Genomic DNA, 40,950 nt, shown 5'->3' with positions numbered 1-40,950 from the left:
CTGGGGCGCAGCGCTCGACGGCCATCCATGGCCGTCGCCCCACTACGCAAGAACTCCGCTCGGCCTCCTGAAGTCGCAATTTGTGTTGCCTGAACTATTGCGCGCTTAGAAGCAAAATCAAAAGCAGAGCACGAGCACGAAATTTGCGTTGCGACCAATGGTGTTCAGTCAAGAGAAGAGCACTTTCAGAACTGCGATCCAACAACTTCCTGCGCCACGCCAAGAAACGCCGCCGGCAACCGCGCCTGACGCCGCTCTTTCAGGCAATATAAATATTCATGCATCACCGGCGCATTTTCCAACGCCAATACCCGTAACTCCGGATTATGCGGTACTTCATGCCGGGCAATGACACTGATACCGATATTGCGCAAAACCGCCTCGCGAATCGACTCCCGGCTGCCAATCTCCAGCAAAGCCCCAGCCTTGACCCCCGCCTCCTGCATCATCTGCTCAGTCAGCTTGCGCGTGGTCGAGCCCGCTTCGCGCATCAGCAGGCAATGCCCCGCCACCGCATCGATCGACACCGCCTGACGCTGGGCCAACGGGTGGTTTCGATGCACCGCCATCACCAACGGATCAGTCCCCAACACCCGACGCACCAACCGCGCATCCTCGAGCAATTGCGACGACACGGCGATATCCACCCGATAGTCCTCGAGCATTTCCAGCACCTGCTGCGAGTTGCCGATCTCCACCGCCACCTCCACCTGGGGCAGGCGCTCGCGAAAGACCTTCACCAAGTCGAGGATGTAGTACGGCGCCGTGGCGGCGATGCGCAGGCTGCCCTGGGCCTGGCCGCTGTTGCGCAGCTCGAACTCGATGTCGGCTTCCTGCTGCAACAGCGCCTTGACCAACGGCAGCAAGCGCACACCCTCCTCGCTCAGCACCAGGCGTCGACCACCACGGTAGAACAACTCGACGTTGTACTGGCTTTCGAGGTTGCGAATCTGCGTGGTCACCGTCGGCTGGCTAAGCCCGAGCTTCTTCGCCGCCAGGGTGACGCTACCCTGGCGGGCCACCATGTAGAAGGCTTTGAGCTCGGCACTGAGCATTGCATGACCTCTATTTGCGCAATAAACGCAGACCGTTGAACACCACCAGCAGGCTCACCCCCATGTCGGCGAACACCGCCATCCACATGGTGGCCATGCCGGCGAAGGTGATCGCCAGGAAAATCGCCTTGATCCCCAGGGCCAGCACGATGTTCTGGGTGAGAATCGCCCCACATTGGCGCGACAGCCTGACGAACGCCGGGATTTTGCGCAAGTCGTCGTCCATCAACGCCACGTCGGCGGTCTCGATGGCAGTGTCGGTTCCGGCGGCGGCCATGGCGAAGCCGATCTCGGCGCGGGCCAGGGCCGGGGCGTCGTTGATGCCGTCACCGACCATGCCGACCCGGTGCTGCTGGGCGTACAGGCTCTCGATGGTGGCCAGCTTGTCCGCCGGCAACAGGTTGCCCTCGGCGCGGTCTATCCCCACCTGGGCGGCGATAGCCTGCGCGGTGTGCGGATTGTCGCCGGTCAGCATGACGGTTTTGATACCCAGTTCATGCAACTCGGCGATGGCCTGGCGACTGCTGTCCTTGACCGTGTCGGCCACGGCGAACAACGCCAGCGGACCGTTGCGGTCGAGCAGCAGCACCACGGTCTTGCCCTGGCGCTCCAGCACGTCCAGTTGCGCCTCCAGTTGCGGCGAGCACAAGCCGAGTTCCTCCACCAGGCGATGGTTGCCCAGGTGGTAGGTCTGGCCGTCGATATCACCGCGCACACCACGCCCGGCTAGCGCCGCGAACTCGGTGACCTCGTTCAGGACCAGGCCCTGGTCCTTGGCGAACAGCGCGATGGCACCGGACACCGGGTGGTCGGAGCGGGCCGCCAGGCTGGCGGCCAGGGCCTGGGCGCGGTCTTCGAACAGCCTGTCGAGCACCTGGCTGTCGGTCTGCACCGGCTTGCCGTGGGTGATGGTGCCGGTCTTGTCCAGGGCCAGGTAGTCCAGCTTGCGACCGCCCTCCAGGTACACCCCGCCCTTGATCAGGATGCCCTTGCGCGCCGCCGCGGCCAGGCCGCTGACGATGGTCACCGGGGTGGAGATCACCAGCGCGCACGGGCAGGCCACCACCAGCAGCACCAGGGCCCGGTAGATCCAGTCGAACCAGGCGCCGGCCATGAACAGCGGCGGAATCACCGCCACGGCCAGGGCAACGGCGAACACCACCGGGGTATAGATGCGCGAGAACTGATCGACGAAGCGCTGGGTCGGCGCACGGGCGCCCTGGGCCTGCTCGACAGCCTTGATGATGCGCGCCAGGGTCGACTGGCCGGCGGCCGCGCCGACTCGAAACTCCAGCGCGCCGGCCTGGTTGATGGTGCCGGCGAACAGCTTGTCGCCCACGGTTTTTTCAACCGGCAGGCTTTCACCGGTGATCGGCGCCTGGTCGACGCTGGACTGGCCACTGACCACCTCGCCATCCAGGCCGATACGCTCGCCGGGGCGCACCCGCACCAGGGCACCGATGGCTACCTCGCGCACATCGACTTCACGCCACTGGCCATCGGCCTGCTGCACGGTGGCCATGTCCGGCGCCAACTGCATCAGCCCGCCAATGGCATTGCGCGCGCGGTCCAGCGAGCGCGCCTCGATCAGCTCGGCGACGGTGAACAGCACCATCACCATCGCCGCTTCCGGCCACTGGCCGATCAGCACGGCGCCGGTCACGGCGATGCTCATCAGCGCATTGATATTGAGATTGCGGTTTTTCAGGGCAATCCAGCCCTTCTTGTAGGTGCCCAGGCCACAGCCGAGGATGGCGGCCAAGGCCAGCGCGGCCACCAGCCACTCCGGGGCTTTACCGGAGAAATGCGCAAGCTCTGCGGCGATGGCGGCAACCCCCGCCAACGCCAGCGGCCACCAGCGGGTCTTGGCAGCCTGTGGCGCCGCGGCACTGCCATCGTCCTCGGCGGCCAGCGGCTCGGCCTTCATGCCCAGGCTGTCGATGGCCCGCTCGATCTCGGCGGTATCGCCCAGGGTGTGACGCACGCCCAGTACCCGGTTGATCAGGTTGAACTCCAGTTGCTCGACGCCGGCCAGCTTGCCCAGCTTGTCCTGGATCAGGGTCTGCTCGGTGGGGCAGTCCATGGCCTCGATACGAAAGCGACTGAGACGCGCCTGGTCACTGGCCTTCGCGGTCAGTTGCACCTTGGCCGGCGCGGCGTGAGAGCCGCAGCAACTGTGCGCATGGGGTTCGTGGCCATGACCCTTTTCACCATGGTCGTGGTCATGCTTGTGTTCGGGGCTGACAGGCTGGTTCATGGCATCGTCCTTAAAGGGAGCTTGCTTCCTGTAGGAGCCAGCCTAGCTGGCGAAAGCGTCCGCCCAGGCAAAGGTGTCGTCCCTGCTGACGCCTTCGCCGGCAAGCCGGCTTCTACGGGGAGGGTTGTTGCCAAGTGAACACCCTGTAGCCACTATAGGGTCAAGCCCCTTGTTGGAGATTTGCCATCATGAAGATCGGAGAGCTGGCCAAAGCCACCGACTGCGCGGTCGAGACCATTCGCTATTACGAGCGTGAACAGCTGCTGCCAGAGCCTGCGCGCAGCGACGGCAACTACCGGCTGTATACCCAGGCGCATGTCGAGCGGCTGACCTTCATCCGCAACTGCCGCACCTTGGACATGACCCTGGACGAAATTCGCAGCCTGCTGAACCTGCGCGACAGCCCGGATGGCTCATGCGGCAGCGTCAATGCGCTGATCGACGCGCATATCGAGCATGTGCAGGCGAGGATCGATGGGCTGGTGGCACTGCAGGTACAGCTGGTGGAACTGCGGCAGCAGTGCAATGCGCAGGGGGCGGAGTGCGCAATCTTGCAGCAGCTGGAGACGAATGGGGCGGTGACCATGCCAGAGGTGGAGCATTCCCACGTAGGGCGTAGCCACGGGAATTGAAATCACATCGCGGGGCAAGTCGTATCGGTGCGCCGATGCGACTTGCCCCGCGATTGTTCAAGCTCAGGCGTTGAAGGGCTGTCAGACCGCCATCGGCGCCGTCATCGGCGCATGGTGCTCGTAGCCTTCCAGCCAGAAGTCGCTCGGCTCGATCTTCTCCAGCCACTCCGGCTCGTACTTGCCGGTATCGGCAAACGCCGGTACGCGGTCGCTGATCACCAGCTTGGGCGCCGCCAGCGGCTCGCGCTTCATCTGCTCGCCCAGCATCTGCAGGTGGTTCTCGTACACATGGGCATCGCCGATGAAGTAGGTGAACCAGCGCGGGGTGTAGCCGGTCAGGCGGCCGAACAGCGACAGTAGCGCCGCGCCTTCGGTGAGGTTGAACGGCGTGCCCAGGCCCAGGTCGTTGGAGCGAATGTAGAGGGTCAGGGAGATTTCCTTGGTCTCGACATTCGGGTGGAACTGGTACAACAGGTGGCACGGCGGCAGGGCCATCTCGTCGAGCTGGGCGCAGTTCCAGCCGTGGAACAGGATGCGCCGGCTGCCCGGGTCGTTGACGATGGTGTCCAGGCACTGGCGCACCTGGTCGATGGCCTTGTACAGGATGACGAACGCCTGGCCGTCCTCCTCGTCCCTGGCGATCTGGCGGAAGCCCGCCTGTTCGGCCATCGCGATGGCTGCCGGGTTGCTCAGCGCAATACGCTTGTAGCCCGGCCACTGGCGCCACTGCACGCCGTAGATCTCGCCGAGGTCGTCATGGCCCTGGCGGAACGGGTTGGCCAGCCACTGGGCGTTCTCGTTGGCGTTCTGGTCCCAGACCTTGCAGCCCAGGTCGCGGAACTCGCCGGCGTTCTTCACGCTGCGCAAAAAACCCACCATCTCGCCGATCGCCGACTTGAACGCCAGCTTGCGCGTGGTGATGGCCGGGAAGCCTTTTTGCAGGTCGAAGCGCAGCATGGCGCCCGGCAAGCTGATGGTGCGCACGCCGGTGCGGTTCTGCTGCAGCGTGCCGTTGTCGATGACGTCACGCACCAGGTCTAGATACTGTTTCATGGCTTACCTGTAGCAAGGACGGCAGGGGGATCGCCCCTGCCGGAAAAATCAAACGGTGGCCTTGGCCGTCGGTTTGCGGTTGTAGGCCCACCAGATCAGGAACAGGCCGCCGACGATCATCGGCACGCAGAGCAGCTGACCCATGGTCAGCCAGCCGAAGGCGATATAACCCAGTTGCGCGTCGGGCACCCGCACGAACTCCACGATGAAGCGGAAGATGCCATAGAACAGCGCGAACATGCCGGAAACCGCCATGGTCGGGCGCGGCTTGCGCGAGTACAGCCAAAGGATGGCGAATAATGCCACACCTTCGAGGGCGAACTGGTACAGCTGCGACGGGTGACGTGGTAGCTGCGCCGGATCGCTGAACGGCGGGAACACCATGGCCCACGGCACATCGGTGGCCTTGCCCCACAGCTCGGCGTTGATGAAGTTGCCGATGCGCCCGGCCCCCAGGCCGATCGGCACCAGCGGGGCGACGAAGTCCATCAGCTCGAAGAACGACTTGTTGTTGCGCTTGCCGAACCACAGCGCCGCCAGCATCACGCCGATAAAGCCGCCGTGGAACGACATGCCGCCCTTCCACACCTCGAAGATCAGCGTCGGGTTGGCCAGGTACTGGTGCAGGTCGTAGAACAGCACGTAGCCCAGGCGGCCGCCGACGATCACCCCCATCGACAGCCAGAACACCAGGTCGGAGAGTTTCTCGCGGTTCCAGGTCGGGTCGAAGCGGTTCAGCCGGCGCGAGGCCAGCAGCCAGGCGCCGCCGATGCCGATCAGGTACATCAGGCCGTACCAGTGGATTTTCAGTGGACCGAGGGCCACGGCCACCGGGTCGATCTGCGGGTAAGGCAGCATTGTCTTTCCTCTAGATTCAGATAAGGAAGCTGAGTCCGACGCAGAACAGCAGCGCGGCGAACAGACGCTTGAGCACGCGCGGCGACAGTTTGTGCGCCAGACGCGCGCCGTAGCGAGCGAAGAACATGCTGGTGGCGGCGATGCCGACCAGCGCCGGAAGATAGACGTAGCCCAGGCTGTGGGCCGGCAAGTGTTCCTCGTGCCAACCCAGCCACATGAAGCCCAGGGCGCTGGCCAGGGCGATCGGCAGGCCGCAGGCCGACGAAGTCGCCACGGCCTGCTGCATGGGCAGGCTGCGCCAGGTCAGGAACGGCACGGTCAAGGAGCCGCCACCGATGCCGAAGATCGCCGAGGCCCAGCCGATCACCCCGCCAGCGGCGGCCAGGCCCGGCTTGCCGGGGATGCCGCGGCTGGCCTTGGGCTTGAAGTCCAGGGCCATCTGCACGGCGATCACCAGGGCGAACACGCCGATGATCTTCTGCAGCATCGGGCCCTGGATCAACGAGGCGGTCTTGGCCCCGACCAGCGCGCCGAGCAGGATGCCCAGGGTCATCCAGGCGAAGATCGGCCATTGCACCGCGCCCTTGCGCTGGTGCTCGCGCACGGCATTGATCGAGGTGAAGACGATGGTCGCCAGCGAAGTACCGACGGCCAGGTGGGTCAGCACCGAAGGGTCGAAGCCCTGCAAGGTGAAGCTGAACACCAGCACCGGCACGATGATGATGCCGCCACCGACGCCGAACAGCCCGGCCAGCACGCCGGCGCAGGCGCCCAACAGCAGATAGAGAGCGAATTCCATTCGTGGCCCCTGTGGAAAACAATCCGGCATGGTAACGGAAGCCAAGCCCGGCGCTCTAGTGAACTCTGTGTCAGATGATGGATAGCCACCGACTACGCGGGTAGAGTGGCCGAAAACACAGGGGACAACCTATGTGCCTGATCGTATTCGCCTGGCGGCCGGGGCACGCCTTGCCGCTGATCGTCGCGGCCAACCGCGACGAGTTCTATGCCCGGCCGACCCAGGCCCTGGCAGCCTGGGAGGATGCCCCTGGGGTGCACGCCGGGCGCGACCTGGAAGCCGGCGGCACCTGGCTGGGCATCGGCCCGGGCGGACGCTTCGCGGCGCTGACCAACATCCGCGACCCAGGCCGGCCGGTGGGGCCGCGCTCACGCGGCGAATTGGTGGCGGCGTACCTGCAAGGCGAGCTGGGGGTCGAGGCCTACCTGGACCAGGTGGCCAACCGCAGCGGGCAGTACTCGGGTTTCAACCTGCTGGTGGGTGACAGCGAGCGACTGGGTTACCTGCATGCCCGGGAGCCGGCGCCACGCTTGTTGGGCGCCGGGGTCTACGGGCTGTCGAATGCCGGGCTGGATACGCCTTGGCCGAAGCTGGTGAAGGCGCGCAGTGGGTTGGAGGGATTGCTTGAGAGCGCCGATCCACAGCGACTATTGGCGCTGCTGGGCGATACACAGCCTGCGTTGGACGGCGACTTACCTGAGACTGGAGTGGGGCTGGCCACCGAGCGACTGCTGTCGAGCGTGTTCATTGCCAGCCAGAACTACGGGACGCGGGCGAGCACGGTGCTGATCGTGGACGGCCAGGGGCGGCGGCGGATGGTCGAGCGCAGTTTCGGGCCGTTTGGCGGGCACCTCGGGGAGGTCAGCCTGGAGGTTTGAGGTGGTTTACGGGCGGTTCACCGGCAAAGCCGGCTCCTACAGGATAGGCGTAACGCCGCGACCGTCGCAGGAGCCGGCTTTGCCGGCGAAAGGGCCCGTCCAGGCGCAGCGAATCAGAGGGTCTTGTTCGGCCCGATCATCCGCGCCAGCCCGAGGTTCTTCAGTGCCAGCTGCAACGAGCTGTGGATAACTTGCGGGTTGTCGTGGCTCATGGCATCGGCCAGCAACTCACGAGCCTTGCCCAGGTTGACCTGGCGCAGCATCCACTTGACCTTAGGCAGGTTGGTGGCGTTCATCGACAAGCTGTCGAAGCCCATGGCCATCAACAGGATTGCCGCCGCCGGGTCACCGGCCATCTCGCCGCAGATGCTCACCGGCTTGCCTTCCTCGTGGGCGACGCTGACCACCGTCTGCAACGCTTGCAGCACCGCCGGGTGCAGGTAGTCGTACAGGTCGGCGACCCGTGGATTGTTGCGGTCCACCGCCAGCAGGTACTGGGTCAGGTCGTTGGAGCCGACCGACAGGAAGTCCACCTGGCGCGCCAGTTCGCGGGTCTGGTAGACCGCGGCCGGAATCTCCACCATCACCCCCACCGGCGGCATCGGCACGTCGGTGCCTTCGTCACGCACCTCTCCCCAGGCGCGGTGGATCAGGTGCTGGGCTTCTTCCAGCTCGTGGATGCCGGAAATCATCGGCAGCAGGATGCGCAGGTTGTTCAGGCCCTCGCTGGCCTTGAGCATGGCGCGGGTCTGCACCAGGAAGATTTCCGGATGGTCGAGGGTCACGCGAATGCCGCGCCAGCCAAGGAACGGGTTTTCTTCCTTGATCGGAAAATACGACAACGACTTGTCGCCGCCGATGTCGAGGCTGCGCATGGTCACCGGCAGCGGATGGAACGCTTGCAGTTGCTCGCGGTAAATCGCCAGCTGTTCTTTCTCGCTGGGGAAGCGCTGGTTGATCATGAACGGCACTTCGGTGCGATACAGGCCGACGCCCTCGGCGCCACGCTGCTGGGCGCGGGCGACATCGGCGAGCAGGCCGGTGTTGACCCACAGCGGCATGCGGTGGCCGTCGGGGGTGATGCATGGCAGCTCGCGCAGGGCGTCGAGGCCCTGGGCCAGTTGGCGCTCTTCCTCGACCACGTCGCTGTACTGCTTGCGCAGCACCTCGCCAGGGTTGGTGAACACCTCGCCCTTGTAACCGTCGACGATCAGCTCGATGCCATCGACCTTCGAATACGGCAGGTCGACCAGGCCCATTACAGTGGGGATGCCCATGGCTCGGGCGAGGATCGCCACGTGGGAGTTGCCCGAGCCGAGCACCGACACCAGGCCCACCAGCTTGCCTTCGGGCACTTCGCCGAGCATGGCCGGGGTCAGCTCCTCGCTGACCAGGATGGTGTTGTCCTGGTACACCAGCGACTGCGAACGGGCTTCCTGCAGGTAGGCGAGCAGGCGCCGGCCGAGGTCCTTGACGTCAGAGGCGCGCTCACGCAGGTAATCGTCGTCCATCAGCTCGAAACGATTGACGTGCTCGCCGACCACCTGGCGCAGCGCGCCCTGGGCCCACTGGCCGGTCTTGATGACCTCGATCACCTCGCCACCGAGGGCGGCGTCCTCGAGCATCATCAGGTACACATCGAACAGCGCGCGCTCCTCGGGACGCAGCTGGGTGGCCAGCTTGGCCGACAGCTTGCGCATGTCCTCGCGCACGCCTTCGAGGGCGTTGTTGAACAGCTTCAGTTCGTTGTCGATGTCCTCGACGGTCTTGTCCGGCACCACTTCCAGGTCGGCGGGGGGCAGCATCACCACGGCACGGCCGACCGCCGCGCCGGGCGAACCCGGCACGCCGACGAAGCGCGCCTCCTGAATGCCCTTGCCTTGACGCCCCAGGCCACGGATCGAGCCGGTGGCCTCGGCGTGGGCGATCACCCCGGCGAGCTGGGCGCTCATGGTGACCAGGAAAGCTTCCTCGCCTTCATCGAACTGGCGGCGCTCCTTCTGCTGGATGACCAGCACCCCAACCACGCGACGGTGGTGGATGATCGGCGCACCGAGGAAGGAGGCGAATTTCTCTTCGCCGGTCTCGGCGAAGTAGCGGTAGCGGGGGTGGTCGGCGGCGTTCTCGAGGTTGAGCGGCTCCTCGCGGGTGCCGACCAGGCCAACCAGACCCTCGTTGGGGGCCATGCTGACCTTGCCGATGGAGCGCTTGTTCAGGCCCTCGGTGGCCATCAGCACGAAGCGGTTGCTGTCCGGGTCGAGCAAGTACACCGAGCAGACCTGGCTGCCCATGGCTTCCTTGACGCGCAAGACAATGATCCCCAACGCCGTCTTGAGATCTTTGGCGGAGTTCACTTCCTGGACGATCTTGCGCAGCGTATTGAGCATGGCTCGGGGTCGGACTCCGTCGTCAGTCGCGCGTCAGCAGGCGCGGGGCTAGCTCTTTCAGGGCGCGCCGGTACACCTCGCGCTTGAATGTCACCACCTGGCCCAGCGGATACCAGTAGCTGACCCAGCGCCAGCCGTCGAATTCCGGTTTGCCGGTGAGGTCCATGCGCACCCGTTGCTCGTTGCTCACCAGGCGCAGCAGGAACCACTTCTGTTTCTGGCCGATGCACAGCGGTTGGCTGTGGGTGCGCACCAGGCGCTGGGGTAAACGATAACGCAACCAGCCACGGGTGCAGGCAAGAATTTCCACATCCTCGCGCTCCAGGCCCACTTCTTCGTTCAGCTCGCGGTACAGGGCATCTTCCGGCGTTTCATCAGGGTTGATGCCTCCCTGGGGAAACTGCCAGGCATCCTGGTTGATCCGCCGAGCCCATAGCACCTGCCCGGCATCATTCGTAAGAATGATCCCGACATTGGGGCGAAAACCATCCGGGTCGATCACGGCAGCAACCTCGCAAACGCATGTCGCCGCATTGTTCCACAAAGCCCGAGCGCGCAGCAACGCGCCCGCCACGCTTATCTGCGACGCGCTGGCAAGGCTGCACCAGCAAGGCTGGCTCCTACAGGTGGGAGCAGGCCCTCAAACCGGCTTGGCGCCCATCAGGCCGGCAATGGACAGGAAGCACGCACCACTGAACAGCGCCAACGCCAGGGTGAATTTCAGGCCCACCGCCTCGGCCTTGCGCAGGCGGTTCAGGCGCACCAGCAACCACCACACGGCGAACGCGCCAACGCTGTAGATGACGCTGGAGGCCAGCACCCAGGTCTGCCCCAGGGGCCAACCGACCAGGTGCACCAGCCACCAGCCGGTGAACGGCATGCTCACCAGGCATAGGCCCATCAGCAGCCAGACGAACAGCAGCGGCCGGCGCAGCAACTTGGCATAGGCCTCGCTGTCACCCTGGCGGCGGGCCCGCCAGGTCCAGATCGCCAGGCCCAGGGCGCCGAGCAGCAGCAAGGCGGTGGCGAGGATGTGCAGGGTCTTGAGGGTGGTCAGGTGTTCCATTTTGCCTTCGTCCTTCTTGCTGATGGCCGCATCGCGGGGCAAGTCGCATCGGCGTACCGCCGCTCCCACGAGGCCAGTGTGGCGTGTTCAGCCCAAGAATAGCCGGTACGCCGGGTTCTCGGTTTCGTCCCAGTACGGGTAGCCGATCTTGGCCAGTGCCGCCGGCACCAGGTGGCGTTCTTCCTCCGGCACTTGCAGGCCCGCGACCACGCGGCCATCGGCGGCGCCGTGGTTGCGGTAGTGGAACATCGAGATGTTCCAGCGCCCCCCCAGCTTGTTGAGGAAGTTGAACAGCGCCCCTGGGCGCTCGGGAAACTCGAAGCGCAGCACCATCTCGTCGCTGGCTCCGGCCGAGTGGCCGCCGACCATGTGGCGGATATGCAACTTGGCCAGTTCGTTATCGGTCAGGTCGGTCACCGGGAAACCCTGCTCGCCCAGTTGCTGCACCAAGGCGGCACGCGGGTCGGTTTCCGGGTGGGTCTGCACGCCGACGAAGATATGCGCCTCGTCGGAGGTGTGCTTGCGGTAGTTGAATTCGGTGATCTGGCGTTTGCCGATGGCCTCGCAGAAGGCCTTGAAGCTGCCCGGGCGCTCGGGAATGGTCACGGCGATGATCGCCTCGCGCTTCTCGCCCAGCTCGGCGCGCTCGGCCACATGGCGCAGGCGGTCGAAGTTGACGTTGGCGCCTGAGTCGATGGCCACCAGGGTCTGCCCGGCAACGCCCTTGAGCTCTACGTACTTCTTGATCCCAGCCACGCCCAGGGCGCCGGCAGGTTCGGTGATCGAGCGGGTATCGTCGTAGATATCCTTGATTGCCGCGCAGATCTCGTCGGTACTGACGGTGATCACCTCGTCCACATGATGGCGGCAGATGTCGAAGGTGTGCTGGCCGATCTGCGCCACGGCAACGCCATCGGCGAACAGCCCGACCTGGGGCAACACCACGCGCTCGCCAGCGGCCATGGCGGCCTGCAGGCAGTTGGAGTCGTCCGGCTCGACGCCGATCACCTTGATTTCCGGGCGCAGGTACTTCACGTAGGCGGCGATGCCGGCGATCAGGCCGCCGCCGCCGACCGGCACGAAGATCGCGTCCAGCTGGCCCGGATGCTGGCGCAGGATCTCCATGGCCACCGTGCCCTGCCCGGCAATGGTGTGCGGGTCGTCGTAGGGGTGGATGTAGACGAAGCCTTTTTCCTCGACCAGCTTCAGCGAGTAGGCCAGCGCCTCGGGGAAGGAGTCGCCGTGCAGCACCACCTTGCCGCCCCGCGAACGCACGCCTTCGACCTTGATTTCCGGGGTAGTCTTGGGCATCACGATGGTCGCCTTGATCCCCAGTTCGCGAGCCGCCAGGGCCACGCCCTGGGCGTGGTTGCCGGCCGAGGCGGTGACCACGCCGCGGGCCAGCTCCTCGGCACTGAGCTGCGCCAGCTTGTTGTAGGCCCCGCGAATCTTGAACGAGAACACCGGTTGCAGGTCCTCGCGCTTGAGCAGCACCGTGTTGCCCAGACGCTTGCTCAATTGCCCGGCGCTGTGCAGCGGGGTTTCGACGGCAACGTCGTAGACGCGCGAGGTGAGGATCTTCTTGACGTACTGTTCGAGCATCGGAAAGCTTCACTGGGCCGCGGGACAAGGGCTGGGAGTCTACCGCAGCGCTACGTCGGGCGACCACAGCAACGCCGCAGGAGCCGTTATACTAGGCAACTTTCGAAATCCGCCCGCCCCTCCCGGAGCCCGCATGACCCAGGACCAACTCAAACAGGCCGTCGCCCAGGCCGCCGTCGACCTCATCCTGCCGAAACTGGACGACAAAAGCGTCGTCGGTGTCGGCACCGGCTCGACCGCCAATTTCTTCATCGACGCCCTGGCCCAGCACAAGACCGCCTTCGACGGCGCCGTCGCCAGCTCCGAAGCCACCGCCCAGCGCCTGAAGGGCCACGGCATTGCGGTATACGAGCTGAACAGCGTCAGCGAGCTGGAGTTCTACGTCGACGGCGCCGACGAAAGCGACGCCCACCTCAACCTGATCAAGGGCGGCGGCGCGGCCCTGACCCGCGAGAAGATCGTCGCGGCAGTGGCCAAGACCTTCATCTGCATTGCCGACGCCAGCAAGCTGGTACCGGTGCTCGGCGCCTTCCCGCTGCCGGTCGAAGTGATCCCGATGGCCCGCAGCCACGTCGCGCGCCAGCTGGTCAAGCTGGGCGGCGACCCGGTCTATCGCGAAGGCGTGGTCACCGACAACGGCAACGTCATTCTCGACGTGTTCAACCTGCAGATCACCGACCCGGTGGCGCTGGAAAGCCAGATCAACGCCATCGTCGGCGTGGTCACCAACGGCCTGTTCGCCGCGCGTCCAGCCGATGTGCTGCTGCTGGGTACCGCTGAAGGCGTGAAGACCCTCAAGGCCGAATAAACAGGCAAGCCCGCTCCCACATTGCTTGTGGGTGCGGGCTTGCCCCGCGAAGGCATCAAGGCTGCTTGAACACATAGAACAGGTTCGGCTCACTGACCAGGTAGATGGTCCCCGCCTCGTCCATCGCGATCCCCTCCGCCTGCGGCACCGTCGCCTGCAAACCCTGAAAGCCCTTGCGCAACGACAAGGTGCTCAACGGCCGACCTTTGACATCCAGCTCCAACACCAGCCGCGACTCGTCCGACAGCGCCAGCAGGTGCCCACTGCGCTCGTCGAACTGCAAGCTGGACAAGTCACGCACGAACAGCCGGCGGTCACGCTTGCGGTCCTGCACCACGTGCACGGCATAGGGTTTGTCGGGATTGTCGTGGGGGAAGCCGTGCACCTCGTAGATCATCATCGGGTCACGCTCCTTGGCCACGAACAGGCGCTTGCCGGCCGAGTCGTAGGCCAGCCCCTCGAAACCCTTGTTGCCGTTCAGGCCGATGCCCAGGGACAGTTGCTCGGCATCGTTGGCGTCGAGGAACAGCGTGTCGTCGTCCAGGCGCACACGTATCAACCGCTGCTCACGCTCGTCGGTGATCACGTAGCTGTTGGGGCCCACGTACTCCACCGCCTCGGGGTCGCCGAAGCCGGTCAGCGGCACCCGCCGCAGGATGCGCCCGTCCAGTGATAGCTCGATCAGCTCCGACTTGGCGTTGGTGACGGTGAACAAGCTCTTGCGGTCAGGGTCGTAGGTCAGCGCCGAAATATCGTCGTCCAGCCCTTGGACGGGCTGCGCCTCGATCACCACTTGGTAACGGTCCAGGCCCATGCTCTGCTCGGCCGGCTGCCACCAGGTCTTGAGGTTGAACCAGCCGCGCTCGAACAGCCGGAACTCGTGCCCGGCCACGCCCAGCACGAGCAAAGGAACGAACACGACAAAGACCAGAAACAGGCGAAAGGGACGGCGCATGGTGGCAGACTCGGCTGAAGGAGCACGCATCTAACCACTATCAACTGAAGCAAAGCTTAATGCCATCATCGGCAATAGCTGAGGATGCTGTCAGGGTTTTCTGAAGCGATAGAACAGGTTCGGCTCACTGACGATATACAGCGTGCCTTGCTCGTCCATGGCCACGCCCTCGGCCCGCGGGACGGTGTCCTGCAGGCCATTGAAGCCGCCCAGCAGGGTCATGAAACTGACCTGTTCGCCCTGCTCGTCCAGCTCCAGCAGCATGTTGGAGTCGGCCGAAAGCACCAGCAGGTGACCGGTGCGCGGGTCGACACCCAGGGCCGACAGGTTGCGCAGGTCCAGCTCGTCGTTGGGCAGTGCTTGCTTGTCGCCCTGCAAGGGGCTGCGGCCATCGGTGCTCCAGGTGTACAGCTTCGGCGGACGCTCCTCGCCGATGATCAGGCGTTGACGCGACGCGTCCCAGGCAATGGCCTCGTAGCCCTTGTTGCCCTTGCCGGCGTCACCCAGGTCGTGGCTCGGGTAGTCGCCGCGGTCGAGCGAGGTAGTGGTGGCATCCACCTTGACCACTGTCAGGTCATGATGGCGCTCATCGACGATGGCGATCTGGCCGTCCTCGAGCACCGCAACGCCTTCAGGGTTGGCCCAGCCGACCAGGGGGATCTTGCGCAGGACATCGCCTTCGAGGTTCAGCTCGACGAGAAACGGATGCTTGCCCATTACCGAGAACAGCGTGCGGGTTCGCGGGCTGTAGGCCAGATCGGACGCTTCGTCACGCTCCATGCCAGGCAATGGCTTGGCATCGATGTCTGCCACATAGTCTGGCAACCAGATGCTCTCCTGACGCTCGGCCTGGCTCTCGAAGCCTTCCTTCACCCACAACAGCCCACGGTCATCCCAGTGCATGGCCATCACCACCCCATAGCCGATCAACGCTGCCACAGCCAAGGCAAAGGGCCAGCGCCGATAGAAGCGGCGCTTGGCAAGGATCGGGGTACTGGCGGGAGACGGCATGCAAGGGTCCTGGAAGAAATAGGCGAAGTTTTGCGCATTATCCGGATAAGGTGTGAAAAAAACGGTAAAAGCACAGGCAAAGCCTGTAGGAGCCAGCCTTGCTGGCGAACCAGGCGACGCGGAGGATGGCACCGGCTACGCCGGCGCCTACCTGGATCTGGGCGAGGCCGGGTCAGAGCACCCGGCCTTCGAAGCGGCTGGCGCCGGGAAGCTCGAGCACCAGTTCATCGCCAACATTGAACGGCCCCACGCCGGCCGGGGTGCCAGTGAGAATCACATCGCCCGGTTGCAGCGCAAAGTGCCCTGCAATGTGCTGGATCATCGGCACGATAGGGTTGAGCATAAGCGCGCTGTTGCCATCCTGGCGCACTTCACCATTGATGGTCAGACGAATTCCGATATCGGCCAGATCGTCGAAAGTCCCCGCCGACACGAACGGTGGCAACACACAGGCACCATCGAAGCTCTTGGCCAGTTCCCACGGCAGGCCCTTTTCCTTTAGCGTTGCCTGCACCTCGCGCAGGGTGAGGTCGAGCGCCGGGGCATAGCCGGAAATGGCGTCGAGCACCTCTTCCACGGTCGGATGGGTGGACAGCGGCTTGCCCAGCAGCACGGCGATCTCCGCCTCGTAATGCACCGAACCGCGGTCGGTCGGGATCTTGAAACCACCTTCCAGGGGCACCACACAACTGCCCGGCTTGATGAACAGCAGCGGTTCGCTGGGGATAGGGTTGTCCAGTTCCTTGGCGTGCTCGGCGTAGTTACGGCCGATGCACACCACCTTGCCCAGCGGGAAGTGAATACGCGTGCCGTCTACGTACTGGTGCTGGTAACTCATGGCCGACTCCTGTGAACACTGCTTTTTATTCGGGAGCGAAGATCTTACCCGGATTCATGATGCCGTTCGGGTCGAACACCGCCTTGATTGCCTTCATGCAGGCGATTTCCTCCGGCGAGCGGCTGTAGCCAAGGTAGTCGCGCTTGGTCATGCCCACGCCGTGCTCGGCGGAGATCGAGCCGTGGTAGCGCTCGACGATCTCGAACACCCATTTGTTGACCTTGGCGCACGAGGCGAAGAAGTCATCCTTGCTCATGGCGTCGGGCTTGAGGATGTTCAGGTGCAGGTTGCCGTCGCCGATATGGCCATACCAGACCACTTCGTAGTCGGGGTAGTGCTCGCCGACGATGGCATCGATATCGCGCAGGAACGCCGGGACCTTGGAGACGGTGACGGAAATGTCGTTCTTGTACGGGGTCCAGTGGGAGATGGTCTCGGACAGGTACTCGCGCAGCTTCCACAAATTCTTCAGCTGCGTCTCGCTCTGGCTCATCACCCCATCCAGCACCCAACCTTGCTCGACGCAGTGCTCGAAGGTGGCCAGCGCCTCGTTGGCCACCTCCTCGGTGCTGGCCTCGAACTCCAGCAAGGCATAGAACGGGCACTGGGTGGCGAACGGCGCCGGCACGTCGCCGCGGTCCATGATCTTGGCCAGGCCCTTGTCGGAGAAGAACTCGAAGGCAGTCAGGTCGAGCTTGCCCTGGAAGGCGTGCAGCACCGGCATGATCGCGTCGAAGTCGGGCGTGCCCAGTACCATGGCGGTAAGGTTGCGCGGCGCGCGGTCCAGGCGCATGGTCGCCTCGACCACGAAGCCCAGGGTGCCCTCGGCGCCGATGAACAGCTGGCGCAAGTCGTAGCCGGTGGCGTTCTTGATCAGGTCTTTATTCAGCTCAAGCAACTCGCCCCGGCCAGTGACCACCTTCAGCCCGGCCACCCAGTTGCGGGTCATGCCGTAGCGAATCACCTTGATCCCGCCAGCGTTGGTGCCGATATTGCCACCCACCTGGCTGGAGCCGCTGGAGGCGAAGTCCACCGGGTAGTACAGCCCCTGATCCTCGGCGAACTGCTGAAGCTGCCGGGTTACCACGCCCGGCTGGCACACGACGGTTCTATCGAACTCATTGAAGGCCAGGATCTGGTTCATGTAGTCGAAGGCGACCACCACCTCGCCATGGGCGGCCACCGCAGCGCCCGACAAGCCTGTACGCCCGCCCGATGGCACCAAGGCGACCTTGTGCCTGTTGGCCCAGCGCACGATGGCCTGGACTTGATCGATGGATTTGGGGAAGACGATGGCGCTGGGCGCGGGCGGATAGTGCTTGGTCCAGTCCTTGCCGTAGGTGTCGAGCGAGGCGGGGTCGGTGAGGACCTTGCCAGGGTCGACCAGGGTCATCAGTTCATCAATTACCAGGGACTGGGTCATCGCGGGAACTCTCGACTTATTCATAGTCACCCTGAGCACGCTTCACCTGTCGGGATAAGCTCAGATTGAGTCGCGTATGCTAGCATAGCCCTCCCGCTGTTCGTGCTAAGGCCGACGCCGCGCCGCTTCACCCCCCTCGCCATTTTTCTCCGGGATACAGGTTTACGCAGATGAGCAAGACTTCTCTCGACAAGAGCAAGATCAGGTTCCTTCTTCTTGAAGGCGTCCACCAGAATGCGGTGGATACCCTGAAGGCTGCCGGGTACACCAATATCGAGTACCTCACCGGTTCGCTGCCAGACGCCGAACTCAAGGAAAAGATCGCAGATGCCCACTTCATCGGCATCCGCTCGCGCACCCAGCTGACCGAAGAGGTCTTCGACTGTGCGAAGAAACTGGTCGCGGTCGGCTGTTTCTGCATCGGCACCAACCAGGTCGACCTGGGCGCTGCCCGCGAGCGCGGCATTGCCGTGTTCAACGCGCCGTACTCCAACACCCGTTCGGTGGCCGAACTGGTGCTGGCCGAAGCGATCCTGCTGCTGCGCGGCATCCCTGAGAAAAACGCCTCCTGCCACCGTGGCGGCTGGATCAAGAGCGCGGCCAACTCGTTCGAGATCCGTGGCAAGAAACTGGGCATCGTCGGCTACGGCTCGATCGGCACCCAGTTGTCGGTCCTGGCCGAGAGCCTGGGCATGCAGGTGTACTTCTACGACCCGCTGACCAAGCTGCCGCTGGGCAACGCGACCCAGGTCGCCAGCCTGAACGAACTGCTGGGCCTGGCCGACATCGTCTCGCTGCACGTGCCGGAGCTGCCATCCACCCAGTGGATGATCGGCGAGAAGGAAATCCGCGCGATGAAGAAGGGCGCGATCCTGATCAACGCCGCCCGTGGCACCGTGGTCGAGCTCGACCACCTGGCCGCCGCGATCAAGGACAAGCACCTGATCGGCGCCGCCATCGACGTGTTCCCGGTCGAGCCGCGCTCCAACGACGAAGAGTTCGAAAGCCCGCTGCGTGGCCTGGACAACGTGATCCTGACCCCGCACATCGGTGGTTCCACCGCCGAAGCCCAAGCCAACATCGGCCTGGAAGTGGCCGAGAAACTGGTCAAGTACAGCGACAACGGTACCTCCGTGTCGTCGGTCAACTTCCCTGAAGTGGCCCTGCCGGCCCACCCGGGCAAGCACCGCCTGCTGCACATCCACGAAAACATCCCGGGCGTGCTCAGCGAAATCAACAAGGTGTTCGCCGAGAACGGCATCAACATCTCCGGTCAGTTCCTGCAGACCGACGAGAAAGTGGGTTACGTGGTGATCGACGTCGACGCCGAGTACTCGGACCTGGCCCAGGAAAAACTGCAGCATGTGAAGGGCACTATTCGCTCGCGCGTACTGTTCTAAGTTTGCCAGTTGCATGAAAAAGGGAGGCCCTGGTGGCCTCCCTTTTCCGTTGCGCGTGTCTACAGAGCAAGCGTCATTTGACGTTGACGGTGATCTTCTGCGACTCGACGCTCGGCTTGAACGGCACGTGGTACATGTCGCCCAGCACCAGTTGCAGGGTGTGCTTGCCCGGTGCCAGGGTGATGGTCGCCTCGGTCTGCGCCTTGCCGAAATGCAGCACTTGCGGGCCGGCAGGCAAGGGGGCGTTGTTCTCCGGCATCAGGCTGGTCGGCAGCGGCATGTCGGCGACCGGCGCCTTGTCCACGTCCACCAGCAGGTGGTGATGCCCGGTGTGCGGGGTCTGGTCGCCAGCGGGCTTCAGACCCATGCCCTCGATACCGAACTTGACGGTGAAGGTCTTGTCGACCGTGGCCCCGTCGGCCGGGGAAACGATGAAGACCTTGGCGCCTTCCGGTGGCTGCTGGCTCTTCAGGGCATCCGCGGCACTGGCGAACACCGACACCCCCATCAGCAGACCGGCGACGGCAGCACGCGAAAATAGGCTTTTCATTCACTTCTCCTGTAATTCACTTCAAATGACCGCTATCACTTAAACGAAGTGCGGCGGTACTTCACCATAGTCCACCTGCACCTGGAGTGGTTCAAAAATCACCGCGCAAATATTTGCCCAGCATGGCAAACATAAGGCTTGGACCGAGGTCATAGGCTGCGTTCGACCGGCGCATGCACAAAGCGCCGGCGGATGAAACCCACCTGCCAAACAAGAAAGGGGCTCTCATGCGTTTGACCATTGGCGTACTGCTGGCAGCATTGTTCACTCCACTGGCCCAGGCCGAACTGATCGATGAAATCAACGACCGGGGGGAGTTGCGCATTGCGGTACAAAGCGACGCCGCGCCCTATGCCTTCAAGCATGATGAACACCTGAGCGGTTTCGATATCGAGCTTGGCCAGGCATTGGCCCAAGAACTGGACCTGCGCGCCGAGTTCATCGAAACGCCCGCCGCGCAAGCGCTGGCGGGGGTGGAGAGTGGCAAGGTCGACATCACCGTCGATAAGCCCGATGCACAAAGCAAACTCCCACCTGCATTGAGCGCCAGCCAACCCTTTGGCGACCAACACCTGGTGATTCCATTCCAGAAGGACAATCCGGCGTTCGAGAGCGCGGTGAACAATGCCTTGCAGCGGCTCAAGGACAATGGGCGCCTGGCCGAGCTGGAACAGAAGTGGTTCCCGTAGGAGCCAGCCTTGCTGGCGAACAGCCCTGAAAACGCTGTGGAGCCGTTCGCCAGCAAGCTGGCTCCTACAGGTCGGTGTGACGAAGGGCCTGCGCGGCCTGGTCCAGCTCCAGCTCGCTGAACACCTGCACCCCTTCGCGTCGCAGCAGGGCCGTGGTCACCCCTTCCCCCGTCACCTTCACACCCGTGAAGCTGCCGTCATAGGTCAACCGGTTGCCACACGATGGGCTACCGGACTTGAGCACCGCCACGCGGATGCCATGCCGGCGCACCAGCGCCAGCGCCAGTTGCGCCCCAGCCATGAACGCCGCGCTGACGTCCTCGCCCGTCACGGTGAGCACCTGGGCCTGACCGTCCAGCACCTGCCCACCCTGCCCGCCCGGAATTTCCGCGGGCGGGCGCGGCGTCGGCAAGCCGCCGGCCACCTCCGGGCACAACGGCACCACCCGGCCCTCGGCCTGCCAGCGTTGCAGCAGGTCGGGATGGCCACTGGCCCGGCCGTCGTAGCGCACCGGCTGGCCCAGCAGGCAGGCGCTGACCAGGACCTTCGGTCGCTCAGAACGGGTCATTGCCACGGCGCCGGAACCAGCCGGTCAACGACAGGCGCTCGCGCCCGGCCGGCAGAACTTCATGGGGCACATCGCCGGAGAGGAACACCACCAGGGTACCGGCGAGCGGTTGCACGTCGTGCTCGACACCCTCGGCCAGGAACATGCGCAACTGCCCGCCGTCGGCCGCCTGCCAGCCCTCGTTGAGATAGAGCACGGCGGAGACCATGCGCCGGTCATCGTCGCGAAAGCGATCGAGGTGGCGCTTGTAGAACGCCCCCGGCGGGTACAGGGCAAAGTGGCATTCGAAATCCTCCAGGCCCAGGAACAACCCTTGGTTGATGGCCTGGCGCAACCCGTCCATCTCACCCAGGTAACGGTCACAGACGTCCGACTCCCCAGGGTCGATCCACTGGATCTGGTCACCCCGAATCGCTTCGCGGATCTCCTGCGCGGCGCCGCGTCCGACCCCGGCGGGGTTGAGTTCACCCTCGGCGTAACGGCGCCGGCACTCGGCCGCGAGCGCGCGCGACAGCTCGGCGGGCAGGAATAGGGATTGCTGCGACCAGCCACGGGCGGCCAGGTCGTCGACGATGGCCGACAGCAGCGGATGTTCGGAAGGATTGTGCATGGCGCATCATATCCATTCGCCCGTCACTCGCACAGCGCCACTTGGTCAGGAACCGCCACTGGCGTCTCGACAAAGCCCCGCCACGCCACGGACAATAGCCGCCTGCCGACAGGAGTCCTGAATGCGCCGTTTGTTTTCCCTGCTAGTGCTGCTGATCTGCACCATGCCTGTCTGGGCGGACAGCCTCGACCAACTTTACAAAGCCGCCGGTTGGCCCGACCAGCGCGCCCATTTCAACGATGCCGTGAACGCCGCCCAGCAGCGCTATCGCAACAGCCTGCCGCCCGCCGTCTACCAGGCGCTGGTCAACAACAGCAACCAGCGTTTCCAGGCCCAGGCCATGGACCGCCGTGCCCAGGCGCAGTTGCGCGCCAACCTGGGCAACCCGACACCGGCCCTGGCGTTCTTCCAGTCGCCCTTGGGACGCAAGGTGGTCGCCGCCGAGCTACTGGCCACGCGCAAGGATCAGTTGGCGAAGAACGCCAAGGGCTTGCCGAAGATCCAGGCCAGCGACAACCGCCGGCTGATCATCGGCCACCTGGCCCGGGCCCTGCCCGCCCGCGAAGCAGGCGCCGAAGTCAGCCTGGCCATCGCCGGGGTGGCGGCCGACAGCCTCAGCTCGATGCTGCCCGGCTTGTTTGGCGGCGGCCAGGCCCAGAGCCTGCTCGACGGCCAGCGCCAACGGCTGATGAACCAGGTGGGCGAAGACCTCGACAATACCTTGCTATACGTTTACCGCGATCTCTCGGATACCGAACTCGAAGCGTTCTCCACCTTCGCCGAGTCCGCCGACGGCCAGGCCTACTACAAGGCTGCAGTAACCGCGGTACGCGCCGCCCTGGCGGTGGGCCAGAACGCCGCCGACCTGAACTGATCAGCCCAGGCGCTGACCAATGAAGTCGAAGTAGCGCTGGCGAATGCCTGGTAGCTCATTGGCCAGGTGATGCCGCGCCTCGGGCAGCATGAGGATCCGCGGCTCGGCGAACTTGGCCTTGAGCACCTGCAGGTTATACGGCCAGTCCACCGTAGCGTCGGCCTCACCCTGCACGATCATTGGCCGCCGCGTGCTACGCGGCGCGGCCTCGATACGCCGGATCCACTGTACCAACGCACCGACCCAGGCCGTCGGCAAACGCCGTGGCTGCAAGGGGTCAGCCTCGAGAAACGCCAGGAATGCCGGGTCATTGGTGTTCTCGTTGAAGCGCCGCTCGATGCCGTTGACGAAGTGACGCAACACGCAATAGCTGAGCTTGGACCAGCGCCAGGCGCGCGGGCGCACCAGCGGCGCCAGCAGGATCACCTCGCCATCCGCCGGGCTGTGTTCGCCATGGTGCAACAGATGATCGACCACGATCGCCCCGCCGGTGCTTTGCCCGCACAGGTGCCAGGGCCGCGGCAGACCGAGTTGACGCGCCTGCTCGAACAACGCATCGAGCACCTGCTGGTAACGCCCGAAATCATCGATGCTGGCCCGCTCGCCGCTGGACAACCCATGCCCCGGCAGGTCGCAGGCGATCACCGCAAAGCCCTGGCGCAGCGCCCAGGCGATCACATGGCGGTACAGGCCCATATGGTCGTAATAGCCGTGCAGCAGGAACAACGTGGCCTGCGCCTGCTCGGGCAGCCAGGCCTGGCCGACCAGGTCGAAACCCGCCGCCTGGAAGCCGCCCAGCCAGCTGCGCGCGGGCAGGTCCAGGCCGTAGAAGCGCTGGTAGGCCTGGCCCTGGGTGGATAACGGCTGGCGAGCCGTAAGAGGCGACAGGCTGGTGCGCAGCAGGTCGGGGTGAAAACTGGCAGGCATGGGTAGATCCGAAGTGCAGCGAGTATTGACCTGCGATATTCAGCTCTGGGCCGCGCCATGGCAAGCTTGGCGCCTTTTCCAACGAACCACGCGAGTTGCTCGGAACGATGGCTGAACAGAGGCCGTCGCGGGGCAAGCCCGCTCCCATGTACACCGCGTCAGGGCACCTATGGCCAAGCGACTGTTCACACTTCTTGCACTGCTACTCTGCGCTGCCGCCCTGTGGCGGGCCTACGACAGCTTCCAGAGCCGCTACCTGCGCCCATTCGACAACCAGGCGACCTTCTTCGACGGCAGCCAACTGCGCCTGCCAACCGAGCTGTCCGGCCCCGGCCCGCTGCGCGTGGTGCATTTCTGGGACCCAGCCTGCCCCTGCAATGTCGGCAACCAGCAGCACCTGGGCGAGCTGGTCGCGCAGTTCGCGCCACGGGGCGTGCGCTTTTACGTCGTGCAAAAGCCCGCCAGCCACGGCCAGCTCCCCGCCAACCTCACCGCCCTCCAGCCCCTGGCCAGCCTGCCCGGCAGTGAACGGCTGCCCGCCACGCCCGCCGTGGCGATCTGGGACCACGCAGGCAACCTCGCTTATTTCGGCCCCTACAGCGAAGGCGCGGTGTGCAACTCGAGCAACAGTTTCATCGAGCCGATCCTCAAGGCACTGGAACAAGGGCGCCGGGTCCAGGCCTCCAACACCCTCGCGCTGGGCTGCTACTGCCCCTGGGCCGGCTGACGCACCCGTGCTGGGTTGCCCACCACCACCGCCCCCGCCGGCACATCGCGGGTGACCACGCTGCCGGCACCGACCACCGCGTTGTCGCCGATGCTCACCCCGGGCAGGATGATCGCCCCGCCGCCGATCCACACGTTGTCGCCGATGCTCACCGGCCGCCCGCTCTCCAGGCCGGCGCGGCGAAGCTCCGCGTCCATGGGGTGGTCGGCGGTGTAGATCTGCACCGCCGGGCCGATCTGGCAGTCGGCGCCGATGCGCACCGGCAGCACATCGAGGATCACGCAGTTGAAGTTCATGAAACTGTTGGCGCCGATGCTGATGTTGTAGCCGTAGTCGCAATGGAACGGCGGGCGGATCACCGCGCCGTCGCCGACCTGGCCGAAATGCTCGACCAGCAAGCGGTGGCGCGCGTCGTTGAGCAACTCGACGCTGCTGTTGTAACGGTGCATCCAGTGCTTGTTGGCGATCTGCTCGGCTTGCAGTTCGGAACAACCGGCGTGGTAGAGCTGGCCGGCCAACATCTTCTGTTTTTCGCTCAGGGACATGGAAACTCCTTTCAGGGACTATGCTCAGTTCGCGAATGCGCCGATGATCGGACCACATTTTTCGCTGGTGTGCACAAGGAGTTTCGATGAAGCGCAGCCTGACCCTGCTGGCGGTGGTGATCGCCGTGGCCGCCGCTGGCGCCGGTTACTGGTACGTGCAGGGCAAGCTACCCCTGCGCGCGGGCGAGGTGGCCGTCGCCGGCTTGCAGGCGCCGGTCAGCGCACGCTTCGATGCCCGTGGCGTGCCGCACCTGCAGGCGCAGAACGAACAGGACCTGTACCGCGCCTTCGGCTATGTGCATGCCCAGGACCGGTTGTTCCAGATGGAGATCATGCGCCGCCTGGCTCGGGGCGAGCTGGCCGAGGTGCTAGGTGAGAAACTGCTGCCCACCGATACCCTGTTCCGCAGCCTGCGCATCCGCGAGCAGGCGGCGCTGATGGTGCGGCGCAGCGACCAGCAGTCCCCCGCCTGGCAGGCACTACAAGCGTATCTGGACGGTGTGAACCAGTGGCAGGCCAGCCACCCCAAGCCCATGGAGTTCGACCTGCTGGGCATCAGCCCGCGGCCGTTCACCGCCGAAGACACCCTGAGCATCGCCGGCTACCTGGCCTACAGTTTTGCCGCCGCGTTCCGCACCGAACCTGCGCTGACCTACATTCGCGATCAGCTCGGCCCCGAGTACCTGAAGATCTTCGAACTCGACTGGCAACCCGACGGCGCCCTGGCAACGCCCCTGGCCGCCGCCGACTGGCGCAGCCTCGAACAGCTCGCGCAATTGAGCCATGACGCCCTCGGCGAGGCTGGCATCCCGCAGTTCGAAGGCAGCAACGCCTGGGTCCTGGCCGGCAGCCGCACCCGCAGTGGCCGACCGCTGCTGGCGGGCGATCCGCACATCGGCTTCGCTGTGCCGGCAGTGTGGTACGAGGCCGAGCTGTCGGCGCCAGGCTTCAACCTGTATGGCTACTTCCAGGGACTCAACCCGTTCGCCCTGCTCGGGCACAACCGTGATTTCGGCTGGAGCCTGACCATGTTCCAGAATGACGACGTCGACCTGATCGCCGAAAAGACCAACCCGGACAACCCCGAGCAGGTGATGGTCGATGGCCGCTGGCAGCCGCTGGAGAAGACCGAGCAGTCCATCGCCATCAAGGGCGAGCCAGCCGCCAGCATCACCCTGCGCCGCTCGCCCCACGGCCCGATCGTCAACAGCGTGCTGGGCGACAGCGCCGGCAAGACGCCGATTGCCCTGTGGTGGGCGTTCCTTGAAACCGAAAACCCGATCCTCGAAGGCTTCTACCAGATCAACCGCGCCGACACATTGGACAAAATGCGCGAGGCGGCAGCCAAGGTTCAGGCGCCGGGGCTGAACCTGGTGTGGGCCAACGCCCGCGGCGATATCGGCTGGTGGGCCGCAGCGCGCCTGCCGATCCGCCCCGACGGGGTCAACCCAGCGTTCATTCTCGATGGCAGCAGCCATCAGGCCGACAAACCGGGCTTCTACCCGTTCAGCGCCAACCCGCAACAGGAAAATCCGGCCAGCGGCTACATCGTCTCGGCCAACTACCAGCCGCCGGCACAGATGCCGATACCCGGCTACTACAACCTGGCCGACCGTGGACGCCAGCTCGACCGCCACCTGGGCAACGCCGAGATCCGTTGGGATACCCAGAACAGCCAAGCCCTGCAACTGGACACCGCTAGCGACTATGGCCCACGTACCCTGGCGCCGCTGCTGGCTACCCTGCGCGTCGTGGCCGACGGCGACGAGGAAAAGGAACTGGTCGAACAACTGGCAGCCTGGCGCGGCGACTACCCGCTGGACTCCACCAGTGCCACGCTGTTCAACCAGTTCCTCTACGAGCTGGCTTTCGCCGCTCTGCACGACGAACTGGGCGACACTTGGTTCCCGGTGCTGATCAGCACCCGCGCCATCGACGCCGCCCTGCCGCGCCTGGCCGCCGACCCGGCCTCCCCCTGGTGGCAACAGCGCGGCGGCAACGAACACACCGACCGCACCGCTATCGTGCGCCAAGCCTGGCAGCGCAGCCTCAAGCACCTGCGCAACACCTTCGGCCAGGACCCGGCCAGTTGGCAATGGGGCAAGGCCCATACCCTCACCCATAACCATCCGCTGGGGGTACAGAAACCGCTGAACCTGCTGTTCAACGTGGGCCCGTTCGCCGCCCCCGGCACCCACGAGGTACCCAACAACCTGTCGGCGAAGATCGGCCCGGCACCCTGGCCGGTCACCTATGGCCCCTCGACCCGGCGCCTGATCGATTTCGCCGACGCCGGCGCGGCGTTGACCATCAACCCGGTCGGGCAAAGCGGCGTGCCGTTCGACCGGCACTATGGCGACCAAGCGCAGGACTACATCGACGGGCGCTACCACAAGGCACGGATGGGGGTGATTCCGGCGCAGAGCACGTTGCGCCTGGTGCCCGCGCAGCAACAGTAGGAGCCGGCCTTGCCGGCGAACACCGGCGTCGCCGGTGCCAGCCGCCCTGGCAGGGGGTTCTCACCCCTGCCACTTGCCCCCTTCGACGATCACGCTCTCTGGCTTGGTGTCGTCGCTCAGCTCCTTGCGCACGTACTGGTCGTACAGCTTGAGCAGGTACTTCTCTTCACCCAGCTTGGCCAACTCGGCGTTCACCCAGTCGCGCAGCTCGACGTTGCCTTTCTTCACCGCCGGGGCAATGGGTGCTTCATCGCCCAGCAGCTCCGGCAGCACGCGGTAGCCCGGATTCTGCTTGGCCCAGCTGAACAGAATCAGGTTGTCCTGGGCGTAGGCGTCGCCACGGCCATTGGCCAGGGCCGCCAGCGACTCGGTGTTCTTCTCGAACTTGAGCAGTTTCCAGTCCGGGTGGGTCTTGCTCAGCCAGATATCGGCAGTGGTGCCGGTGGTGACGATGATGGTCTTGTCGGCCAGGTCGTCGAGCTTGCGCACCGGGCTGCCGTCGGCCACGAGGGCTTGCACCGCCACGCGCAGGTTGGGGTTGGTGAAGTCCACCACCTCCTTGCGCTCCGGGGTGACGGTCATGTTGGCAAGAATCAGGTCGACCTTGTCGCTCTGCAGGAACGGAATGCGGCTGGCCGGTTCGACGGCGACGAACTCGACCTTGTTCTCGTCGCCCAGCAGGTCCTTGGCGAAGCGCCGACCGATGTCGGTGTCGAAGCCGACATAGCGGCCACTTTCATCGACGAAGCCGAACGGCGGCTTGTCGGTGAACACGCCGACGATCAGCTTGTCGCGGGCCTTGATGGTTTCCAGATAGCTGCTGGCCGGCGACGCGGCGGCGGGCTTGGCCGGTTCCTCGGACTTGTTGCAACCGGCCAGCAGGGCCAGGCCGAGCAAGGGCGCGAGCAGTTTGGCGAACGGGGCAGTCTTCATGACAGTTCCTTGTGCGATGACGTGGGCAGGCTTTCGACGAACGAGAATTTCTCCAGGAACTGCTGCGCGCGTGCGGTTCGCGGTCGGGTGAAGAAGTGCTCGGGGTGATTCTGTTCAAGGATCCTGCCGGCCTCCATGAACACGATACGGTCGGCCACCGCGCGGGCGAAGGCCATTTCGTGGGTGACGATGAGCAGGGTCATGCCGTCGCGGGCCAGGCCCTGGATCACCTGCAACACCTCCTTGACCATCTCCGGGTCGAGGGCCGCGGTAACCTCGTCGAACAGCATCACCTGGGGGTTCATGCACAGCGCGCGGACGATGGCGATGCGCTGCTGCTGGCCGCCGGAGAGCTGGCGCGGGAAAGCGTCGCGCTTGTCCAGCAAGCCCACCCGCGCCAACAGTGCCTCGGCTTGGGCCAGGGCTTCGGCGCGCTCACGCTTCTGCACCTTGAGCGGGCCGAGCAGCAGGTTGTCGAGCACGCTCATGTGGCCGAACAGGTGGTAGCTCTGGAACACCATGCCGACCCGTTGGCGCACCTGGCGCCAGTCGGTATCCGGCCCGAGCAGTTCCTCGCCGGCCAGCCGCAGGCTGCCGCCTTGAGCTGCCTCCAGCCCGTTGAGGCAACGCAGCAGGGTGCTCTTGCCGCAGCCGCTGGGGCCGAGGATCACCACCACCTCGCCGGCGTGCACCTGCAGGTCGATGTCCGCGAGCACCTGGTGCTGGCCGAAGAATTTATTGAAACCTTGGAACTCGATCAGTGGGTTCATGCGTGGGCCCAACGCCGCTCCAGCACCCGCGAGGCGGCGGACAGCGGATAACAGACAAGGAAGAAGAACAGGAACAGCGCGCCGTAGATCAGCACCGACTCGTAGGTGCGCTCGATGATTTGCTGGCCGACCTTGATCACCTCGACCACGCCGATCAGCACCGCCAGCGAGCTGGTCTTGACGATGCGCGTGTAGAGGTTGATGGTCGGCGGGGTCATGCGCTTGAGCGCCTGGGGCAGCAGCACGTAGCCGTACAACTGCCAGCCGGACAGGCCGATCGACAGCCCCGCCTCGCGCTGGCCACGGGGCAGCGAGCGCAACGCGCCACGCACCACTTCGCCGACCTCGCTGGCGCCCCACAGGCCCAGCACCAGCACGGCGCACCAGAAACCGGGAATGCTCAGGCCGAAGAAGATCGGCAGGCCGAAGAACACCAGGTACAACCAGACCAGCACCGGGATCGCCCGGAACAGCTCGAGATACACCTGCAACAAGGCATTCAGCAGCCGATTGCCGAGGCTCGCCAACACACCGTAGAACACGCCGCCGACGGTCGCGAAGACAATGCCCAACGCCGAGATCGCCAGGGTCTGTCCAGCGCCGGCCGCCAGTTGCGGCAACGACACCTGCAACAGCTCAAAGCCCGTACTGGCCATGTTGCAGCCTCCGTTCCAGGTAGCGCAGCAGCAGCGACAGCGGCAGGAAGATCAGCACGCACAGCAGGGTCAGCACGGCGAGCATCTCGTAGGTCTTGTAGTACAGGGCGATGTAGTTCTTGGTGGTGTAGAGGATCTCCGGCACCGCCACCGCCGAAACCACGGTGGTTTCCTTGAGCAGGAACACGAAATTGGCGAACAGCGCCGGCAGGCTGAGGATGCCAGCCTGGGGCAGGATCACATGGCGCAACAGTTGGCCTTCGGACAGGCCGATGGCGCGCCCCGACTCCAGCTGCGCCGCAGGTACCGCCTCGACCCCGGCGCGCAGCACCTCGGTGAGATAGGCGCCGCCCATGAAGGTCATGGTGATGATCGCCGCGCTGAAGCCGGAGACTTTCAGCCCCAGGCTCGGCAGCGCGAAGTAGACGAAGAACAACTGGATCAGCAACGGCGTGTTGCGTGCCAGCTCCACGTAGCCCTTGACCAGGCGCCAAAGGTACGGGATGCGCAGTACCAGCAAGGTGGCGTTGACCAGGGCCACCAGCAACGAGGTGACAATGGCGATCAGCCCGACCTGCAAGGTCACGCCCACGGCCTTGAGGAAGGCCGGCAAGGTGCTGAGCATGAAGGCGGTGTCGAAGCTCATGGTTGGCGCCTCGGCACGGGATTACCAGGGTACGGCATAGGGTGCGTCCAGGGTCGGCACGAGGGTCGCTCGGCGTCGTTCATAAGAGATGGCGTTGTGCCGGTAAGCACGTTGGACAGACTTTACGGGTATAAAAAACTTTTTATAAATACCCATATTGCATATCGATATCCCTGGCGGGGCTAAGGATAAAAATCGTTCATCGTGTAGGGATCTTTCGGCAAGATTGCCCCTCAAAGGGGTTCAGATCCTGTCTTGCACGGCCATCACCCTTACAAGGACGATAACGATGAACAGCCCTTGCTCGCCGACCTCTAACGAACAGCTGCTCTGGCTCCTGGCCCTGCGCCGGGCGCTGGGCAACGCGTAGCGAACACCGGCAACGCCACAAACGAAAACGCCGACGCAATGGCGTCGGCGTTTTCATGCCAGGGCTGGTCGAAGCCGCGTATCAGAACGCCGGCAGTACCGCGCCCTGGTATTTTTTCTCGATGAACGCCTTCACTTCCGGGCTGGTCAGGGCCTTGGCCAGCTTCTGGATGGCGGCGCTGTCCTTGTTGTCCGGACGGGCCACCAGGAAGTTCACGTACGGCGAGTCGCTACCTTCGATCACCAAGGCGTCCTTGGCCGGGTTCAGGCCGGCTTCCAGGGCGTAGTTGGTGTTGATCATGTCCAGGTCGACCTGGTCCAGCACGCGCGGCAGCATGGCCGATTCCAGCTCCTTGAACTTGAGCTTCTTCGGGTTCTCGGCAATGTCCTTGGGCGTGGCCAGGGCGTTCTTCGGGTCCTTCAGGGTGATCAGCCCGGCCTTTTGCAGCAGCAACAGGGCGCGGCCGCTGTTGCTGCCTTCGTTGGGGATGGCCACGGTGGCGCCGTCCTTCAGCTCGCTCAGGCTCTTGACCTTCTTCGAGTAGCCGCCGAAGGGTTCGACATGCACGCCGACCACGGTCTCCAGGTGGGTGCCCTTGCCTTCGTTGAAGTTCTTCAGGTACGGCAGGGTCTGGAAGTAGTTGGCGTCCAGGCGCTTCTGGTCGACCTGCACGTTGGGCTGGACATAGTCGGTGAAGACCTTGATCTGCAGGTCCACGCCTTCCTTGGCCAGGGTCGGCTTGATCAGTTCGAGAATCTCAGCGTGCGGCACGGGCGTGGCGGCGACCACCAGTTTTTCGGCGGCGTTGGCCAGGCCAGTGAACGACAGGGCGGCGGCCAGGGCGGTGGTCAGCAGGGTCTTTTTCATGGTGATCCTTGTTCTGGAGCTGGGCCATCGCAGATGGCGAGTCGGGTGCCCATCCGTTCGGGTGGACATGCAACCGACGATACCGGGATTTTTTATTCCGTAACAATATCTTTTGATTAGCTGCTTATTCCAAAAACAAATGGCCATCACCCCCTTTGCTTATGAGCGCCTGCCCGGCGCTCTAGGGCGTGGCTTGGCCGAGCCTCACCAGGTTTTCCGCAAGCAGTCGGCGCAGCGTATCGAGGGTCTGCGGCTCGCCGCTGCTGCCCAGTTGCGCCAGTTGGCGGGCCAGGTTGGCCAAGGGAGCGAGGTCCGGCAGGTCGAGGTGCTCGGGGCGGATCTCCTCGCCGTCACTGACCAGCAGGGCAAAGTGGATGACGTTTTCCAGTTCGCGGGTATTGCCCGGCCAGGCATGGGCCTCCAGCGCCTGTTGGGCGGCCTCGCTGATCAGCGCCACGGGGCGGTCCAGGCGCACGCTGTAGATGCCGACGAAGTATTCGGCCAGCGGCAGAATGTCGCCGATACGGTCGCGCAACGCTGGCAGGGCCAGTTCGCCTTCGTGCAGGTAGTGGTAGAGCCGCTCGTTGAAGCGCCCGGCTTGCACCGCCCTGGCCAGGTCGATGCTGGAGGCAGCCACCAGGCGCACGTCCACCTGCTGCGGGTGCGCAGCACCCACCCGGGTTACCTCGCGGTTCTCCAGCGCGGCCAGCAGCTTGGTCTGGATGGCCAGCGGCAGGTCGGCGATTTCATCCAGGTACAGCGTGCCGCCATTGGCCGAACCGAACCAGCCGGCCCGGCTGCTGGCGGTGCCGCCCTGGCTGCCGGCGCTGTAGCCGAACAATTCGGCATCGGCATAGGTTGGGCTGATCGCCGCGCAGTTGACCGAGACGAACAGGCCGCCGCGGTCGCTGGCGCGATGGATCTGCCGCGCCAGCAGTTCCTTGCCGGTGCCGGTTTCGCCACGAATCAGCACCGGCAGCGGTTGCGGCGCCAAGCGCTCGAGGGCCTGGCGCAACGCCTGCGAGCGCGGATCGACGAACACCAGGGCCTTGGCCCGGATGCTCAACGGGCTCTTGTCCTGTTCGGGGAAGGTCAGCAGCGGCTGGCCGAAAGGGCTGTGGAAAGTCATGCAATGCTCCCGCCCCGGTCATGACGTGCCGAGGCTTCAGTGCGTTCGAGGAAAACCGCTGCCTCAGGCGCGGCGCAAGGCACGCTGGTCTATACGAGCCTGCAGGCGATAGAGGTAGACAAAGCCCTGCTCCCAACGCTCATGACCCGACTTGACGTTGATATGCCCGGCATCAGCCAGCAACCCGGCCTCGGCGCCCCAGGCCCTGGCCAGATACAACGCGCGCGGCACGCTCACCGCCGGGTCGTTGTCGGAGCTGACCACCTGGCTGGGGAATGGCAACGCCTGCAACGGGATGGGCGCGAAGTTGCGCAAGGCCGGCGCGCAGGTCGCTCGCTCGACATCCGCCGGCGCCACCAGCAAGGCTCCGCGCACCCGCCGCAACAGCTGTGGGCTGGCCTGCGCGGCCCAGTGGGCGACCGTGACGCAACCCAGGCTGTGGGCGATCAGGATCACGGGCGTGCGTTCGGCGTCGATGGCCTGCTCCAGCGCCTGCACCCAGTCAGCGCGCTGCGGAGTGAGCCAGTCGTGCTGTTCGACCCGGGCGCTGTTGGGCAGGCTGCGCTGCCAGTGACTCTGCCAATGGTTGTCTGGCGATCCTTGCCAGCCCGGCACAACCAGGTAACGAATCGACTCATTGCGCATGGGGACGCCTCCGGAAGTTTGCGTGCTTGGCTGCAAGTATAGGGAGGGAGTTATATCCGTAAAGTAATAAGAAGCTATTTATTAATAACAAAAAGTTTACAGCTACGCGATCCCTGTAGGAGCGGCCTTGTGCCGCTCCTACAGGGATCGCAAAAGGCGCCGCCAATAAAAAAAGGGCCATCCCCTGCCAAGGAAAATGGCCCCTAAGCACTTGCCTGAAGAGGGTTGCGCCGGTCAGCGCGCGGTAATCACCGCCAGCTTGCTGATCCCCGCCCGCTCGATGGCCGCCATCGCCCGCGCGACCTCGCCGTAGTTCACACTATCATCGGCCTGCAACTGCACGCGCAGTTCGGCGTCCTTGTCCTTGGCTGCCTTGAGATTGGTCTCCAGCAGGTCCGGCTGGATTTCGTCCTTGTTGATGAACAGCTTGCCGCTGCCATCGATGCTCACCACCAACGGATCCTTCTGCTCGACCGGGGCCACGGCCTCGGTCTTGGGCAGGTTGATGGGAATGGCGTTGGTCAGCAGCGGCGCGGTGACGATGAACACCACCAGCAACACCAGCATGACGTCCACCAAGGGCGTGACGTTGATTTCACTCAACACTTCGTCGCTGTCCTGGGTCGAGAAGGCCATGTCAGGAGGCCTCCTTCACCGGCTGGGTGTAACCGGCCTGGGTCTTGTGCACCGCCGGGTGCAGCAGCACGCGGAAGGCACTCTTCTGGGCCAGGCCGTAGAAGTCATGGGCGAAGTCGTCGAGGTCGGCGGCGGTCAGCTTGAGGCGGCGCAGGAAGTAGTTGTAGACCAGCACCGCCGGCACCGCGACGGCGATCCCCACCCCCGTGGCGACCAACGCCGCGCCGATCGGCCCGGCCACGGTTTCCAGGCTCGCGGAGCCCGCCGCGCTGATGCCCTTGAGCGCCTCCATGATGCCCCATACCGTGCCGAACAGGCCGATGAACGGCGAGGTACTGCCGATACTGGCAACCACTGCCAGGCCAGTTTCCAGCGAGCGCCGCTCGCGCACGATCTGTTGGCGCAAGGCACGCTCAAGGCGGTCCTGGTGATTGATCGCCTGGCTCAGGTCACTGGCCTGGCCCGGTTCGCCCACGGCAATGGCGGCGTAGCCGGCCTGGGCGACCCGCGCCGCCGGCCCGGGCTGATCCTGGCTGATCTGCGCGGCCGCATCGAGGCTGGATGCGGCCCAGAACTGCTGGTGGAAGCGCTTGTCCTGGCGCTTGAGGCGCACGAACTGCACGACCTTGACCAGGGCCAGCGCCCAGGTGGCGACGGAGAAACCAACCAGCAGCCAGATGACCGCGCTTTCAACAGACTCGAGAGGGGATGCCAACAGGCTCATGATGTAGTCCTTCCTTTGTGCGATCGCGAATTAACGAAGCTTGAAATCGATGGGTACGCTGACCCAGCCCGCCTGGGCCACCTCGCCCTGTTTGGCCGGGACGAAGCTCCAGCGCTTGACCGCGGCCAGCGCGGCCTCGTCCAGGGCCGGGCGACCACTGCTCTGCTGGATCTGGATCTGCCCCGGCTTGCCGCTGGGCAGCACTTCGACGCGCAGCAGCACAGTGCCTTCCCAACCACGGCGCAGGGCCATCTGCGGGTATTCCGGCGCCGGGTTCTTCAGGTATGCGGCGTTGGCCGACGGCGGCGTCACCGGGACCGGCGCAGGAGGCGCCGCAGCGGCCACAGGTGGCGCAGCGGGCGCTGGGGCCGGCTTTGGCTCGGGCTTGGGTTCTGGCTTGGGCTTGGCCACCGGCTTGGGTAGCGGTTTTGGCTTGGGCTTGGGTTTGGCCGCCAATTCATCGACCACCGGCGGTGGCGGCGGCTCGACCACAGGTGCCAGGGGCGGCGGGGCAACGACCGGCGGTGCCGGCGCGGCGAACTCGATGGTCATGGGTGGAATCTGTGGCGGCACGATCGGCAGCGCCGGGGTCGGTGCCTGGCTGACCCAGTAGGCCACGGCGCCGTGCAGCGCCAGCACCAGCAAGCCCAGCGCCAGCTGGTCGCGGCGCTTCAGGCCACTGACCGGCGCGCGCTGCAGGCGCTGCTGGCCAAGCGGCAGACGTAGCGTGCGCCCGAGCTCGACCAGGTCACCCGCTGCCGGGTGCCATGGCTGGTCGTAGGCCCTGACGGCCGTCTGGACATTACCCATTGCTCAAACTCCTGGGGTCTCGATTCAGGTGTGTGGCTGAATCATCGATGTCAGAGGCTTATGCAATTAAGTAATTTTTTATGTTAACTCTAGAACTTTTACATCTATTCGATTTGAATGCTTGTGCCAGCCCCCGCAATCAAAGGGCTGCAGCCAAGTCAGGGCCTGACCATGCCCTGCGCGCATGAGAAAAATGCCCCAGAGGCATTCACCCGGCAATAAAAAACCCGGGACCAGGCCCGGGTTCTTCATTCAGCCGTGTCGCAACCTTACAGTTGCGGACCGGCGGCCTTGATGGCATCGGAAACGTCGAACTTCTTGAAGTTCTCGATGAACAGGCCGGCCAGGCCCTTGGCCGCTGCGTCGTAGGCCGCTTTGTCAGCCCAGGTGTTGCGTGGGTTGAGCAGTTCGGTCTCGACGCCTGGAACGGCCTTCGGCACGTCCAGGTTGATGATGTCCAGGTGCTCGGTCTCGGCACCGACCAGCGCGCCGCTCTGGATAGCCGCGATCACGCCACGGGTGGTCGGGATGCTGAAGCGCTTGCCAACGCCGTAGCCACCGCCGGTCCAGCCGGTGTTGACCAGGTAGACCTTGGAGCCGAACGCCTTGATGCGCTTGATCAGCAGCTCGGCATAGACGCCGGCCGGACGCGGGAAGAACGGTGCGCCGAAGCAGGTGGAGAAAGTCGACTTGATGCCGCTGCCCGAACCCATTTCGGTGGAGCCGACCAGTGCGGTGTAGCCGGACAGGAAGTGATAGGCCGCCTGCTCGTTGTTCAGGATCGACACTGGCGGCAGTACGCCGGTCAGGTCGCAAGTCAGGAAGATGACTGCGTTCGGCTCGCCGCCCAGGTTCTTCTCGGAGACCTTGGCTACGTGGCTCAGCGGGTAGGCTGCGCGGCTGTTCTGGGTCAGGCTCACGTCGGCGTAGTCGGCGTGCTTGGCATCGTCGATGACGACGTTTTCCAGCACCGCGCCATGCTTGATGGCTTTCCAGATGACCGGCTCGTTCTTCTCGGACAGGTCGATGCACTTGGCATAGCAACCGCCTTCGATGTTGAAGACCACGCCCTCGCCCCAACCGTGCTCGTCGTCACCGATCAGGTAACGGCTTTCGTCGGCCGACAGGGTGGTCTTGCCGGTGCCGGACAGGCCGAAGAACAGGGTGACGTCACCCGCTTCGCCGATGTTGGCGGCGCAGTGCATCGGCAGCACGTCGGCGGCCGGCAGCAGGAAGTTCTGCACCGAGAACATGGCTTTCTTCATTTCACCGGCGTAACGCATGCCGGCGATCAGCACTTTCTTCTGGGCGAAGTTGATGATCACGCAGCCATCGGAATTGGTGCCGTCACGCTCGGGTTCGCAAACGAAGTTGGCGACGTTGAGCACCTGCCACTCATCGCGGCCAGCCGGGTTGTACTGGGCCGGGTTGATGAACAGGCAACGACCGAACAGGTTCTGCCAGGCAGTCTGGGTGGTCATCTTGACCGGCAGGTAGTGCTCGGCCGCAGCACCTACGTGAACGTAGGATACGAAGTGATCCTGGGCGTTGTTGAACGCCTCGACGCGGTCCCACAGGGCATCGAACTTGTCGGCCGGGAACTTGCGGTTGATCGGGCCCCAGCCAATCTGGTCCTGGGTGGAAGGTTCTTCGACGATGAAACGGTCAGCCGGCGAACGGCCGGTGCGGTGACCGGTTTCCACCACCAGCGCGCCGGTATCGGCCAGCACGCCTTCACCGCGGGACAGCGCTTCTTTTACCAGCTCATCGACGCTCAGGTCGGTGTACACGGTGTTGTTGGCTTGCGTCATGAGATACCCCATCCGGCCCGAGGCCGAGTGCTCCAAACGTTTTGTAGTCGTCTTGAAAAAACTACTACAGCGAAAAAAGTGGCCGGATTATGCCAGAAAAGCCCAAAAAAAGTAGGCCCCTCCTGTCAGAACTGCGCTTTTGCGCAATTCGACAGGAGATAGTCCTGTAGTGAACCGTTTCAGTGCTGAGTTTCTGAGGGCGCCTCGGTGCCACCGCCGGCAAACAATTGCGCGACATCGTTGGCATCGAACAGATAACGCTCGTTGCAGAACTGGCAATCGATCTCGACAGTGCCGCCACATTCGGCCACCAATGCCGTGGCATCGGCCTCGCCGAGGCTGACCAGGGCGTTGCCCGAACGCTCACGCGAGCAGCTGCACTTGAAGCGCAGTGGCTGGATGTCGAACAGGCGCACAGCGTCTTCGTGGTATAGGCGGTGCAGCACGGTTTCGTTGTCCAGGCCCAGCAGTTCCTCGACTTTCACGGTGTTGGCCAAGGCCTTCACGTGGGCCCAGCTTTCCTCGCGCTCTTCGCTGTCCTTGTGGATCTCGGCCGGCAGTTGCTGCACCAGCAGGCCACGGGCGCGCTGGCCATCGGCAGCCAGGGAAATGCAGGTGTTGATCTGCTGCGACATGACGAAGTAGTTGGTGAAGCACTCCGACAGGTCCTTGCCGTCCAGCTCAACCGTGCCCTGGTAGCGCTGGCCGTTGACCGGAATGATGGTCAACACCAGGTGACCGCCCGGCATCAGGTCGGCAAGGGCGGCGTCAGCCTTGATCTGATCGGCCTCGTAGCGCGCCAGGCCTCGGATGTCGTGCTCGCTGGTGTACTCGATGGCCAGCAGCGGGACCGGGCCCTGGGACTGCGCCTGGAGGATCAGCAGGCCATCGAACTTCAAGGTGCCGACCAGCAGCGCGGCGGCGGCCATCAGTTCGCCCAGCAGTTGCTGCACCGGCTGAGGGTAGGCGTGCTTGGCCAGCACCTCGGCATAGCTGCGTTCCAGCGCGACCATTTCACCGCGCACATCGCGGTCGTCGAAGATGAAACGTTGTGTGAAATCGGTATCTGGCAAGTCGCTCATGGCTGTCTGGCTATCTGAAAATGATGACAAAATAATTATCCGGGACTAAAACGTCCGTCGCTGAGCGCTCGCTGGGCGCTCATTTCACGTTAGGAGATCGAGGTATCTTATGGACAATCGACCACTGTTCCAAGCGAGGTGGTCCTGGGGACCCTTGGCAGCCTGCACGCTGCTGCCCATCGCTCTACTGTGTTTCTGGTTATGGCCCGTTGGCCAGATCCTGTGCCTGACTTTCGACGAATGGCTGTTCCACAGCCTCAACGCCCCGCTGGCCGACAACGTTGTCTGGCGTACCATCTGGGCCGTCGGCAGCCTGCGTCCATTCGACATCCTGGTCGGGCTGATCATGTTGTCGCTGCTGATTCGCGGCGACTGGGTGTTCAAGGCCGTGCAGGTGCGCCAGGCATTTTTTGGTTTCCTGGTGACCCTGCTCCTGTTAGTGGTGATTCGCGCGCTGTTTTCCAAGTGGGTCAGTGCAATGGGTTGGCAACACAATAGCCCATCGATGACGTTCGACAACGCCGTGCACCTGAGCGACTACTACCCGAACGTGGAAAAGAAATGGGAGCTCAAGGACCGTTCCAGCCAGAGCTTCCCGGGTGACCACGCCTCGGTGCTGCTGATCTGGGCGTTGTTCATGAGCCTGTTCAGCCGCCGCCTGATGCAGCACCTGGTGATCTGGGCACTGGCCTTGCTGTTCATGCTGCCGCGCCTGGTGGCCGGTGCCCACTGGGGCCAGGACGACTACATCGGCGGCCTGCTGATGGCGGTGCTGGCACTGGGCTGGAGCTGCCACACCCCCCTGGCGGCCAAGGCCAGCGCGGCGCTGGTGCGCTGGACGGCGCCGCTGTTCCGGTTGTTCGGCAAGTTGCCGCTGATCGGACGCATGAGCGTCATGCGCAACACCTGATCGATCGCCGGGCCAGCCCACTGCCACCGTGTGCCTGCGTGGCAGCGGGCTTGCCCGCGATTACTCGAAACTGCCATGCAGCTGGTGAATCTGCCGCCGCTGCTTTTTGTTAGGCCGCCCATCGGTGGTCACGCCCATCGCCCCTGCCTTGCGCATTTCGGCCGCCTGCTCGCGCCGCTTCATGCTCTCGGCCGTTTCCTCGTACAACGCCTGCGCCTCCGGCGCGCCACGACGCACCACCGACAGCGCCTTGACCCGCACCGTGCGCTCGTCAAAACCGGTGCGCAAAACGAACTCGTCACCCACCCGCGGCTCCTTGCCCGGCTTGCAGCGCTCGCCGCGGCAATGCACCTTGCCACTTTCGATGGCCGCCTTGGCCAGCGCGCGGGTTTTGTAGAAACGCGCCGCCCACAGCCATTTGTCCAGGCGAACCTTGTCTTCGTCTTCAGGCTTTTGTGCCATGGTTTTTCCTCGAATTCTGTCTTTCACGGAACTGTACTACCGTGACTGACGGATGCAAAAAATCCGTGCCGTCATTACAGTTCATCCCCTTATCCACAGGGCACGCTTCGTGAAGACATTTGACCACCTGACTGTGATCGGCCTGCGCGAGTGGGTCGCCCTGCCCGACCTCGGCGTCGCCGGCCTGCGCGCCAAGATCGACACCGGTGCCAGCACCTCCAGCCTGCACGCCACCGACGTCGAGCCGTTCGAGCGCGATGGCCAGCAGTGGGTACGCTTCACCGCCCACCTGGGCTCGGTGGTGCAATTGCGTCACCGTCGCTGCGAGGCGCCGCTGGTGACCATGAAACGCATCAAGAGCTCCAACGGCCAGGCCCAGGCGCGCTATGTGATCCGCACCAGCCTGGCGCTCGGCGACCGGGTGTGGGAGGTGGAGTTCACCTTGGCCTGCCGCAAGAACATGCGCTACCGGCTGTTGCTCGGATCCAAGGCATTGATCCACGGCCAACTGGTGGTCAACCCCGGCCTCAAGTACGTTCAGGACAAACCGGCCTTCCCGGCCACCCTTTCCCCTGTCACAGGTGCTGCATGAAGATCGCTGTGCTCTCGCGCAATCCGCGTCTGTATTCCACCCGCCGCCTGGTCGAGGCCGGTACCCAGCGGGGCCATGAAGTGGTGGTGATCGACACGCTCCGGGCCTACATGAACATCGCCAGCCACAAACCACAGATCCACTACCGCGGCAAACCGCTGGAAGGGTTCGACGCGGTGATCCCACGTATCGGCGCCTCGGTCACCTTCTATGGCTGCGCGGTGCTGCGCCAGTTCGAGATGATGGGCGTCTATCCGCTCAACGAGTCGGTGGCCATCGCCCGCTCGCGCGACAAGCTGCGCTCATTGCAACTGCTGTCGCGGCGCGGCATCGGCCTACCGATCACCGGTTTCGCCCACTCGCCGGACGACATCCCCGACCTGATCCAGATGGTCAACGGCGCGCCGCTGGTGATCAAGGTGCTCGAAGGCACCCAGGGCATCGGCGTGGTTCTGTGCGAAACCACCAAGGCCGCCGAGTCGGTGATCGAGGCGTTCATGGGCCTGAAGCAGAACATCATGGTCCAGGAGTACATCAAGGAAGCTGGCGGCGCCGATATCCGCTGTTTCGTGGTCGGCGACAAGGTGATCGCCTCGATGAAACGCCAGGCCAAGCCGGGCGAGTTCCGCTCCAACCTGCATCGCGGGGGTGTGGCCAGCCTGATCAAGATCACCCCTGAAGAACGCATGACCGCGATTCGCGCAGCCAAGGTGATGGGGCTGAGCGTGGCGGGCGTGGATATCCTGCGCTCGAACCATGGGCCCCTGGTGATGGAAGTGAACTCCTCGCCAGGCCTGGAGGGGATCGAGGTGACTACCGGCAAGGACGTGGCCGGGATGATCATCGAGCACCTGGAGAAGAACAGCGGGCCAAACCAGACCCGGACCAAAGGCAAAGGTTAAACACATCGCGGGGCAAGTCGCACCGGCGGTGCGC

Annotated in this window: 42 protein-coding genes; 11 read left to right on the top strand and 31 right to left on the bottom strand. The window is 64.4% G+C overall.

Annotation, left to right across the window (positions count from 1 at the left end):
• Positions 1-185: 185 nt before the first annotated feature.
• A complete protein-coding gene (locus tag ACODS5_RS21330; protein ID WP_134694070.1) occupies positions 186-1,055 on the bottom strand; it encodes a LysR family transcriptional regulator in 870 nt (289 codons plus the stop codon).
• A 10-nt stretch (positions 1,056-1,065) separates the two neighbouring features.
• Positions 1,066-3,312, bottom strand: a complete 2,247-nt coding sequence (locus ACODS5_RS21325) for a heavy metal translocating P-type ATPase (RefSeq protein ID WP_134694069.1) — start codon at positions 3,310-3,312, stop codon at positions 1,066-1,068.
• 188 nt (positions 3,313-3,500) lie between these two features.
• On the opposite strand from ACODS5_RS21325, the gene cadR reads away from it, so the two are divergent.
• A complete protein-coding gene (cadR, locus tag ACODS5_RS21320; RefSeq protein ID WP_134694068.1) occupies positions 3,501-3,944 on the top strand; it encodes a cadmium resistance transcriptional regulator CadR in 444 nt (147 codons plus the stop codon).
• Positions 3,945-4,025: 81 nt separating this feature from the next.
• Here the strand turns inward: cadR and ACODS5_RS21315 are convergent, their stop codons facing one another.
• From ACODS5_RS21315 to ACODS5_RS21305, 3 genes are read right to left on the bottom strand one after another with little or no spacing between them, the layout of a single operon-like run.
• Positions 4,026-4,997, bottom strand: coding sequence for a thymidylate synthase (locus ACODS5_RS21315; RefSeq protein WP_489109604.1), 972 nt, complete (start codon positions 4,995-4,997; stop codon positions 4,026-4,028).
• Positions 4,998-5,045: 48 nt separating this feature from the next.
• On the bottom strand, positions 5,046-5,855 hold the full coding sequence (gene lgt / locus ACODS5_RS21310) for a prolipoprotein diacylglyceryl transferase (protein WP_134694066.1): 810 nt from the start codon (positions 5,853-5,855) through the stop codon (positions 5,046-5,048).
• Positions 5,856-5,871: 16 nt separating this feature from the next.
• Positions 5,872-6,654: a sulfite exporter TauE/SafE family protein gene (locus ACODS5_RS21305; RefSeq protein ID WP_134694065.1), complete on the bottom strand. Its 783-nt coding sequence runs from the start codon at positions 6,652-6,654 to the stop codon at positions 5,872-5,874.
• Positions 6,655-6,785: 131 nt separating this feature from the next.
• Here ACODS5_RS21305 and ACODS5_RS21300 point away from each other — a divergent pair, with 131 nt between their 5' ends.
• Complete coding sequence (locus tag ACODS5_RS21300; RefSeq protein WP_489109603.1) at positions 6,786-7,532, top strand: NRDE family protein; 747 nt, start codon at positions 6,786-6,788, stop codon at positions 7,530-7,532.
• Between the two features lie 113 nt (positions 7,533-7,645).
• On the opposite strand, the gene ptsP is transcribed toward ACODS5_RS21300, so the two are convergent.
• From ptsP to ilvA, 4 genes are all read right to left on the bottom strand, one after another.
• Positions 7,646-9,919 carry a phosphoenolpyruvate--protein phosphotransferase gene (gene ptsP, locus ACODS5_RS21295; protein ID WP_134694063.1) on the bottom strand — a complete coding sequence of 758 codons (2,274 nt, stop codon included), beginning with the start codon at positions 9,917-9,919 and terminating at the stop codon, positions 7,646-7,648.
• Between the two features lie 22 nt (positions 9,920-9,941).
• Positions 9,942-10,421, bottom strand: coding sequence for an RNA pyrophosphohydrolase (locus ACODS5_RS21290; RefSeq protein ID WP_029614755.1), 480 nt, complete (start codon positions 10,419-10,421; stop codon positions 9,942-9,944).
• Positions 10,422-10,559: 138 nt separating this feature from the next.
• Positions 10,560-10,985: a DUF2269 domain-containing protein gene (locus tag ACODS5_RS21285; RefSeq protein WP_489109602.1), complete on the bottom strand. Its 426-nt coding sequence runs from the start codon at positions 10,983-10,985 to the stop codon at positions 10,560-10,562.
• Positions 10,986-11,072: 87 nt separating this feature from the next.
• Positions 11,073-12,587 carry a threonine ammonia-lyase, biosynthetic gene (gene ilvA, locus ACODS5_RS21280; protein ID WP_134694061.1) on the bottom strand — a complete coding sequence of 505 codons (1,515 nt, stop codon included), beginning with the start codon at positions 12,585-12,587 and terminating at the stop codon, positions 11,073-11,075.
• A 133-nt stretch (positions 12,588-12,720) separates the two neighbouring features.
• On the opposite strand from ilvA, the gene rpiA reads away from it, so the two are divergent.
• Positions 12,721-13,395, top strand: a complete 675-nt coding sequence (rpiA, locus tag ACODS5_RS21275; RefSeq protein WP_134694060.1) for a ribose-5-phosphate isomerase RpiA — start codon at positions 12,721-12,723, stop codon at positions 13,393-13,395.
• Positions 13,396-13,450: 55 nt separating this feature from the next.
• Here rpiA and ACODS5_RS21270 read toward each other — a convergent pair whose 3' ends face one another.
• The 4 genes from ACODS5_RS21270 to ACODS5_RS21255 all read right to left on the bottom strand — a co-directional run bounded on the left by ACODS5_RS21270 (position 13,451) and on the right by ACODS5_RS21255 (position 17,622).
• Positions 13,451-14,350, bottom strand: a complete 900-nt coding sequence (locus ACODS5_RS21270; RefSeq protein WP_489109601.1) for an SdiA-regulated domain-containing protein — start codon at positions 14,348-14,350, stop codon at positions 13,451-13,453.
• A gap of 90 nt (positions 14,351-14,440) precedes the next feature.
• Positions 14,441-15,361 (bottom strand): SdiA-regulated domain-containing protein, encoded by a 921-nt coding sequence (locus ACODS5_RS21265; protein ID WP_489109600.1) that lies wholly within the window; start codon positions 15,359-15,361, stop codon positions 14,441-14,443.
• Between the two features lie 172 nt (positions 15,362-15,533).
• Positions 15,534-16,199, bottom strand: a complete 666-nt coding sequence (locus ACODS5_RS21260) for a fumarylacetoacetate hydrolase family protein (protein ID WP_134694057.1) — start codon at positions 16,197-16,199, stop codon at positions 15,534-15,536.
• 25 nt (positions 16,200-16,224) lie between these two features.
• Entirely contained in the window at positions 16,225-17,622 is a 1,398-nt protein-coding gene (locus tag ACODS5_RS21255) for an FAD-binding oxidoreductase (protein ID WP_134694056.1), read from the bottom strand.
• Between the two features lie 170 nt (positions 17,623-17,792).
• On the opposite strand from ACODS5_RS21255, the gene serA reads away from it, so the two are divergent.
• On the top strand, positions 17,793-19,022 hold the full coding sequence (gene serA, locus ACODS5_RS21250) for a phosphoglycerate dehydrogenase (RefSeq protein WP_134694055.1): 1,230 nt from the start codon (positions 17,793-17,795) through the stop codon (positions 19,020-19,022).
• Between the two features lie 73 nt (positions 19,023-19,095).
• Here the strand turns inward: serA and ACODS5_RS21245 are convergent, their stop codons facing one another.
• Entirely contained in the window at positions 19,096-19,572 is a 477-nt protein-coding gene (locus tag ACODS5_RS21245) for a DUF4399 domain-containing protein (protein ID WP_134694054.1), read from the bottom strand.
• Positions 19,573-19,799: 227 nt separating this feature from the next.
• On the opposite strand from ACODS5_RS21245, the gene ACODS5_RS21240 reads away from it, so the two are divergent.
• A complete protein-coding gene (locus tag ACODS5_RS21240) occupies positions 19,800-20,261 on the top strand; it encodes a transporter substrate-binding domain-containing protein (protein ID WP_489109599.1) in 462 nt (153 codons plus the stop codon).
• A 64-nt stretch (positions 20,262-20,325) separates the two neighbouring features.
• Here ACODS5_RS21240 and ACODS5_RS21235 read toward each other — a convergent pair whose 3' ends face one another.
• Positions 20,326-20,829, bottom strand: coding sequence for a 2-thiouracil desulfurase family protein (locus ACODS5_RS21235; RefSeq protein WP_489109598.1), 504 nt, complete (start codon positions 20,827-20,829; stop codon positions 20,326-20,328).
• A complete protein-coding gene (locus tag ACODS5_RS21230; RefSeq protein WP_134692922.1) occupies positions 20,816-21,439 on the bottom strand; it encodes a 2OG-Fe(II) oxygenase in 624 nt (207 codons plus the stop codon). The genes ACODS5_RS21235 and ACODS5_RS21230 overlap by 14 nt, the downstream gene beginning before the upstream one ends.
• Before the next feature lie 121 nt (positions 21,440-21,560).
• Here ACODS5_RS21230 and ACODS5_RS21225 point away from each other — a divergent pair, with 121 nt between their 5' ends.
• Positions 21,561-22,313, top strand: coding sequence for a DUF2059 domain-containing protein (locus tag ACODS5_RS21225; protein WP_134692921.1), 753 nt, complete (start codon positions 21,561-21,563; stop codon positions 22,311-22,313).
• Here the strand turns inward: ACODS5_RS21225 and bipL are convergent, their stop codons facing one another.
• Positions 22,314-23,240, bottom strand: a complete 927-nt coding sequence (bipL, locus tag ACODS5_RS21220) for a phospholipase BipL (RefSeq protein ID WP_489109597.1) — start codon at positions 23,238-23,240, stop codon at positions 22,314-22,316.
• Between the two features lie 169 nt (positions 23,241-23,409).
• Here bipL and ACODS5_RS21215 point away from each other — a divergent pair, with 169 nt between their 5' ends.
• Positions 23,410-23,967, top strand: coding sequence for a DUF6436 domain-containing protein (locus ACODS5_RS21215; RefSeq protein ID WP_134692919.1), 558 nt, complete (start codon positions 23,410-23,412; stop codon positions 23,965-23,967).
• Here ACODS5_RS21215 and ACODS5_RS21210 read toward each other — a convergent pair.
• Positions 23,946-24,512 (bottom strand): sugar O-acetyltransferase, encoded by a 567-nt coding sequence (locus ACODS5_RS21210; protein WP_489109596.1) that lies wholly within the window; start codon positions 24,510-24,512, stop codon positions 23,946-23,948. The two genes, ACODS5_RS21215 and ACODS5_RS21210, sit on opposite strands and share 22 nt — an antisense overlap.
• An 86-nt stretch (positions 24,513-24,598) precedes the next feature.
• On the opposite strand from ACODS5_RS21210, the gene ACODS5_RS21205 reads away from it, so the two are divergent.
• Positions 24,599-26,971 (top strand): penicillin acylase family protein, encoded by a 2,373-nt coding sequence (locus tag ACODS5_RS21205; RefSeq protein ID WP_489109595.1) that lies wholly within the window; start codon positions 24,599-24,601, stop codon positions 26,969-26,971.
• A 60-nt stretch (positions 26,972-27,031) separates the two neighbouring features.
• On the opposite strand, the gene ACODS5_RS21200 is transcribed toward ACODS5_RS21205, so the two are convergent.
• The 12 genes from ACODS5_RS21200 to hslO form a co-directional block, all read right to left on the bottom strand.
• Positions 27,032-27,904 (bottom strand): transporter substrate-binding domain-containing protein, encoded by an 873-nt coding sequence (locus ACODS5_RS21200; protein WP_134692916.1) that lies wholly within the window; start codon positions 27,902-27,904, stop codon positions 27,032-27,034.
• A complete protein-coding gene (locus tag ACODS5_RS21195; protein WP_134692915.1) occupies positions 27,901-28,674 on the bottom strand; it encodes an amino acid ABC transporter ATP-binding protein in 774 nt (257 codons plus the stop codon). The genes ACODS5_RS21200 and ACODS5_RS21195 overlap by 4 nt, the downstream gene beginning before the upstream one ends.
• Positions 28,671-29,330 carry an amino acid ABC transporter permease gene (locus ACODS5_RS21190; RefSeq protein ID WP_489109594.1) on the bottom strand — a complete coding sequence of 220 codons (660 nt, stop codon included), beginning with the start codon at positions 29,328-29,330 and terminating at the stop codon, positions 28,671-28,673. The genes ACODS5_RS21195 and ACODS5_RS21190 overlap by 4 nt, the downstream gene beginning before the upstream one ends.
• Positions 29,311-29,976: an amino acid ABC transporter permease gene (locus ACODS5_RS21185; RefSeq protein WP_134692913.1), complete on the bottom strand. Its 666-nt coding sequence runs from the start codon at positions 29,974-29,976 to the stop codon at positions 29,311-29,313. The genes ACODS5_RS21190 and ACODS5_RS21185 overlap by 20 nt, the downstream gene beginning before the upstream one ends.
• 451 nt (positions 29,977-30,427) lie before the next feature.
• Positions 30,428-31,213 carry a MetQ/NlpA family ABC transporter substrate-binding protein gene (locus tag ACODS5_RS21180; RefSeq protein ID WP_134692912.1) on the bottom strand — a complete coding sequence of 262 codons (786 nt, stop codon included), beginning with the start codon at positions 31,211-31,213 and terminating at the stop codon, positions 30,428-30,430.
• Positions 31,214-31,394: 181 nt separating this feature from the next.
• The gene (locus ACODS5_RS21175; RefSeq protein ID WP_489109593.1) at positions 31,395-32,342 is read right to left on the bottom strand and encodes a sigma 54-interacting transcriptional regulator; all 948 of its coding nucleotides are present in this window, start codon (positions 32,340-32,342) and stop codon (positions 31,395-31,397) included.
• A gap of 63 nt (positions 32,343-32,405) precedes the next feature.
• A complete protein-coding gene (locus ACODS5_RS21170) occupies positions 32,406-32,987 on the bottom strand; it encodes an alpha/beta hydrolase (RefSeq protein ID WP_134692910.1) in 582 nt (193 codons plus the stop codon).
• A 234-nt stretch (positions 32,988-33,221) separates the two neighbouring features.
• Positions 33,222-33,623, bottom strand: a complete 402-nt coding sequence (locus ACODS5_RS21165; protein ID WP_489109592.1) for an ExbD/TolR family protein — start codon at positions 33,621-33,623, stop codon at positions 33,222-33,224.
• Between the two features lies 1 nt (position 33,624).
• Entirely contained in the window at positions 33,625-34,347 is a 723-nt protein-coding gene (locus tag ACODS5_RS21160) for a MotA/TolQ/ExbB proton channel family protein (protein ID WP_489109591.1), read from the bottom strand.
• A 30-nt stretch (positions 34,348-34,377) separates the two neighbouring features.
• The gene (locus ACODS5_RS21155; RefSeq protein WP_489109590.1) at positions 34,378-35,157 is read right to left on the bottom strand and encodes an energy transducer TonB; all 780 of its coding nucleotides are present in this window, start codon (positions 35,155-35,157) and stop codon (positions 34,378-34,380) included.
• 269 nt (positions 35,158-35,426) lie between these two features.
• A complete protein-coding gene (locus ACODS5_RS21150) occupies positions 35,427-36,968 on the bottom strand; it encodes a phosphoenolpyruvate carboxykinase (protein WP_489109589.1) in 1,542 nt (513 codons plus the stop codon).
• A 179-nt stretch (positions 36,969-37,147) separates the two neighbouring features.
• Positions 37,148-38,050 (bottom strand): Hsp33 family molecular chaperone HslO, encoded by a 903-nt coding sequence (gene hslO, locus ACODS5_RS21145; protein ID WP_489109588.1) that lies wholly within the window; start codon positions 38,048-38,050, stop codon positions 37,148-37,150.
• A gap of 109 nt (positions 38,051-38,159) precedes the next feature.
• On the opposite strand from hslO, the gene ACODS5_RS21140 reads away from it, so the two are divergent.
• The gene (locus ACODS5_RS21140) at positions 38,160-38,960 is read left to right on the top strand and encodes a phosphatase PAP2 family protein (RefSeq protein ID WP_489109587.1); all 801 of its coding nucleotides are present in this window, start codon (positions 38,160-38,162) and stop codon (positions 38,958-38,960) included.
• A gap of 60 nt (positions 38,961-39,020) precedes the next feature.
• Here ACODS5_RS21140 and ACODS5_RS21135 read toward each other — a convergent pair whose 3' ends face one another.
• Complete coding sequence (locus ACODS5_RS21135) at positions 39,021-39,422, bottom strand: RNA-binding S4 domain-containing protein (RefSeq protein WP_489109586.1); 402 nt, start codon at positions 39,420-39,422, stop codon at positions 39,021-39,023.
• 109 nt (positions 39,423-39,531) lie between these two features.
• Between ACODS5_RS21135 and rimB the strand changes: the two genes are divergently transcribed.
• On the top strand, positions 39,532-40,014 hold the full coding sequence (gene rimB / locus ACODS5_RS21130; RefSeq protein ID WP_134692903.1) for a retropepsin-like aspartic endopeptidase RimB: 483 nt from the start codon (positions 39,532-39,534) through the stop codon (positions 40,012-40,014).
• On the top strand, positions 40,011-40,916 hold the full coding sequence (gene rimK, locus ACODS5_RS21125; protein WP_011531656.1) for a 30S ribosomal protein S6--L-glutamate ligase: 906 nt from the start codon (positions 40,011-40,013) through the stop codon (positions 40,914-40,916). The genes rimB and rimK overlap by 4 nt, the downstream gene beginning before the upstream one ends.
• The last annotated feature ends 34 nt before the right edge of the window (positions 40,917-40,950 follow it).

It is taken from the genome of Pseudomonas sp. FG47, from assembly GCF_057809115.1.
This window is presented reverse-complemented; position numbering and strand designations above follow the sequence as displayed.

What these genes read in the sequence shown, in the direction of transcription:
- ACODS5_RS21325 (WP_134694069.1), bottom strand. Translation starts at nt 3,312, where the DNA reads ATGAACCAGCCTGTCAGCCCCGAACACAAGCATGACCACGACCATGGT.
- ACODS5_RS21225 (WP_134692921.1), top strand. Translation starts at nt 21,561, where the DNA reads ATGCGCCGTTTGTTTTCCCTGCTAGTGCTGCTGATCTGCACCATGCCT.
- ACODS5_RS21330 (WP_134694070.1), bottom strand. Translation starts at nt 1,055, where the DNA reads ATGCTCAGTGCCGAGCTCAAAGCCTTCTACATGGTGGCCCGCCAGGGT.
- rimK (WP_011531656.1), top strand. Translation starts at nt 40,011, where the DNA reads ATGAAGATCGCTGTGCTCTCGCGCAATCCGCGTCTGTATTCCACCCGC.
- hslO (WP_489109588.1), bottom strand. Translation starts at nt 38,050, where the DNA reads ATGAGCGACTTGCCAGATACCGATTTCACACAACGTTTCATCTTCGAC.
- ACODS5_RS21315 (WP_489109604.1), bottom strand. Translation starts at nt 4,997, where the DNA reads ATGAAACAGTATCTAGACCTGGTGCGTGACGTCATCGACAACGGCACG.
- ACODS5_RS21190 (WP_489109594.1), bottom strand. Translation starts at nt 29,330, where the DNA reads ATGGCCAGTACGGGCTTTGAGCTGTTGCAGGTGTCGTTGCCGCAACTG.
- ACODS5_RS21205 (WP_489109595.1), top strand. Translation starts at nt 24,599, where the DNA reads ATGAAGCGCAGCCTGACCCTGCTGGCGGTGGTGATCGCCGTGGCCGCC.
- ACODS5_RS21175 (WP_489109593.1), bottom strand. Translation starts at nt 32,342, where the DNA reads ATGACTTTCCACAGCCCTTTCGGCCAGCCGCTGCTGACCTTCCCCGAA.
- ACODS5_RS21230 (WP_134692922.1), bottom strand. Translation starts at nt 21,439, where the DNA reads ATGCACAATCCTTCCGAACATCCGCTGCTGTCGGCCATCGTCGACGAC.
- ACODS5_RS21215 (WP_134692919.1), top strand. Translation starts at nt 23,410, where the DNA reads ATGGCCAAGCGACTGTTCACACTTCTTGCACTGCTACTCTGCGCTGCC.
- ACODS5_RS21300 (WP_489109603.1), top strand. Translation starts at nt 6,786, where the DNA reads ATGTGCCTGATCGTATTCGCCTGGCGGCCGGGGCACGCCTTGCCGCTG.
- ACODS5_RS21255 (WP_134694056.1), bottom strand. Translation starts at nt 17,622, where the DNA reads ATGACCCAGTCCCTGGTAATTGATGAACTGATGACCCTGGTCGACCCT.
- ACODS5_RS21200 (WP_134692916.1), bottom strand. Translation starts at nt 27,904, where the DNA reads ATGAAGACTGCCCCGTTCGCCAAACTGCTCGCGCCCTTGCTCGGCCTG.
- ptsP (WP_134694063.1), bottom strand. Translation starts at nt 9,919, where the DNA reads ATGCTCAATACGCTGCGCAAGATCGTCCAGGAAGTGAACTCCGCCAAA.
- ACODS5_RS21170 (WP_134692910.1), bottom strand. Translation starts at nt 32,987, where the DNA reads ATGCGCAATGAGTCGATTCGTTACCTGGTTGTGCCGGGCTGGCAAGGA.
- ACODS5_RS21180 (WP_134692912.1), bottom strand. Translation starts at nt 31,213, where the DNA reads ATGAAAAAGACCCTGCTGACCACCGCCCTGGCCGCCGCCCTGTCGTTC.
- ACODS5_RS21185 (WP_134692913.1), bottom strand. Translation starts at nt 29,976, where the DNA reads ATGAGCTTCGACACCGCCTTCATGCTCAGCACCTTGCCGGCCTTCCTC.
- ACODS5_RS21245 (WP_134694054.1), bottom strand. Translation starts at nt 19,572, where the DNA reads ATGAAAAGCCTATTTTCGCGTGCTGCCGTCGCCGGTCTGCTGATGGGG.
- ACODS5_RS21210 (WP_489109596.1), bottom strand. Translation starts at nt 24,512, where the DNA reads ATGTCCCTGAGCGAAAAACAGAAGATGTTGGCCGGCCAGCTCTACCAC.
- ACODS5_RS21285 (WP_489109602.1), bottom strand. Translation starts at nt 10,985, where the DNA reads ATGGAACACCTGACCACCCTCAAGACCCTGCACATCCTCGCCACCGCC.
- ACODS5_RS21240 (WP_489109599.1), top strand. Translation starts at nt 19,800, where the DNA reads ATGCGTTTGACCATTGGCGTACTGCTGGCAGCATTGTTCACTCCACTG.
- ACODS5_RS21270 (WP_489109601.1), bottom strand. Translation starts at nt 14,350, where the DNA reads ATGCGCCGTCCCTTTCGCCTGTTTCTGGTCTTTGTCGTGTTCGTTCCT.
- ilvA (WP_134694061.1), bottom strand. Translation starts at nt 12,587, where the DNA reads ATGCTCGAACAGTACGTCAAGAAGATCCTCACCTCGCGCGTCTACGAC.
- ACODS5_RS21305 (WP_134694065.1), bottom strand. Translation starts at nt 6,654, where the DNA reads ATGGAATTCGCTCTCTATCTGCTGTTGGGCGCCTGCGCCGGCGTGCTG.
- ACODS5_RS21160 (WP_489109591.1), bottom strand. Translation starts at nt 34,347, where the DNA reads ATGAGCCTGTTGGCATCCCCTCTCGAGTCTGTTGAAAGCGCGGTCATC.
- lgt (WP_134694066.1), bottom strand. Translation starts at nt 5,855, where the DNA reads ATGCTGCCTTACCCGCAGATCGACCCGGTGGCCGTGGCCCTCGGTCCA.
- ACODS5_RS21150 (WP_489109589.1), bottom strand. Translation starts at nt 36,968, where the DNA reads ATGACGCAAGCCAACAACACCGTGTACACCGACCTGAGCGTCGATGAG.
- bipL (WP_489109597.1), bottom strand. Translation starts at nt 23,240, where the DNA reads ATGCCTGCCAGTTTTCACCCCGACCTGCTGCGCACCAGCCTGTCGCCT.
- ACODS5_RS21235 (WP_489109598.1), bottom strand. Translation starts at nt 20,829, where the DNA reads ATGACCCGTTCTGAGCGACCGAAGGTCCTGGTCAGCGCCTGCCTGCTG.
- ACODS5_RS21195 (WP_134692915.1), bottom strand. Translation starts at nt 28,674, where the DNA reads ATGAACCCACTGATCGAGTTCCAAGGTTTCAATAAATTCTTCGGCCAG.
- ACODS5_RS21165 (WP_489109592.1), bottom strand. Translation starts at nt 33,623, where the DNA reads ATGGCCTTCTCGACCCAGGACAGCGACGAAGTGTTGAGTGAAATCAAC.
- ACODS5_RS21135 (WP_489109586.1), bottom strand. Translation starts at nt 39,422, where the DNA reads ATGGCACAAAAGCCTGAAGACGAAGACAAGGTTCGCCTGGACAAATGG.
- ACODS5_RS21265 (WP_489109600.1), bottom strand. Translation starts at nt 15,361, where the DNA reads ATGCCGTCTCCCGCCAGTACCCCGATCCTTGCCAAGCGCCGCTTCTAT.
- ACODS5_RS21155 (WP_489109590.1), bottom strand. Translation starts at nt 35,157, where the DNA reads ATGGGTAATGTCCAGACGGCCGTCAGGGCCTACGACCAGCCATGGCAC.
- ACODS5_RS21140 (WP_489109587.1), top strand. Translation starts at nt 38,160, where the DNA reads ATGGACAATCGACCACTGTTCCAAGCGAGGTGGTCCTGGGGACCCTTG.
- ACODS5_RS21260 (WP_134694057.1), bottom strand. Translation starts at nt 16,199, where the DNA reads ATGAGTTACCAGCACCAGTACGTAGACGGCACGCGTATTCACTTCCCG.
- cadR (WP_134694068.1), top strand. Translation starts at nt 3,501, where the DNA reads ATGAAGATCGGAGAGCTGGCCAAAGCCACCGACTGCGCGGTCGAGACC.
- rpiA (WP_134694060.1), top strand. Translation starts at nt 12,721, where the DNA reads ATGACCCAGGACCAACTCAAACAGGCCGTCGCCCAGGCCGCCGTCGAC.
- serA (WP_134694055.1), top strand. Translation starts at nt 17,793, where the DNA reads ATGAGCAAGACTTCTCTCGACAAGAGCAAGATCAGGTTCCTTCTTCTT.